We start from the raw sequence: 57,671 nt of genomic DNA, 5'->3' as shown, positions 1-57,671 counted from the left end.
TCTCCCTGGAGTCCTACAACTACCCCGGCCGCTACCTCCGCCACCGGGACGACCTCCAGCTGTGGATCGACCCTTCCGACGGCACGGCCGCGTACCGGGCCAGCCGCTCCTTCGTCCTCGCGGAGCCCTGGAGCTGATCCTCAGCCGCTGTGCCCGTCCATCACCGCCGCAGTGCGCGAACCCGCGGCGGCGAGGGCGCGGTTCAGCCAGGACAGGAGGTCGCTGACGATCTCCTGTCTGTTGGTCTCGTGGAACAGCTCGTGGCGCGCCCCCGGATAGACGAGACAGGTCACCTCGGTGAGGCCGGCCTCGCCGTAGCGTTCGACCAGCAGGTCGCTGAGGGAGAGGTCGGCGTTCAGCGGGTCGTGATCCCCGACCAGGACGCAGACGGGCAGATCCGCCGGGATGCCCCGGGGCCGGGCGAGGGACGCCGAGGCGAGGGCGATGTCGGCCATGCCCCGGGCGTCGAGGCTGAAGCCGCACATCGGGTCGGCGAGGTAGGCGTCGACGGCCGCCTCGTCCCGGCTGAGCCAGTCGAACGGCGTGCGGCCGGGCCGGAACGCCTGGTTGAGCGCGAGCAGCGGGTCGCCTCCCGCCATGACCGTCTGCGCCTGGGCCGCCAGCATGGCGTCGACCGCGGTGGTGCCGGCCAGGGCGAGCGCGTCGATCAGGTGGGCGTGGTCGAGGACGTACTGCTGCGAGGCGAAGGAACCGAGGCTGTGTCCGAGCAGCACCAGCGGCAGGCCGGGGTGCCGCTCGCGGATGGTCTTCGACAGGGTGACCATGTCGCTGACGAGGCGGTTCCAGCCGTCGTCCCCGAGATGGCCGGGCTCGGCGTGCCTGCTCAGCCCGTGTCCGCGGTGATCGTTGGCGTAGACGGCGTAGCCCTGGGCCGTCAGCGCTGCCGCGAGTGGGGCGTAGCGGCCGGCGTGCTCGCCCATGCCGTGGGCGATCTGCACGACGGCGCGCGGTGGGGCGTCCGGCTGCCATGCGTGCACATGGATCTGGACGCCGTCTTCGCTGTCGAAGGTGAACATCGGGTTCCTTCTCTTGGGTACGGCCGGGTCAGGTGTGCTGCTCGCCGAGGTAGCCGGCGACGATCCGCGACTGGTCGGCCCGGAGTTCCCGGGCGGTGGCGTGCGCGGTGATCTCGCCGTGGGAGAGGACGTAGCCGCGGTCGGCGATGTCGAGGGCGAGGCCGACATGCTGTTCGACGAGCAGCACCCCGCAGCCGGTGTCGTCGGCGTAGCGCCTGACGATGGGCAGCAGCTCCTCGACGATGATGGGCGCCAGACCGAGGCTCAGCTCGTCCAGCAGGAGCAGCTTGGGGCCCCGTGCCAGGGCTCGCCCCATGGCGAGCATCTGCTGCTCACCGCCGGAGAGCAGCCCTGCCTTGCGGTCCTGGAGGCGGGCCAGGGCGGGGAAGTACCGGTGGGCGGCCGCCTGGTCGAGGCGCTCGCCCCGGTGACCGAGGCGCAGGTGTTCCGCCACCGTGAGGCCGGAGAAGATGCCTCGTCCTTCCGGAACGTGGGCGATACCGAGGCGGGCGCGGGTCGCTGCCGGGATCCTGCCGAGGTCCGTTCCGTTGAAGGTGATCGTGCCGGCCAGGGGGCGCAGCAGCGCGGAGACCGTCTTGAGCGTGGTGGTCTTGCCCGCGCCGTTGGCCCCGAGGAGGGCGACGACCTCTCCCGCGCCCACCTCCAGGTCGATCCCGCGGATGACGGCGGCTCCGTCGTAACCGGCGGTGAGTCCGGCCACCTTCAGGACGGGGGTGCTCATGGTGTCTCCGGTGTGCTGGTCAGGGCCTTGGCGGAGCCGCCCGTCGGCGTGCCGGGCGCGGTGGCGGGCTGGACGGCGGACGCCCCGAGGTAGGCGGTGACGACGGCGGGGTCGGTACGGACCTGGGCGGGGGTCCCGGAGGCGATCACCTTGCCGAACTCCAGGACGACGACGTGGTCGCAGATGCCCATCACGAGGCTCATGTCGTGGTCGATGAGGAGCAGCGCCGTGCCGGCTTCGGCGACGCCGCGCAGTCTGCGTCCCAGTTCGGCGCTCTCCGTCGTGTCCAGGCCGGCCGCCGGTTCGTCGAGACAGATGAGGCGGGGCCGGGCCGCCAGGGCCCGTGCCACACCGACGAGTTTGCGTCTGCCCTGGGACAGTTCGTGCGCCGAGGCGCCGGCCAGGTCCTCCAGGCCCAGGGCCGCGAGGGCCTCGGGGACAGCGGGGTTCGCGGCCGGGCGGCGTCCGAAGGTCTCGCCCAGCGCGGTCCACCACGTCGAGGGGTCCGCCGTGACCTGGAGGTTCTCCGCGACCGTGAGGTCCTCGAAGAGTTCGCTGCTCTGGAAGGTGCGGGCGAGTCCTCGGCGGGCCCGTACATGGGGCGGCCGTCCGGTCAGGTCCTTGCCGTCCAGTTCCACGCGTCCCCGGGCGGCGACGAGGCCGGTGACGGCGTCCACGAAGGTGGTCTTGCCGGCCCCGTTGGGGCCGATGAGCCCGACGAGTTGGCCCTCGCCGACCTCCAGGGAGACATCGCTGAGCGCGTGGACGCCGCCGTAGCTGACGCCCAGCCGCTGGACAGAGAGCACGCTCACGGTGCGACCTCCTTGACGTCGGCAGGGGTACCGCCGAGGTGGAGCCCCGGGGAACCGGCGGTGGACGCGCCGGCCGGCGGTGGTCCCGCCGTGGCCGCGGCGCGTGCCGCCCTCTTCGCCCTCTTCCGGCGATGGGCGGCGCCCGCGATGCCGTCGGGGTTGGCGATCAGCGTCACGATCAGGGAGACACCGCCGAAGAGCAGGGCCCAGGTCCCCTTGATCCCGAACCACTTGTCCAGCGCGTGCGGCAGCAGCGCCTCGGTGGACATCAGCCCCGCGATCACGGCTCCGGACACCATGGTGATGCCGCCGATGTAGGCGAAGCCGATCAGGCCGAGGGCGGCCAGCGCGGTGAAGCGGGCGGCGCTGACCGAGCCGAAGTTGTAGCCGTAGAGGGTGCCGGCGGCGCTGGCGATGAAGGAGCTGATGGTGAACGCGGCGATCTTCACGGCCCGCACGTCGACACCGGCTGCCGCGGCGGCGCGTTCGTTGGAGCGGACGGCGAGCATCCGCCGGCCGAGTCCGGTGCGCCGGAGATGGGCGACGTACAGTCCGAGGGCGACGGTGACGGCCAGCACGAGGAAGCCGAACATGGGGCTGGGTTCGTTGCCGTCCAGGCCGCGGAAGTCCGCTTTCGGCCCGAGGTCGATCCCGAACAGGCGCGGCGGGGGTACGGACACCCCGGCCGTTCCGCCGAACGAGGTGTTGTTGAAGAGCGCCTGTTCCATGGCCAGGGCCGCGGCCAGGGTGACGACGGCCAGGCTCACTCCCCGCACCCGCAGGGCGGAGACGCCCGCGGCCACGCCCAGCAGGGTGGCCAGCACCATCGCGCCGAGGGCGGAGAACGGGAACGGGATCCCCAGCCGGACCGAGAGGTGGGAGAGGACGAAGCCCGCGGTTCCGGAGAGCGCGAGCTGCATCACGGAGATCTGTCCCACATAGCCGGTGATGACGACGTAGGACAGGACGATGATCATGCCGATCAACGAGTTCGTGAGTGCCTGGCGGAAGTCGAACGGGAACACGATCAGTGCGGCGGCGGCGACCGCGGCGGATATCAGAGCGGGACGCAGCAGCCGCTCCGGCAGGGGCACCGCGGGCAGTCGCTGTTCGACGAGTTCACCGCGGCGCGGCAGACCGGCACCCCGCACGTACAGGGCGACGACCATCAGGGCGAAGACGAGGAGCTGCTGGAGACCGGGCATGGCGTTGCCGTTGTCGGTCGGGAACCAGCTCTGCGTGGACAGGTAGTAGACGACCGACTGGAGCACTCCGATGAGGATGCCCGCGGTGCAGGCGATCCACAGGGAGGTGAACCCGGCGAAGAGGGCGGCGGCCAGGGCCGGGACCACCTGGAGGGGCAGCGTCATGGAGTCGACCTGGACGATGGGCGCGGCCAGGACACCGAGGAGCCCGGCGACCAGGGCGGCCAGGAGCGTGTTGGCCATCGAGACACTGTTGGGCGACAGGCCGGCCAGAAGGGCGGCCTGTTCGTTCTCCGAGGCCGCGCGGGTGGCCAGGCCGAAGCGGCTCCACCGGTACAGGGCCCCGAGGACCAGCGCGATCACGACGACCAGGCCGGCCAGGACGAAGCGGTCGGAGGGTGTGGTGACGCCCAGCAGGGTGACGGTGCCGGCCGGAAGGATGCTCGGTGCCTGCTGCGGCTGGACCCCGAAGACCAGCAGGACGGTGGCCTGAAGGGTGAGCAGGATGCCGAGGGAGGCCGCGAGCTTGGCCAGGGGCGAGACGGTGCGCAGCGGCTTGAAGACCGCCACCTCGGTCAGCACCCCGACGGCGAGCGCGACGGCGAGGGCACCCGCGAGGGCGGCCCCCACGGGCAGCGTCAGCCCGAAGAAACCGGTGGTCAGGGCCCAGAAGGCATAGGCCGAGACCATGGCGACGGCGCCGGTGGACAGGTTGATGATGCCCGAGCCCCGGTAGGTGGTCACCACGCCGAGCGCGATGCCGGCGATCAGTGCCCCCTGGCCGAGGCCGAGCAGGGCGAAGAGCAGGATCTGTTCCAATGCATGACTCCTGTCATGAGTCCGCGCATCCGCGGGTCCGGCTCTGAGGCCGCGTCCTGCGAGGGCCGCGACCTCAGCGGCGGCGCGTGCGGGCGGGGGCTCACTGGGGCGGGCGGATCCAGTCGGTCAGGGGCTTGAACCGGCCCTTGCCCTCGTACTGGTAGAACCTGGCCTGGTCGTTGCAGACGGCGGGGGCGTCCGGGTACTTGCCGCACTCGACCTCCGCGGCGCCCATGATGACCGGCCCGGGGAACTTCTTGAGCCGCGCGGTCACGGACGCGGAAGTGATCTTGTCCGGGCCGATGGCGTTGAGCACCTTCGCGTACGTCAGGATCGTGCTCCAGCCCAGCGGCGCGAAGACCTTGGACTGGTCGTCCTTGCCCAGCCCGGCCTCCGCCGAGGCCTTCAGGAACGCCTTGGAGTCGGCGGCCGAGGAGTCCATCGGCAGTGTCTGGGCGACGCCGTAGGTCCAGGTGGGCAGGTCTCCTCCGAGCCCCTGGGCGACGTCGGGGGACATGCACAGCGGCGTGGAGACCACCGGCTTGGTGACATTGAGCTGCTTCAGCGCCTTGGCGATGCCGACGCATCCGCCGCCGATGGAGACGGGGACCACGACATCCGCGGTGTTCGCCCCGGCTGCGGTGACCGGGCCGATCAGGTCGGTCGACTGCGCGTCGAAGCCGACGGACTTCACCTTCAGACCGGCGGCCTTCAGGCCCTTCACCGCGGCCCCGGAGGCGATCTTGTCGCCGGGTGTGTTCGTGTGGATCACCGCCGCGGTCTTCGCCTTCAGCACGTCACGGGCGTACGTACCCCAGGTGCCGAAGATGTGCGGCAGGTCGCCGAACGTGCTGAAGGTGTTCGTCGCGGTGGGCATGGTCGGGCCCGTCGCCACGCCGACCAGCACGGGCTTCTTCCCCGCGATCACGGAGTTGAAGGAGGCGTCTCCGAGGTAGAGGTTGCCCACACCGATGGCGGGGACGTCCTTGGCGCCGAGCAGTTGCTGGCCGCACTTCTGTCCCTCCTCCTCGGCGGACACCACCGTGCAGACGTTCAGCTTCAGCGGGTGCCCGCCGATGCCGCCCAGCTTGTCGTTGACGTACTTCACGGCGGCACGGGCACCCAGGGTGGCCTCGGGGTTGCCGCCGGGGCCGCCTTCGACGTTCACCCAGCCCAGGGTGACCGGGTCGAGGCCGGCGTCGGCCTTGCCCGCCTTTCCGCCGACGTAGCCGAGGTAGTCGGTCACGACGTCACTCGCCGAGCGGGAGTCCGCGGTCGCGGAGGAACCGCCGCCGGAGGAGCCGGACGACGACGTGGTGGTGCCCGATCCGCCGCATGCGGCGACACCCAGCAGCGGTGCCATGGCGGCGGAGACGAGGCCCAGTCTTATGGGGCGTGAGATCGAGGGCATGCGGGATCCTCCAGGATCGGAAAACGGCAGGGCGGCGCCCGGCACGGCATGCGGGGGAGCACAGAGGACGGGGAGAGCAGGCAAGGCGGGGAGAGCGCGGAAGACAGGAAGAACAGAGAAGGCGGGGAGAGCGCGGAAGGCGGGGGAAGGCAGGAGGGCGCACCGGGGTGACCGGTGCCTCGGACCAGCCCGAGGACCTTCGAAAGGCCAGGTGACCGGCGCTTCCGAGTTTCGTAACTTTCTTACGGATCGGGAATCTAGGTGTACGCTGGCGCCCTGTCAACGCCCCGGTTCACACCGAATCAACGATCATGCAATGGGAGGGACGGACATGACGGAGCCCGCCGTGAGACGCAGACTCCCTCGGCGCGCACCCGAGGAGACCCGGGCCCTCATGCTGGAAGCGGCCACCCGGCTCGTCTGCGCCGGCGCCTCCGACACGAGCGAGGAGGCTGTCTCCGCGGCCCTTGCTCACATCCGCGTCAAGCGGGTCACCGAGGAAGCCACCCGCATCATGCGGGAGAGGCTGGGCGACGACACGGCCCCGGCGATCACGACCGGCTCCATCTACCAGATCTGGCCCGCCCAGGCCGACTTCCAGGCGGATCTCCTCTTCCACCTCACCAGCCGACAGGCCGAACTGGTCCCGGGGCTGCCGGAGAGCATCCGCCGTTTCAAGGAGGCGGTCGACAGCGGCACGACCTGGCAGGAGGCTCTCAACGACGTCCTGACGGACAACCACGAGAACCACCGCGTGGACCCGGTCTACCGCGTGCTGCTCGGCTTCTACGCCAGTGCCGCCAACCCGCGCGTCCGCGAAGCCCTGGGGCACTACGGGGAGTCGTTCACCGAGGTCGCCTGCGAGGCGTACCAGGCGCTGCTGGACACCTACGGACTCCGTATGCGCGCGCCCTACACGGTCGAACACCTCGCCACCACCATCGCCGCCCTGCTCGACGGCTTCCACATGCGCTGGATCGCCGGACACCCCAACCTGGAGGACCCGCAAGGAGAGGACCGCTGGTCCCTCGCCACCCGCGCCGCCGTGACGGTGTTCGACCAGTTCACCGAACCGGCGTAGGCCGGTTCGCACGCCCATCGCGTCCCACGGGCCGACGGGAGGGTTCGTCAGGCGGGGTACGCGTGTGTCTGGGCCGCCTTGACCGTCGCCCATACCGTGGCTCCCGGGTGGAGGTCGAGTTCGGCGGCGGCGACCGTGGTGACGTCGGTGACCAGGGACAGCTCGCCGATCAGCGCCACGCGGATCTGGTCGCCGTGGGTCTCCAGGCCGGTCACCTCGCAGCGCCAGAGGTTGCGGGCGCTGGAGCCGGTGGGGCGGTCGCGGTGGAGGGTGACCGCGCTGGGCGGGAAGGCGACGAAGACGGGGCCGGCGAGGTGTTCCGTGGTGGTGACCACGGGGCCGGCGTCGATGTGCACCCTGTGCCCTTCGGCCTGTCCACGGTAGAGATTGAGGCCGACCAGGTGGGCGATGTAGTCGGTGCGCGGGTGGCGGGCGATGTCGGAGGGGGTGCCCTGCTGGACGACACGGCCGTCCTCGACGACGACGAGGTGGTCGGCCAGGACCATGGCGTCCAGTGGGTCGTGGGTGACGAGGACGGCGACCGCCTCGAAGGCGGCCAGATGGTGGCGGAGCTGGGCGCGGACCTCGAGGCGGGTGCGGGCGTCGAGGGCCGCGAGCGGCTCGTCGAGCAGGAGCAGCCGGGGGTGGGTGGCCAGGGCGCGGGCGAGAGCGACCCGCTGGGCCTGGCCGCCGGACAGCCGCCGCGGTTTGCTTCCGGCGTGGGCGGTGAGGTCCATGCGCTCCAGCCACTCGGCGGCCCGGGCGCGGGCCTGCGCCCTGGTGGCGCCGTGGCAGCGCGGCCCGAAGGCCACGTTGTCCAGGGCGGAGAGGTGGGGGAAGAGCAGGTAGTCCTGGAAGACGACGCCGACGGGACGGGACTCCGGGGGCGTACGGTCCAGTTCGGCGCCGTCGAGGCGGAGGTGGCCGCCGGTGAGCGGGACGAGACCGGCGAGGGCACGCAGGGCGGTGGTCTTGCCGGCGCCGTTGGGGCCGAGGAGTGCGACGACGTCACCGGGCGCGGCGGTCAGTGCGAGGTCGAGGCGGAACGAGCCGCGCTCGACGACCAGCCGGGCGTCGAGGCCCTCGCCGCCGTTCGGGGTGGGAGCGCCCACGGTGGTCTTCCCCGGGGCGGTCATGAGGCGGTCATCCAGCGGTCGCGCAGCCCGGCCAGCACCAGGACGGACACGGCCAGCAGGACCAGACTGAGGGCGACGGCCGCCTCCGGGTCGCTCTGCAGGGCGAGGTAGACGGCCAGCGGCATCGTCTGGGTGCGGCCGGGGAAGTTGCCGGCGAAGGTGATCGTCGCGCCGAACTCGCCGAGCGCCCGGGCCCAGGCCAGTACGGCACCCGCCGCGATGCCCGGCGCGATGAGCGGCAGCGTGACCCGGCGGAACGCGGTGAAGCGGGAGGCACCCAGCGTCGTGGCGGCCTCCTCGTAGCGTGGGTCGGCGGCACGCAGGGTGCCCTCCACGCTGATGACCAGGAACGGCATCGCCACGAAGGCCTCCGCGACCACGACTCCCGCGGTCGTGAACGGCAGGGTGATGCCGAACCACGAGTCCAGCCACCTGCCGATGACCCCGTTGCGACCGAGCGCCATCAGCAGGGCCACACCGCCGACCACGGGTGGCAGGACGAGGGGGAGGGTGACCAGGGCCCGTACGAGTCCGCGCCCCGGGAACTCGACCCGGGCCAGCAGCCAGGCCAGCGGCACCCCGAGCAGGAGGCTGACCCCGGTCGCCGCCGTGGCGCAGAGCAGGGACAACTGGAGCGCCTGCCAGACCTCGGTGCTGGTCAGCAGGTCGGGCATGTTGCGCCAGGGGGCCCGGATCAGCAGCGCGACGAGCGGAAGGGCGAGAAACGCCAGGCCGACCAGCGCGGGCAGCAGGAGGGGCACCGGGGCGCCGCCTCGACCCCCTCGACGCCCAGGGGTGCGGCGCCGCGGGCCACCGGTCGGGGTGTCCGTGGCGCCGGCCTTGTCAGGGGAGGGCGAGGTCACGGCTGGAGGAACCCGGCCTCGGTCAGGACCTTCTGGCCCTCGGCGGACCGCACGAGCGCGATGAACGCCTTGGCGGTCCCGGCGTTCTCGGAGTCCTTGAGCAGGGTGATCGGGTAGTCGTTGATGGCGTCGGCCGACTCGGGGAAGTCCACGCCCTCCACCTTGCCACCCGCGGCCTTCACATCGGTCTTGTAGACGACCGCGGCGTCGGCCTCCTTCAGCACCACCTTGTTGAGGGCGGACTTGACGTCCTCCTCGTAGGAGACCGGGGTGAGCTTGAGCTTGCCGGCGTCCAGAGCCTTCTGGGCGGCGGCGCCGCACGGCACCGCCTTGTCGCACAGCACGACCTTCAGGTCGGGGTTGGTGAGGTCCTTGAGCGCGGAGAGCCTGTCGGGGTTGCCCGGCAGCGTGGCGATCTCCAACTGGTTGCGCACGAAGGTGGCCGGCTCGCCGGCGTTGCCCTTCGCGTCGGTGACGATCTTCATCGTCCCGGGGCTGGCCGAGGCGAACACATCGGCCGGGGCGCCGCCGGTGATGCTCGCGGCGAGGGTGTCGCTGCCGCCGAAGTTGAAGGTGACCTTCGTGCCCGGGTGGGCCTTCTCGAACTCCTTGCCCAGCGTCGTGAAGCTCTCCTTCAGCGAGGCCGCGGCGAAGACGGTCACCTCACCGGACAGCTTGTCCGGGGCGGAGGAGCCCGGCTTCGCGGACGGGTCCGAGTCGGACGAGCAGGCGCTCAGGGCCAGCAGGGCGGCCGCGCCCGCGCCGGTCACCTGCGACATCCGGCGGGTCCGGCGTGCGGAACGGGTCATCACGGGTCCACTCCCTCTCTCCCAGCTCCAGCTCCTCAGCCGACTCCCGGCTGACGATCGCCGCACCCGGATCGGTCCGGCCCGGTGATGTTCCGGCGGCCCGGCCCGGCCCGGCTCGTCGCGTAGGCGGCCGCGTCGCCGACCCGATGGTGTGCGTGCTTGGATCATACTGCCGCAGGTGCGACGGAAAGCAGCCGGTCGTCATGGCAGAAGCAGGGTCATACGCTTCAGGTGTGGGGTATATGCGGTCGCGCTACATGCGCTGTATGTGCTGCACGCGTGGGCCGCGACCGGACGGCCACGGTGAAGTGGGGGGCCGGCATCCGGCGCCCGTCCCGGTGCACTCGCTGCCCGCGCATGACGAGGGGGCGGCGGATCGGGAGTCCGTCCGCCGCCCCGCTCGCCGGGTCGGGTCAGCCGTTCAGCGGCCCTTGAAGGCGGGCGTCCTCTTCTCCTTGAACGCGCTCATCCCCTCCTTCTGGTCCTCTGTCGCGAACAGCGCGTGGAACACGCGGCGTTCGAAGAGGAGTCCGTCGCGCAGGCCGGTCTCCAGGGCCCGGTCGACCGACTCGCGGGCCGCCCGGACGGCCGGGCGGCCGTAGGAGGCGATGGTCGCGGCGGCTTCCGTGGCCTCGGGGAGGACGTGGTCGTCCGGGACCACCCGTGACACCAGGCCAGCCGCCTCCGCCTCGCGGGCGTTCATCGTGCGGCCCGTGAGGATCAGGTCCATGGCCTTGGCGCGGCCCACCAGGCGGGTGAGCCGCTGGGTGCCGCCGATGCCGGGGATCACGCCGAGCTTGATCTCCGGCTGGCCGAAGACCGCCGACTCACCCGCGATGATCAGGTCGCACATCATCGCGAGTTCGCAACCCCCGCCCAGCGCGTAGCCGCCCACCGCCGCGATCTTCGGTGTCCGTAACCCGGCGAACTCCTCCCAGCCCGCGAAGTAGTCCTCCGCGGCCATGTCCACGGCCGACTTCCCGGCCATCTCCTTGATGTCCGCGCCGGCCGCGAAGACCTTCTCCGAACCGGTGACCACGAAGCAGCCGACCTCCGGGTCGCGGTCCAACGGGCGGAGCACGTCCAGGAGTTCGGCCAGCAGCTCACTGCTGAGGGCGTTCAGGGCGTGCGGTCGGTGAAGTCGTACCGTGACGACGCGGTCAAGACGTTCGATCTTGAGGGTGTTCATCGACTGTCCCTCTCCGTTTCCCTTGGTCCTGACGGTTCGTCATGAGTCCCAGATCGCGCCGTACGCGGGTATGCCGCGCCGCTCCAGACCGTGGACGACCTGCCAGGTCAGCTTCTTGTTGGAGATGCAGATGACGGCCTCGGCGCCGAAGTCGCGGTACGCGGTGTACGCGAGCCGCACCATGTCCGGTTTGCCGTGCTGGGAGGTGTCCCAGACCAGCGCGTTCGGCTGGACGGCGAGGATCTCGTCGACCAGGTCGTCCCCGTAGGTCCTGCGGGGATCACGGGTCGCCCACACGAGCCGTGAAGGCACCTCGGCGGCCAGCAGATGCGGCAGACAGGGGCCGATCCCGCTCCCGGTGGCCACGTAGACCACCTTGCTGAACAACGTCTCGATGTTGGCGACCCCGGCCGTGGTGATGCCCTTGACCCAGACCTTCGGGGGCGCGTCGTCGATGAACGAGCCCGTCCAGTCGCCCGCACGGGAGATGGTCAGCCGGAAGCCGGGTTCGCCGGGGGAGGGCACGTTGGCGAAGGAGTGCCACTCGGTGAGCGGGCTGCGGCTGATGGCGGTGGAGGACCCCGCGAACGGGGTCACGCCGTGGTCGAAACGGGCCAGCGCTACGTGCGCGGAGGGCCTTTCGATCCGTACGTCCACCTTGCGCAGCCGCAGCCAGGGCAGGGCGACGCTGAAGGTGACCACGGCCAGCACCCCGAGGGCGACCGGCCCTTGTCCGGCCAGCAGCGTATGCGTCCAGAACAGTGCGAGGGCGCTCCAGCCGCCGAAGCGGTGGATCTTCTCGAAGTGGTCGTGGAAGCGGGAGCGGAAGGGCGGCAGGGCGGTGGCGACGATGACGGCGAGCAGGGCGACCAGAGTCCAACCCACCGTGACCAGTGGCCGGTTGGCGCCGTCGGCGGTCGACGCGACCGTTCCGGCGAGGAACCACACCGCTCCGGCCAGTGCCCCGCCCACGTGCAGTCCACCGAAGTGGTACACCTTCCCGAGCGTCCACCGTGCCTTCAGCGGCCAGCTCGTCGGAGCCCGGGTCGCCAGTCGGAAGAAGAGGTTGATGACGTACTGCTGCCGTACGACCACGGCGAGCGCGAGGTTGCCGAGGGCCGCGTAGCCCATGGTCTCGGCGTCCGGTGCCCAACTCGTCGCCGCCGGCACTCCGATGTTGGCCAGTATCACCAGGGCCGCCAGGCGGTTGTAGTGCATCAGGCGGGGGTGCTTGAGGAGGCGACGGGGCGCGGACGTGAGGGGAGGGAGCTCGGCGAGAGCGGCGGGGGGTGTGGGGGGTGCGGGAGGCGCAGGGGATGCGGGAGGTACGGGAGGCGGTGCCTGCCGGGTGCCTCCGGTCTCCGTCGACGCGGTCTCGATGGACGACGTCATCGGACCGCCCCCTCTCGTACCGCCGACACCGGCAGCAGGGTGGCTCCCTCGCCGGGAACCGGCACCGCCCGCGCGGCCTCCTCCCGCTCCGCCGCCAGCCGCAGCAGTGCGCCCCGGTCGACCTTGCCCCGGTCCGTCTCCGGCAGCGCGGCGACCGGGAGGACCGTGGCCGGCACGCAGTAGTACGGCAGTGCGTCGGCCACCGCGCGCCGGGCCGTGTCCGGGTCGACGTCGGCCGGGCACACGAAGGAGATCAGACTGCGGGCGTCCCGCTTGAGGGTGACGGCGCGGGCGCAGCCCGCCACCGACTCCAGCACCGAGGAGACGGAGTCGAGTTCCACGCGGAAGCCGCGGACCTTGACCTGGTCGTCGGTACGGCCCAGGTGCTCCAGTTCGCCGTCCGGTGTCCAGCGGCCGAGGTCGCGGGTGCGGAACATACGGCGTCCGCCGCCGAGGAAGGGGTCGGGGGCGTACCGCTCGGCGTTCAGCGCCTCGTTGTCCAGATAGCCCGCCGAGACGCAGTCGCCGCCGGCCCACATCTCGCCGACCTCCCCGATGGGCAGCGCACGCCGGTGCTCGTCGAGGACGTACACCGTGTTGTTCGGGGTGGGGCGGCCGATCGTGAGGAGGGCGTCGTCCACGCGGTGGCGGCGCATCGTGTTGACGATCGTCGTCTCCGTGGGCCCGCAACAGTTGTGGAAGGCGGACCGCCGGGCCCAGGCGTCCGCGAGCGGCCGAGGGCACGGCTCGCCCGCGACGGCCACCGTCCGCACCTGGGGGCAGTCCGCCGGGTCGATCCCGGACAGCACCGTCGGCGTCGCGATCAGCACGTTCGCCGTACGGGCCGCTGCCGCGACGTCCTTGCCGCGGACGACGAGCGTGCCGCCGTGGGCGAGGCAGCCGAGGATCTCCCAGGCGGCCATGTCGAAGGCGATGTTGAGGAGCTGGGCGACCCGGTCACCGGGGCGGATGCCCAGGTCGCCGGGGGCGGTGAGGAGGATGTTCGCGACGTTGCGGTGGGTGACCTTCACGCCGTTGGGCTTGCCGGTCGTACCGGAGGTGAACAGGACGTAGCACCCGTCGTCGGGGCGTACGGGCCGTTCGAGGCGGACGGGGCCTTCCGGGGAGAGGTCGGTGAGATCGTCGTCGAGGGTGATCAGGCGCTGTCCCGCGCCGGCCGGAGGCACCCGCAGCGTGTGCTCCGACTGAGTGAGGACGACCCGGATCCCGGCGGTGCGGATGACGTGCCGCAGCTGGGCGGCGGGGGTGAGTCCGACGTCCTGCGGGACGTACGCGGCACCGGCCTTCAGCGTGCCGAGCAGTCCGACGAGCATCGGGAGGGAGCGGCGTACGAAGAGGCCGACGTGATCGCCGGGCCGTACGCCCTCCCGTACGAGTCTGGCCGCGAGCCGGTCGGCGCGACGGTTCAGCTCGCCGTACGTGATCGTCGTGCCCTGGTGCTCGGCGGCGACCGCGTGCGGCGTGGCGATGGCCCGCCGTTCGACGGCCCGGTGGACGAGGGGGTGGGGGACGAGGACTTCAGGGCCTTGGCCGAACTGCCAGAACAGGGCCCTGTCTCGGGGGGACAGATGGCTCAGGGGCATGCCTCACAGACCTCCTGGCTGTGTGGGAAGAAGATGCCTCGGGCTACTGAACGCTGACGTGCCTCGATCATGTGGAAATGTCGAGCATCGTGCGGAGGTGCGGAGCGGCAACACCGAAGTGCGGTGGCGGCTCCAGTAGTTTCAACGTTCAACGTGGTCTGCGTCACTGACAAAACAAGTCACATGGCTGGACTCACGGCACACACGACAGCTCCCGCCCAGACAGACGACAGGAGCCTCACGTACCGCGTCTGCAACGGCTCGGCGGGGCCGGGGTCTCCACCGTGGGTGTGGTCGAATCCGGCCACCACGTACCCTCGGCTCGCCAGGGCCTCGGTCGGCGGGGTGAACGTGGCGCGGGGTCTGGCGAGGCCGGGCGGGAGTCCGGTCCGGGGCGCCCGGTCCAGGGTGACCCGCTCGAAATCGGTCGCATAGGCTGGGTTCGGTGTCGCCGGTGAAGAGGCGCAGGCCGCGGCGGCGTGGGCCCGCCGTCCGTCGTAGGGAGGCGTTCGAGTGGCAGCGGCTGGGGGCCGGTCGACGAAGCGACTCCAACGGGGGACTCTCTCCCAGGGGCTCATCGTGGCGACCGCGCTGCGGATCCTCGACGAGGACGGGCCGGACGCGCTGACCTTCCAGCGGCTCGGCAAGGAACTGTCCTCCTCCGCGACCGCGGTCTACCGGCACTTCGCGAGTCGCGACCACATCATGGTCGCCGTGGCGGAGGAGATCGACAGGCTCTGCCTGGACGGGTACGAGCCCCACGAGTCATGGACCGAGTCGCTGCGGGACCTGGCGATCCGTGCCTGGAACACCGCCATGGAACACCCGGCGGCCGCCGCGCTCTGCATGGGGCGCGTCACCCGCGGCCTCAACGAGCTGCGTGCCGTCGACGCCGTCCTGGAGGCGTTCCACCGCGGCGGCTGGCGCGGCCGGGCGGCAGTCCTGCACTACCAGGCGTTCTCGAACTTCGCCCTCGCCATGGCGAGCAACAACGCCTGGCGGCTCGTCAACCAGCGGTTCGGCGCCGAGGTCAGCTGGGTGCAGGAGTACCAGCCGGCCGACCCCGCCACGTACCCCTACGCCGAGGCGGCCAAGGAGCACCTGCGCAGCCTCGACATGACGGACGTCTTCCACCGGCAGATGGACATCCTCCTCACCGCCCTCCAGGCGGAGGCGGCGACGCTCCCGCGCGACTGACACGCGCCACCCGCAGGACTCCACCACAGCCGAACGACAGGGTTCCGCCACTCCACGGCCAAAGATAGTTAACGCTATTGACTACGCCGTTAACTACGCGGCATTCTCTCCCCACCGAGAGCTCCACGGACCGCTCCCACGCAGCGTCCGCCGAGCGCCACGCGCACCGCCTCCGGCCCGAACCTGCTCGCGCTCGTCCCGCAGATCCCGTGCGACCCGCGCCGAGCGCGACACCCCTCTCCAGGAGCACCCATGCGCCACACCCGTACCCGCGCGGTCCCCGTGACGGCGGCCGTAGCCATGACGGCCGTCCTCGCCGGCTGCACCACCACAGGCGCCACGTCCTCAGATCCGGGCGGCGGCGACGCCGGCGGCGCGACGAAGATCCGGACGACGATCGACGTGCCGGCCAGCTTCGACCCGGTCAAGGCGCTGTCCCTGCCCGACTACGTGCTGGCCCGCAACGGTTACGACACCCTCGTGCGCAAGGACGACGGCGGGCTCGTCGGCGGCCTGGCCACCGACTGGAAAGCCACGCCGACCTCGGCGACGTTCACCCTGCGCACCGACGCCACGTGCGCCGACGGGACGCCGATCACGCCGAAGATCGTCAAGGCGTCCCTCGACCGCTTCGCCGATCCCAAGACGGCGGCGCCCGACCTCCCCATGGTCTTCGGCCCCGGCAACAAGGTGAAGGTGACCGCCGACGACGCGGCGAACAAGGTGGAGATCGCGCTCACCAGACCGTGGGGTGACATGGTCACCGGTCTGTCGGTCGCGAGCACGGGCATCGTCTGTCCGGCGGGACTCAAGGACGTCAAGGCCCTCGCCGCCGGAAAGGCCAAGGGCTCGCAGTCCGGCCCGTACCTGCTGGAGAAGTCCCAGTCCGGCGTCTCGTACACCTACGCGCTGCGCCCCGAGTACAAGGCGTGGCCGGCCTGGCGCACGAAGATCCCCGGCAAGGTCGCCACGACCGTGGAGTACCTGGTCTCGCCCGACCCGACCGCGACCGGCAACCTCGTGACCAGCGGTCAGCTCGACATCGGCAAGATCGACGCCTCGGGCATCCCGCGCTTCGACGGCGTGAACGGCCACAGTGTCAGCATCAGCCGGTTCTCCGACTTCTACCTGCTGTTCAACGAACGCCCCGGCACCGTCTTCGCGGACGAAGCCACCCGCCGGGCGGTCGCCCAGGCCGTCGACCGCGCCGCCTTCACCAAGGTCGTCTCCAAGGACACGGGCGAGCCGTCGACGATGTTCGTGCAGAAGGCCATCCCCTGCAACGACCCCGACTCCTCGTCCCTCGTGCCGAAGGACAAGGCCGCGGCGTCCGCCGTGCTCAAGGGCAAGAGGATCCGCCTCGTCGGCCCCCAGGTCGTCGGGCCCGCCGGCGCCGGGAACCAGTACATCCAGGAGGCGCTGCGGGCCGCGGGCGCGGACGTCACCCTCGCCAACGTCGACGTCGGTGCCTGGGTCGGCACCGTGTTCGGCAAGCCCGACGCCTGGGACCTCACGGTCTTCGCCGACCTCAACTTCCTCGGCAGCGTCGCCAATCCGCTCGCCAAGTTCGTGGGCCCGACCGTCCCCGAGGGCGGCGGCAACCTCGGCGCGGTGAAGAACCCCGCCCTGGACAAGGCCTTCGCCCAGGGCGTCGAAGCGACCAACGAGGGGGCCCGCTGCGCCGCCTACCAGAAGGCCGCCAAGGCCCTGATCTCGAACGTGGACGCGGTGCCGCTGGTCAACGACCCGTTCATCTACGCACTGCGCGAGGGCTTCAGCGCACAGATGCTCGGCGGCTCGCTCGACGACCCGATCCTGCGCATCACCGGCTGACGGACCGGCCCTCCGCACCCCCTCGCACCGTTTCCGACACAGGAGCCCCCTGGTGATCGACCCTTACAGCACCGCCCAGCAGATCGCCGACCTCATCCGCACCAAAGAGGTCAGCCCGGTGGAGGTGGCCGAGACCTATCTCGACCGCATCGAACGGATCAACCCCGCCGTCAACGCCGTCGTCTGGCTCGACGCCGACGCCGTGCGCACGGCGGCCGTCCGGGCCGAGCGGGCGGTGCTGCGCGGCGAGCCGCTCGGCCCGCTGCACGGCGTCCCCGTCCCCATCAAGGACCTCAACTCCCTCGCGGGACAACCCAACACGATGTCCTCACTGGCCGTCCGGGACACCCCGAGGACCACCACGGACCCCGACGTCCAGCTCCTCCTCGACGCCGGCGCGATCCCCCTCGGCCGGACCAACTCGCCCGAGTTCGGCGCCCTGACCGTCTCCGAGAACGCCCGGCACGGCAAGACACGCAACCCGTGGAACCCGGCGCACACCTCCGGCGGGTCGAGCGGAGGCGCGTCGGCGGCCGTCGCGGCCGGGCTCGCCCCGGTGGCACACGCCTCCGACGGCGGCGGATCGATCCGGGTCCCGGCGTCCGTCACCGGCCTCGTGGGCCTCAAGCCGAGCCGGGGCCGCGTGCCCGCGTTCGTCCGGGCCTGGGAACACTCGACGACCGAGGGCGCCATCACCCGCACCGTGGGCGACACGGCCCTCATGCTCGACGTCATGGGCCGTGCCGACCGGCTCGCCTGGTACAGCGCGCCCGACCCGGTGCGCCCCTACCTCGACGAGGTCGGCGCCGACCCCGGGCGGCTGCGGATCGGCCTGCTCCTCGACGCGCCGACCGGGCTGCCCGTCGACGAGGAGTGCCGCACGGCGGCGCTGACGGCCGCGCAGGCCCTGCGCGACCTCGGGCACGACGTCGTCGAGGCCCGCCCGAAGATGTTCTCCTACGAGGCGATCATGGGCTTCACCTGGACGATCATCAGCGCCTCCACCTACGCCATCGACGTCGACGACCCCGACGCGGTGGACCCCTACATCCGGCGCCGCCGGGAGACCGCCCTGGAGGTCACCGCCGGCGACTACGCCCGGACGGCGGCACGCCTACAGGCCGAGTCGCGCGACGTGGTCGCCCAGTGGGGCCGGGACTTCGACGTTCTCCTCACCCCGACCACGGCGGTCGTGGCGCCGCCGGTCGGCCCCGTGTACGACGAGGCGAACTCCGACCCGGACGGTCCGCGGGCCACCGAGACCCGGATGGTCTCGTTCACCGCGTTCGTCAACATCGCCGGGCTGCCCGCCATCTCGCTGCCCGTCCACACGACCGCCGACGGCCTCCCGGTCGGCGCCCAGCTCATCGGCGCACCCTACGACGAGGCGACGCTGCTGAGGCTGTCCGCCCAGCTCGAACCGCGGTTCCGCTGGCACGAGCGGCGGCCGGACGACGCGGCGCTCGCGGGGGCGTTGTGAGTGCCGGGCCCGCGCTCCCGGCCGGGCCGCTGCCCGCCGCGGTCGTCAAGCGGGCCCCCGGCCTGCGACTGGGCGGCGGATGGGCCGGGTTCGCCGTCCGCCGGGCGGGCGGCCTGCTGATGTCGATGCTGCTGCTCGTCGTCGTGACGTTCCTCATCGTGCCCCTGCTGCCGGGGGACCCGGCCCGCGCCATCGCCGGCACCAACTCGTCCCCGGCCACGCTCGCGGCGATCCGCGAACGACTGGGCCTCGACGAGCCGATGACGACGCGGTTCGTCCACTACCTCGGCGACATCGCGTCCGGGCGCCTCGGCACCTCGTTCCGGTTCGACACCCCCGTCGCGGACATCGTCTCGACCCGGCTGCCGTACACCGTCCAGCTCGTCATCCCGGCCGTGCTGCTCTCCCTGCTCATCGCCGTCCCGCTGGGCATGACCGTCGGCGTCCTCACCCGCGACGGACGCCGCCGCAGGCTCGGCGTCGCCTTCGGCACGGTCGCCGGACTCCTCGCGTCGGCACCGGTCTACGTCGTCGCGACCCTCCTCATCGTGCTGTTCTCGATCAGCCTCGGCCTGCTGCCGTCCGGCGGCGCCACGACACCGAGCGCGCTCGTCCTGCCGATCGCCGCGCTGTGCATCGGCCCGGCCTTCGCCATCGCCCGGGTCGTCCGGCAGGAGACGGCCTCCGTCCTCGCCCAGGACTACATGAGGACCGCCCGCGGCCACCGCCTCGGATCCGTGCGCCTCCACCTGCGCCACGCGCTGCCCAACCTGGTGACGAGCGTCCTCACCCTGAGCGGTCTCGTCCTCACGTCGCTGCTCGGCGGCACGATCATCCTGGAGAACGTCTTCACCTATCCGGGGCTCGGCACCGAGGTCGTCCAGGCGATCATCTACAAGGACTATCCGGTGATCCAGGGCATCATCCTCGTCGTCGGCATGCTCGCCCTGCTGGTCAACCTCCTCGTCGACGTCGTCCTCGGGATCGTCGACCCCCGCACTCTCGACGGAGGCCGGCGTGGCCACTGACACGACCGCGCGCCGGTGGCGCCGCAACCCGTCGCTGCTGGCCGGCGCCGTGATCCTCGGACTGCTCGTCGTCGTGGCCCTCGTGGCCCCGCCGCTGCTGAGCGGTTCCGCCGAGACCCTCACCGACGACGCCCGGCTGGGGCCCGGAGCCGAACACCTCCTCGGCACCGACGCCTTCGGCCGTGACGTCCTCGCCCGGGCCCTCGTCGCGACCCGCCTCACCCTGCTCATGGCCGCCGCCGCCACCGCCGCCTCGTTCGTCGTCGGCGTCGCGATCGGCGCGCTCGTCCACCTGGCCCCCCGATGGCTGCGCGAGACCTGTCTGCGGCTCATCGATTCGGCGGTGGCGTTCCCCTCGCTCGTGCTCGCCCTCGTCATCGCGGCGGTGCTCGGACCGGGGACGGGGTCCGCGATCGTCGCCATCGCCGTCGCCGGCATCCCCGGGTTCGCCCGGCTGACGGCGAACCTCGCCGCGACCGTCGCGGACAAGGACTACGTGCTCACCGCGCGGCTGCTCGGCGTTCCCGGCCCGCGCATCCTGACCCGGCACGTCCTGCCGAACATCAGCGGGCCGCTGCTGGTGCTCCTCAGCTCCAGCTTCACCCTGTCCCTGCTCGACATCAGCAGCCTGTCCTTCGTCGGCCTCGGCGTGCAGAGCCCGCAGTACGACTGGGGCCGGCTGCTCAACGAGGCGCTGCCGTCGATCTTCGCCCAGCCGTCGGTCGTCCTCGCCCCGTCGATCATGCTCATCGTCACCGGTGTGGGCGCCATGCTCCTCGGGGACGGCGTGGCCTCGCTCGTCGACCCGCGCACCCGCGGCACGGCGCCCGCGGCGACCGGGGCGGCGGACGCGGCGGTACCGGCCACCCCGGCGAAGGAGGCTCGCGCGCCCCGGGCACCGGGCGGTGCGGGGGCCACGGCCGGCACGGAGCCGGACGGTCTGCTGACCGTCGACGGGCTGACCGTGCGGGCCGGTGACCGGACACTCGTCGACGACGTGTCGTTCACCATCGGCGCCGGGCGGATCGTCGGCCTCGTCGGGGAGTCCGGCTCGGGCAAGTCGACCATCGCCATGGCGGTCGCGGGCCTGCTCCCCGAGGGGGTCCGGGCGAACGCGTCCCGCCTCGCCCTCGGTGACCTCGACCTGCTCGGAACACCGCCGGGCCGGCGCCTCGCCACCGAGATCGGCATCGTCTACCAGGACCCGATCGGCACGTTCAACCCCGCGCTGCGGCTCGGCGCCCAGCTCACCGAGGTGGCCCGGACGCACCTCGGGACATCCCGTCGTCAGGCCCGGCGGGACATGGCCCGCGCCCTCGCCGACATCCATGTCACCGAGCCCGAGCGGCGGCTGCGCCAGCACCCGCACGAGCTGAGCGGCGGCATGCTCCAGCGTGCCTCGATCGCCTCCGCGATGACGACGAACCCGCGTCTCCTCATCGCCGACGAGCCGACCACGGCACTCGACGTCACCGTCCAGGCGGAGGTGCTGCGGCAGTTCCGCCGCATCAACCGCGAGCACGGCACGGCGATGCTGTTCATCTCGCACGACATCGGCGTGGTCGGCGTGCTCTGCGACACCGTCCTGGTGCTCCACGGCGGCCGGGTCGTCGACCGTACGACGGGCGCCGACCTGCGCCGGGGCACGGTCACCCACCCGTACACCCGCGCGTTGCTCGCGGCGACGCCCGCCGCGGTCGAGGCCGGCGCGACCCTCAGCGCGGTCCGGTGGACGGCCGACACGGCTCCGGCCCAGCCGGACGGGACACCGCGCGACGGGACGCCGCTCGACGGGACTCCGGCCGACGGGACGTCGCTCGACGGGACTCCGGTCGGCGGGACGCCGCTGGACGGGACTCCGGCCGACGGGACGTCGCTGGGCGGGACGCAGCCGGACAAGGCACCGCCTGATGCGATGCCGCTGGACGGGATACCGGCGCACGGGACGCCACCGGACGACCTGTCCGACACAGCCGCGGGCCGCCCGCCGGCCGCGGAAGGGAGCCGCTGATGTCCGCCACCGCCACCACCGCACCGGACGCGGGGACGGCCGACCCGCTGCTGCGCGTCGAGGACCTCACCGTCGAGCTCGGCCACGGCGCCGCGGCCCGCAGGGTGCTCAAGGGGGTCTCGTTCGACATCCCCCGGGGCAGCACCCTCGCCCTCGTCGGCGAGTCCGGGTCGGGCAAGACGACCCTCGCGCGGACACTCGTCGGTGTCCACCGGCCGTCGGGGGGCCGGATCCTCGTGGACGGCGCCCCGCTGCGCGGCGCACGCGGACGGGAGGGAGCCGCGACGGTCCAGATGATCCCGCAGGACCCGTACTCGTCGTTCGACCCGCGGCGCACCGTCGCGCAGTCGCTCGCCGAGGCGCTCGATCCGGTCCGCGCCAGGGTCGGACCGGTCCGGACCCGGATCGCCGAACTGCTCGGCCAGGTGAGCCTCGACCCGGACGGCATGGACCGCTACCCGCACGAGTTCTCCGGCGGCCAGCGGCAGCGGCTGGCCATCGCGCGGGCCCTCGCGCCGCGCCCCCGGTTCGTCATCGCCGACGAGATCACCTCGGCCCTCGACCTGACGACCCAGGCCGAGATCCTCAACCTGCTCGCCGATCTGCGCCTCCGACTCTCGCTGACGATGCTGTTCATCTCGCACGACCTGGCCGTCGTCCGGCACGTGAGCGACACGGTCGCGGTCCTGCTGCACGGGGACCTCGTCGAACTCGGCCCGACCGCGGCCACCTTCGCCGAGCCGGACCACCCGTACACCGCCCGGCTCCTCGCGTCCGTCCCGGGCGACCCGAGGTTCCGTCTCGACGACGAGCCCGCCACGGTCTGAACCGATCGGACACCGTCCCACTCCCGGCCCGCCGACCCCTCCCCGTCGGCGGGCCGGAACTGTTGTTTCGCTCGACGATTCCGCCGTACGTGCTTGATTCCATCGTTCGCACGCTTGAATCGAGCGTTCGGATGCGGCATGGTGCTTGAAGCAGGCATCACGCCTGCCGGATTCGCACAGGGGAGAGGTCCGCATGGACGACATCGACCGGGCCATCCTGCGGGAGTTGCAGGTCGACGGCCGGATCCCGTACGCCGATCTGGGCCCCAAGGTGGGGCTGTCGCCCTCGGCCGCGAGGCTCCGGCTCCAGCGGCTCATCGACGCCAAGGCGGTCCAGGTCGTCGGGGTGACCGACCCGATGACCATGGGCCAGCAGGCGATGGCACTGCTGGGCCTGCGCGTCGACGGCGATCCCCGCGCGGTCGCCGACGAACTGTCCCGGCACGACGAGGTCGTGTACACGGTCCTGACCTCCGGCGGCTTCGACCTGTTCGCCGAGGTGGTGTGCCCCGGGCCGCGGGACCTCCTGGACTTCATCAACGACGTCGTACGGCCCGTCGAGGGCGTCGCGGCCGTGGAGAACTTCCCCTACTTCGCGATCCACACCCACCGCTTCCTGTGGCACGTCGACTGAAGGCTCCACCGACCGAGGCACCCGTCCGAGCCCCGTCCCGCCCGCACCAGCCGAGGAACCCCGCATGCAGCCCGACGAGCACCGCACGATCGACTTCTTCTCCGAGGACGCCCTCCCCGCGCCCCGCCTGGCGCCGGCCGAGGCCGAGCACATCGCCGCCGCCCACCTCGGTGTCACCGCCCGCGCGCAGGCGCTGGGCAGCCAGCAGGACGCCAACTTCCTGATGCACGCCGAGGACGGGACACCCACGGCGATCCTGAAGATCGCCAACCCCGCGTTCGGCGCGGTGGAGATCGAGGCCGCGGACGCGGTCGCCGACCTGATCGCCGCGGCCTGCCCGGACCTGCGGATCGCCACCGTCCTGCGCCGCCCCGACGGCTCCCCGCGGCGTACGACGGTGGAGACCGACAGCGGTCCGGCCGTCGCGCGCCTGCTGCGCCACCTGCCCGGCGGCACCCTCTCCGGACCCCGGCACCTGTCTCCCGGCACCGTCGCGGGCATGGGCACGCTCGCCGGGAAGGTCAGCACCGCCCTGCGCGACTTCCGGCACCCCGGCCTCGACCGTGTGCTCCAGTGGGACCCGCGGCACGCCGATCGCGTCGTCGCCAAGCTCGCCGGGCACATCGCCGAACCCGACCGGCGCGCCGCCGTCCTGGCCGCGACCGAGGATGCCTGGGCCCAGGTCCACAGGCTCGCCGACGCGCTGCCCTCGCAGGCCGTGCACATGGACCTCACCGACGACAACCTGATCCGCCGTCCCGACAGCCGTCCGCCCCTGCCCGACGGGATCATCGACTTCGGTGACGTGACCACGAGCTGGGCGGTCGGCGAACTCGCCATACCGCTGTCCTCGATGCTCCACCACGACGGCGTCGAGCCCCACCATGTGCTGCCGGCCGTCCGCGCCTTCCACGCCGTCCGGCCGCTCTCCGCCGAGGAGGCCGACGCGGTGTGGCCGATCGTGGTGCTGCGCGCCGCCGTCCTGGTGGTCAGCGGACGGCACCAGGCCGTCGTCGACGAGGGCAACGCCTACGCCAAGGACGCGCTCGACCATGAATGGCGCATCTTCGAACAGGCCACCAGCCAGCCCCTGCCGGTGATGACCCGCCTCGTCAGGGACGCGGCCGGCCTCGCCGACGCACCCGCCCGGACCGCTCGCGCCGACGCACCCGTACGCCCTCTCGTGCGGGACCTCGCCGCAGCCGACATCACCCTCCTCGACCTGTCCACCGACGCCGATTCCATGGACCACGGGGCCTGGACGGACCCCGGCACCGAGGACCGGCTGACGACCGCCGCCCTCGCGGACGGGGCGGCCGCCGTCGCCCTCCCGTACGCCCGTCCGCGCCTCAGCCGGACACCGGCGCTGTCGGCGCTGTCCCCGGCCACGGTGCCCACCGGGATCGACCTCCGGCTCGGCCGGGACGTCGTCGTGCAGGCGCCCGCCGAGGGGACGGTCGGCGTCGCGGCGCCGGGCCACGTGGAACTCACCTACGGCACACAGGTGCTGTCGCTGTCCTTCCCGCACACGGACCGGCCCGTCGTCACCACCGGCGCGACGGTGCGGGCGGGCGAGGACGTCGCCCACCTCACCTCCGGTGCCGCGGTCCACGTCGCGCTGCGCGACGCCGGCAGCCCCGCCGCCCCGCCCCTGGTCCGCCCCGAGTACGCCGCCGGCTGGCTCGCGCTCACCGCCGACCCGGCCCCGCTCCTCGGCCTCCCGAGCGACCCGGGCCGCGCGGACGAGAAGGACCTGCTCGACCGGCGCGACGCCGTGTTCGCCACCGTGCAGGAGCACTACTACGCCGACCCGCCGCGTATCGAACGGGGTTGGCGCCACCATCTGCTGTCCACCGACGGCCGCTCGTACCTCGACATCGTCAACAACGTCACCCCGCTGGGCCACGCCCACCCCCGCGTCGAGGGAGCGGTGTCCCGGCAGTCGCGGCGGCTCAACACCAACTCGCGCTTCCACTACGCCTCCGTGGTGGAGTTCACCGAGCGCCTCGCCGCGCTCCTGCCCGACCCGCTGGACACGGTGTTCCTCGTCAACTCCGGCTCGGAAGCCGTGGACCTGGGTCTTCGGCTGGCCATCGGGGCCTCCGGGCGGCACGACGTCGTCGCGCTGCGCGAGGCGTACCACGGCTGGACGTACGCCTCCGACGCGGTGTCCACCTCGCTCCAGGACAACCCGAACGCCCTGGCCAGCCGCCCGAGCTGGGTGCACACCGTGGACTCGCCGAACTCCTACCGCGGCCGCCACCGCGGGCCGGACGCCGTGCGCTACGCACCCGAGGCCGTGGCGCTGCTCGACGAACTGGCCGCCTCAGGCCGCCCGGCGGGCGCGTTCATCGGCGAGACCTACTACGGCAACGCCGGGGGAGTCGCCCTTCCCGACGGCTATCTCGCCCAGGTGTACGAGGCGGTGCGGCGCCACGGCGGTCTGGCCGTCGCCGACGAGGTCCAGGTCGGATACGGCCGCCTGGGGCACTGGTTCTGGGGCTTCGAGCAGCAGCGGGTGGTGCCCGACATCGTCTGTGTCGCCAAGGCCATGGGCAACGGACACCCCCTCGGCGCCGTCATCACGTCCAAGGCGGTCGCGGACCGGTACCGCGACCAGGGCTACTTCTTCTCCTCCACCGGCGGCAGCCCCGTCTCCAGCGTCGTGGGCCTCACCGTCCTGGACACCCTGCGCGACGAGGACCTCCAGGGCAACGCGGTCCGCGTCGGCGGCCATCTGAAGAACCGGCTGGAGGCGCTGGCCGACCGCTACGACATCATCGGCGCCGTCCACGGCTCGGGCCTCTACCTCGGCCTCGAACTCGTCCGGGACCGCGAGCGTCTGGAACCCGCCACGGAGGAGACCGCCGAACTCTGCGACCGCATGCTCGACCTCGGCGTGGTCGTCCAGCCCACCGGGGACCACCTCAACATCCTCAAGATCAAGCCACCGCTGTGCCTCGACGCCGCCGCCGCCGACTTCTTCGCCGACATGCTCGACGTGGCCCTCGGTCAACTCGGCCACTCCCGCTGACCCCGAGCGGACAGAGGCCCCCGAGTGACGACAGCCCCTGGCGGGGGCGCCGGAGCGGGCGGCGCGCCGTGATCTCGGCGCCCTCCACCCACTGGAGGCAGCCGCAGCCCTCGTGACTGAGGTTCAGCCGAGTGACGCGACGAGGCGGTGGCTGTGGCTCCAGTACTCGCGCTCCTCGGGAGCCTCCAGGAGGACGAGCGGATAGCCGTAGTCGGGCGTGGGGACGATCCCGTAGTCGCGTCGACGGGCCCGGGCCGCGGCCCTGCGCAGGCCCCCGGGCAGCGGCGGCACGACCGTGCTCCGCCGCCTGCACCATAGCGGTGTGCGGCACGCCCTCGGCACCTCGCACGCGCGACACCTCGTGAGGTCCTCCCGCTCGGCTGCGGCGACAGCGACAGCGACAGCGACAGCGACAGCGACAGCGACAGCGACGGCGACGGCGACGGCACGTACGTACGTGGAATACGTACTCCTACCGACGTGTCCCTGACAGCCGTGGCGTTTCCTTGCGTGCATGACGACACCAGGCGTGCGGGCGAGAATGCCGAAGAGTGTGAGGCTGGCGACGGTGGGGGTGTGGGTCCAGGCCGTGCTGAACGCGGCCGCCGGAGCCCTGTTGCTGGCCGTGGTGAGCGACGCGGTGGAACACGGTCAGGACGAGGGGGTCGGGCTGATCCGGTTCGTGGCCGTGCTGTCGCTGCTGATCGCGGCGGCGCTCCTGCTGTGCGGCGTTCTCGTGGGCAAGAGGTCGAACGCGATCCGGGTCACGGTCGTCGTCGTCGAGGCGGTGAGCCTCGTCGGCGGTGTGCTGGGGCTGCTCCAGGGCGGCGGCGTCTCGGTCCTCCCCGGTATCGTCTTCGCCCTCGCCGTGCTGCGGGGCTTCAGTTCCGCGGAGGCCAGGAACTGGTTCGACCGATGAGGCACCCGCCCTCCCACGCCCGGGGCCCCTGTGCGGGGTCCCGGTGAGCACCGGCCTCTTCCTCACATCAACAGGCCCTGCCACGACCATGGTTCGGCGGGGCCGCTCGACCTCGTCCCGAGGGAGTCACATGCGTACATACACCGCGGCCGCGGTCCTTTCCAGCGCCGTCGTCCTCACGTCACTCGTCCTTCCGGGGCCCGCCCGGGCGGCGGAGCACCCCGCCGCGACCGGTCTCGGGGCCTTCTCCTCGGGCGGCGTCCGGCCGGACGCGCTGGGCGGCACCACCTTCAAGGACGGCGTCGTCAACAAGGGCAAGGACATCGTCCTCGGCGTGCGGGGCAAGAAGGCCGTGCCCGTCACCTTCACCGCCTTCGACGAGGAGGGCGTGGCCGTCACCCAGGCGTTCCTGTGGCAGGGCACCGACAGTTCGAGCACCGACACCATCACCGGCGGCCTCGGGGCGGACGGCGACCCCGCCTGCACGGAGACTCCGGTCCAGGACGGCTACAGCTACAGCTGCCGAACGGTCTTCACCATCGACCCCGCGGTCGCCTTCAAGGACGGCAACGGCACCGCCGGGACCTGGAAACTCTTCCTCGGCGCCTACGACCTCTACGCGAACGCCAGTTACGACGACGACGTCGCCAGAACCAGGATCAAGCGGGCCGCCGAGCTGACCGCCGACGCCTCCCCGGAGCCGGTGCGGCGCGGCAGGACCATCACGGTCACCGGCAGACTGACCCGCGCCGACTGGGCCACAGGCAGGTACGCGGGATACGCCTCCCAGCCGGTGCGGTTGCAGTTCCGCAGGCAGGGCAGCAGCACCTACACCACCGTCAAGACGGTCAGGACCGGGAGCGGTGGCGCCCTGCGAGCGACCACCAGGGCAGGCGCGGACGGCTCCTACCGCTTCGTCTTCGCCGGCACCACCACGACCGGCCCCGCGACGGCGCCCGGCGACCACGTCGACGTCAGGTAGACGGCCGAACCCGGCCCGGACCGCGGTGGCCGGTGCGTACAGGGGCGCACCGGGCACCGCCCGGGACACCCGGCGGGTCTGAGGGGTCCTCACTCCTGCTCCGCGCGGGCGTCCCCGAAACGGCTCCCGGAGCGGCGGCGCGCCATCAGTGTGGCCAGGGCCGTACGCGAGGAGACCCCCGTCTTGCGGAAGGCGCGGGAGACATGGGTCTCCACGGTGCGCCGGCTGACGTAGAGCCGGTCCGCGATGGCCCGGCTGGTGAGGCCCTGCGCCACCAGCTCGGCGATCTCCAGCTCCCGGGCGGTCAGGGTGGCCAGCAGCTCGGTGAGCTCGGCGCGGTCCGGGGAGCCGTACGGCGCCTCGGGGCCGCCGCCGGGCGGACGCGTCGTGTCGGCGAGGCCGACCAGCAGACCGCTGCCGCCGGCCTCGGCGAGCCGGCGACCCCGCACCCAGGCCTGCCCACCGGCCCGGCCCCGTCCCGCCGTCGCCTCCAGCGGGGCGCCGAGCAGCAGGGAGTGGGCCTCCCAGAAGACCGCGCCGCAGCGGGCGCTCTCCTCGGCGGCCTCCGCGAACAGGTCCGCCGCGGCGGCCGTGTCCCCTCGCGCCAACGGCAGATGGGCGGTGCTGCGCAGCGCCGACGCCCGCTGCATCGGCAGCCCCAGCTGTTCCGCCTCCTTCCGCGCCCGCTCGGCCCAGCCCCGGGCCTCCTCCGGCCTCCCCGTCACCAGCGCGGACGTCACCAGGATCTCCAGGTACAGCGGCCGCATCGAGGGCTGCATCCGCTGTAGTTCGGGGCCGCCCGCCCGGAGCATCGCCTCCCGCGCGCGCACCGGGTCGCCGGCCATCAGCGCGGCCCAGCCGAAGATGCACCAGGCCGTGGAGGCCCACCAGTCGACCCCCGTGCCGGCCGCGGCCACCGCCTCCTCGGCGACGGCGAGCGGACGCGGATCGCCCGGCGGGCAGGCGGCGACGAGGGCCGCGGCCTTGCTCGCCAGGACGAACGCCAGCAACTGGTCGCTGCCGATGCCACGGGCGATGTCCTCGGCCCGGTCCGCCAGTTCCAGCGCCGAGGAGATCCGGCAGGTCTGGACCCGGACATGGGACAGGCACAGCAGCAGATGGGGCACGACATAGAGCTGGCCGCTGCGGCGGGCGATGGCGAGGCCGCGCTCCGCGTGCCGCTCGGCGTCCGGGTAGTGCTCCAGGAACGCCTCCGCCCAGCCGAGCCGGGCCAGCGGTTCGCACAGCGCGGTGAGGTCGTTGTCCGGCAGGGAGTCCACCAGGGCGGCGGCCTGCCGGGCGAACCCGTGCGCCGCGCTCATGTTGCCCTCGTACGCCTCGCCCAGGGCGGCGACCGCGAGGACGCCCGCCTCCCCGACCTCGTCGCCCGTGGACCGGGCCGCCGCGAGCGCCGCCTCGACCTCGCCGCGCACCCGGGCGTACGAGGTGTCGCCGTGCTCGGGCGCGGCCGAGCCGAGCTCCAGGCCGAGCCGGACCACGTCGGCGGGCGCGGGGTCGCGGGCCAGCTCGCGGCGCAGCAGCGCGACGGCCTCGGTGCGGCGCCCCAGATGACGCTCCACCAGCGCGCACAGGACGACCGCCCGCACCCGCAGCCCCCGGTCCTCGTCGGCGGCCGGGGAGGCGGCTGGTCGCCGTGGGGTGGCGATCAGCTCCTGGAGCAGGTCGCGGCTCTCGCGCAGACCACCGCACGCGGCCAGGGCGCGGGCCCGCCGCAGCGTCAACCCGCGTCGCCGGGCGGCGTGTTCGGGAGTGTGGGGGAGGTGGCGGAGCGCCACGTCGAGCCAGTGGGCGCAGCTCGCCGGGGCCGTCCGGGCGGTACGTGCGGCGGCCTCGACGAGCACGGCCACCGCCTCCGGGTCCCAGGCGGTCAGTGACTGTTCCACATGGTGGGCCCGCTCGGCGGCGGAGGCGCCCGCGCGGGCCAGTTCCCGCGCGGCGAGCCGGTGGATCTCGACGCGCCTGAGGTAGGGCGTGCTCTCGTGGACGAGGGTCCGCACGACCGGATGCCGCAGGGTCAGCAGGCCCTGTGGGCCGGAGCGCAGCAGGTCGCGGCGGGTGAGGGCGTGGACGTCGGCGGTGAGGGCGGTGCCGGAGCGGCCGGTCACCCGGCCGACCATCGCCAAGGTGGCGTGCTCGCCCAGGACCGCCACGGCCTCGACGATGCCGCGCCGGGCAGGGGAGAGCACGGTCAGTTCGTCCAGCAGCAGGGTGCCGAGCCCGGGCGGCGCGCAGGACTCGGGCGCCGTGCCCCCGCGGTGGGCCTGGAGGAGGGTCAGGAAGTAGAACGGGTTGCCCTCGCTCGCGGCGTGCAGCGCGGCCGTCTCGGCGTGTGGCAGGGCCGGGCCGGCCAGTTCGGCGCAGTCGCGTGCGCTCAGCGGACCCAGGGCGAGGCGGACCACCGTGCCGGTGTCGAGCTCCCGGGTGAGCCTGGCGGCGAGGGACTCGGGGCTCTGGCGGTCACGGCGCGTCACGGCCAGGACCACGGGGGCGTGCACGGGATGGCGTACGAGATGGTCCAGCAGCTCCAGGGACGCCGGGTCCGCCCAGTGCAGGTCGTCGAGGGCCAGCAGCAGCCCGGACGGGGCGGCGAGCCGGGCCAGCAGCGCGGCCGTGGAGCGGTGCAGGGCGAAACGGTCGACGGCGTCGCCCCGCTGGAGGAGCGGCGCCACCGCGTCGGTCTCCTCGAAGCCGTCCAGGGCGTGCGGGTCGAGGTGGGCGAGCGCGTCGGTGAACAGTTGGAACGGCACCTGCCGCTCGTACTCCGTGGCCCTGCCGCGCAGGACCGTCATGCCCCGCCGGTGCGCCCGTGCGCACACCTCGCCGAGCAGCCGGCTCTTGCCGATGCCGGCCTCACCGGTGATGTCGACGAGCCGGGAACGGCCGCCGTCAGGGGGCTCCCCGACTCCCGCCGCGCCTCGGGATCCCGCGCCTCCCGCCGCGCCACGGGACCCGCCGCCGCTCGCCGTGCCACGGGACCCGCCGCCGCTCGCCGTGCCGCGCGCGTCGGCCGCCGCGCGGTCGAGCAGCGCGTCGAACCGGGCCAGTTCGACGGAGCGGCCCAGCAGCGGAGTCCCACCTCCGCCAACTGCCGTGTGCCCTGCCACAGTTGCCCCCTGACTTCACATTCCCCTCACATGTCATTCTCTCCCGGTGATCGTCAGGCAACCCCGGGGGGCGCCTGGCCCTCATACCTGTCGAAGCGCCGGGATATTCGCAGAGGAGCGTTCCGTTGGCTCGTCAGTTGTCGCGCCGGAAGTTCGTCGTGTACTCGCTCGCGGCGTCCACGCTGACCGTCGCCGCGCCGCTCGGCTGCGACGCGACGGCGGCGGAAGGCGCCGAGGCCGCCGACTCCGCCCCCCGTCGGCCTTCCGACGTCCTGGTGACCGGTACCGACGAGGAGATGCTCGTCCTCGAGGTCACCAAGGCCAACAGGGTCGTCGTACGGCTGCCGCGCGTCGAGGTCGGCCAGGGCGTCACGACCGCCGTCGCCATGATGATCGCCGAGGAACTGGACGCCCGGCTCGCCGATGTCGACATCCCGCTCGCCGACGCCCGCACCAAGGGCAACCAGTTCACCGGCGGTTCCAGCTCGGTGAGTTCGCTGTACGGCCCGGCCCGCGAGCTGGCCGCCCTGGCGCGCGCCAAGCTGGTGACCGCGGCGGCCAGACGCTGGAGGCTTCCCGCGCGGACCCTGAAGACCCGGAACACGAAGGTGGTCGCGCCGGACGGCCGCTCGGCCACCTTCGGGTCGCTGACCGCGAGCGCCGCCCGGATCACCCGGCCGGCCGTGTCGAGCCGGCCCAAGCCGGCGTCCAGGCACCGGGTGATCGGGAAGGCGACCACCCGGATCGACGCCCGCGACATCGTCACCGGCAAGGCGGTGTACGCCGGTGACCTGACGGTGGCCGGGGCGAAGCCGACCGTGGTGGCCCGGCCGCCGACGCTCGGCGGGAAGGCCGTCTCGGTCGACTCCCGGGCCGCGCGGGCCATGCCGGGCGTCCACGCGGTCGTCGAGATCGCCGGAGGGGTCGCCGTGGTCGCGGACACCTTCCACCACGCCTTCACCGCGCGGGACGCCCTGCGGATCACCTGGGCCCCGGGCCCGCTCGCGCCGCTCTCCGACGCCGCGATCCGCTCACGGCTGCGGGCCGCCGTCCCCCGGCTCGGCACCCCGCCGCGCGGCTCCACCCAGACGGAGGCGGAGTTCGAGTTCGCCTTCGTCAGCCACGCCCCGATGGAGGTGCTGACCGCGGTGGCGGACGTCCGCGCGACCCGCGCCGAGATCTGGTTCTCGTCCCAGACGCCGATGTACGCGCGGGACAGCATCGCCTCGGCGGTCGGGCTGCCCGAGGCCAAGGTCAAGGTTCACGTCGTACGCGGCGGCGGCTCCTTCGGCCGGAGACTGAACCACGACGCCGCGATCGAGGCGGCCCTCATCTCGAAGGCGGCCCGCCGACCGGTCAAGCTGATGTGGAGCCGCGCCGACGACCTCCGGCACGGCAGGATGCGCCCGGCCAGCCACCACCGGATCCGGGCCAGCCACGCACGCGGCCGGGTGGTGGCGTTCACCCACGCGATGGCCTCCGTGACCGAGACGTTCGAGGCGCAGGGGCCGTCCGCGCGGGAAACCGCCCAGGGGCCCGGCCAAGGGCCCGCCCAGGGCCGGGTGACCCGGGCCGCCGCCCGCGCCGCCGGACCGCTGCCCAGCGACAGCGGGCTGTACAACTTCGGCCGTGTCTCCGGGGATTCGGGCTCGGTCGAACTGGCGATGCCCCTCGGTGCCTGGCGCTCGGTGGACTCCGGGACGATGCGCACCGCCGAGGAGATCGTCGTCGACGAGGTCGCGAGGAGCCTGGGCAAGGACCCGGTGGCCTTCCGGCGCACCACCCTCAGGAACAAGGCCGTCAAGGCCGTGCTCGACAAGGTCGCGGACGCCGGTGACTGGGGCCGGACCCTGCCCGCCGGCCACGCGCAGGGCGTCGCCGTCCACGAGGAGTACGGCTCCCGCGTGGCGTGCCTCGTCGAGATCGACGCCGCCGACCCGGAGAACCCCCGGGTCACCAAGGTGGTGATGGCGGCCGACGTCGGAACGGCCGTCAACCCGCGCGGACTCGAGGCACAGCTCATGGGCGCGGCGATCGACGGCATCTCCACCGTCTTGCGGGCCGGCCTGCACATCGACCGGGGCGCCGTCCGCGAGACCAGCTACGCCGACTTCGCGTACGCCCGCCAGCGGCACGCCCCGCTGCTGTTCGAGGCCCACATCATGCCCTCACGCCGGGAACCGGGCGGGGCGGGCGAACTCGGCGTGCCCGCCGCGGCCGGCGCCGTCGCCAACGCCTACGCGCGGGCGACCGGCACCCGGCCCCGCCGTTTCCCCCTCAACTTCTGACCCGACTCCGAGAAGGTGCCGATGCCGTCCTACTCCTTCGTCCTCAACGGGAAACCGGTCACCGTCGAGGCCCCGGCCGACATGCCGCTGCTGTGGGTGCTGCGGGACATGCTGGACGTCACCGGCCCCAAGTACGGCTGCGGCGTCGGCGTCTGCCGCGCCTGCACGAGCCACCTGGACGGCGAGGACGTCCAGCCCTGTGTCGTCCCGGTCGCGGACTGCGCGGGCCGTGCGGTCACCACGATCGAGGGGCTGGCCGACGGTGACGAGCTGCACCCCGTGCAGCGGGCATGGCTCGACCGAGACGTCGCGCAGTGCGGCTTCTGCCAGCCGGGCCAGATCATGGCCGCGGCGGCGCTGCTGAAGAAGACGTCCCACCCGACGGACGCGGACATCGACCGCATCGAGAACGTCTGCCGTTGCGGCACGTACTGCCGGATCCGCGAGGCGATCAAGCAGGCCGCGGCGCAGGACTGACGGCTCAGCCGCACTGCCGCCGGACACGAGCGGAGGCCCCCGCTCACTAAGGTGTTTCCGCCGGTCACCGGCGTGCGGCAGCCGCGAGGCCCCGGATGCTGCCCGTTTCCCTGCCGGGGTCGCGTCGGCCCTGCGGCACGCGACCTCGGCGTACCCGGGGACCGGCGGGCAGGGGGCGGGCCGGGGCGCGGGCGATCACGGGGGCTCAGCCCTGGTCGCCTGAACTCTTCTCCAGCTCCTGCGCCGCCTCGACGAGCGCCCGCGCGCCCTCCAGGTCCTCGCCGAAATCCACGGTCAGCGCGCAGTCGGCGCCCGGCTCCCAGAGCATGGCGACCTCGTGCTCCCTGCTCCGGACACCGCTGACGAGGGTCGCCACGTCCTGATCACCGATGTCGTGCAGCCCCAGTCTGACCGTGCAGTCGATCTCCTTGCTCAGCCGCATGGCGCCTCCAGATCGTCGACCCCTGCGGCCAGTCTGCGCCTCACTCGAATGCCGCGCACATGGAGCGGCCCGGTCAGCACCTGGAGCGGCCCGGTCACCCCGCGTCACACGCGTCGCCGTCTCCCGCGTCGCCGGGTCGGCCGCCGGGGCCCCCGCGCTCAAGGCCCGCTTAAGACCCGCTCGGCAGGCTCGGTCCGGCCACCGGCAGTGGTGGTGGGCCCGGTTCCGGGACGGGGCGCGGGTCCGTAGCGGCGATCTCGTACCACCGAGAGCGCCGCGCGACGGGCGATTCAGTGAATGGAGACACCATGGCCACGGTTGTGAGCACCGCCGTGGGCGAGCGGACCGGACCGCTGGACCGGCTGCGCGCCCTCCACGCCGAAGGACGCCTCGCCGACGCGTACGACGAGGTGCCCGGTCTGCTGTCCGAGCTGGCCGCGGCGGGCGACCCCGCCGGACCGCCCGCCCCGGACCTGGCGCGGGCCGGGCAGCTGCTCTCCCGGCTGGACCGGGAGGAGGTGCTGCGCGAGCACCCCGGCACCGAGACGATCACCGTCGCCGTCACCGGCGGCTCCACACTGAGCGGGCTCACCGCCCCGCTGACCGCCGAACTCGCCCGGCACGGCCTGCTGGGCAGGCTGACCGAGGGCGACTACGGCGCATGGCGGCGCGACCTCCACGACATCTCCAGCGACGTCTACGCCGCCGACCTCGCGCTGTGCGTCCTGGACGCCGAGATCGTCTTCGCGGAACTGCCGCACCCCTGGTCGGTGGAGGACGTCCAGCGCGTCCTCTCCGGCAAGCTCTCCCTGATCGGCTCGCTCGCGGAACGCTATGTCACGCGCGGCGCCGGCACCCTGGTGCTCAACACCGTGCCCCTCCTCCGCACCCAGCTGCGCCGCCTGGTCGACGCCCGCTCCAGGGCCCGACTCGGTGTGATCTGGCGGGAGTTCAACGCGGGGCTGCTCCGGCTGGCCGCCGTGCACGACCGCGTCCACGTCGTGGACCTCGACCCGCTGATCGCCTCCAGCGGCCCCGTCAACGAGCCCCGGCTCGCCGCCTACGCCAAGGTGCAGTTCGGCGAGGAACTCCTCGCCGGCTACGCCCGCGAGGTCGGCCACCTGGCCCGGGTGCTGCGCGGCCGCACCAAGAAGGTGCTGGTCGTCGACCTGGACAACACCCTGTGGGACGGCATCCTCGGCGACGACGGCCCGGACGGCATCGCCGCCGCCACCACCTACCGGGGCGAGGCGTTCGGCCGCTTCCAGAAGGCCGTCGGACAGATCGGCGCCCAGGGCGTCCTGCTCGCCGTGTGCAGCAAGAACGACATCGAGCCCGTCCGCGGAGTGCTGCGCGACCACCCCGACATGGCCCTGCGGGAGAGCGACTTCGTCCAGGTCACCGCCAACTGGGAGCCCAAGGACCGGAACCTGCTGGAGATCGCCCAGAAGCTCAACCTCGGGGTGGACAGCTTCGTCTTCGCCGACGACTCCCCGTTCGAGTGCGGGCTGGTGGCCCGCAGCCTGCCCGGTGTCGCCGTGGTCCGCCTCGACGAGGAGCCCGCCCTGCACATCGAACGGCTGCTCGCCGACGGCTGGTTCGACGTGCGGGAGCTGACCGCCGAGGACCGCGCCCGCGCGACCCAGTACCGCACCGAGGTGGCCCGCCAGGACCTCCTGGAGAGCGCCGACTCCATGGAGGAGTACCTCGCCGAACTGGGCGTCGAGGTCTCCTTCTCGCCCGTACGCGACCACGAGATCGCCCGCGTCTCCCAGGTGACGCTGCGGACCAACCAGTTCAACCTCACCACCGAGCGGCTCCAGCAGGCCGACGTACGGGCCCGGCACGAGTCCGCCGACGGGCTGGTGCTGGCCATCCGCTCCGCGGACCGGTTCGGGGACAACGGCCTCGTCGGCGCCGTCCTGGTGAGCGGCGCCGAACCGGCGGGCGAGTGGCACATCGACAACATGCTGCTGAGCTGCCGGGTGTTCGCCCGCGGCATCGAGCAGGCCTGCCTGACCGCCCTGCTGCACGAGGCCCGGGCCCGGGGGGCGGGCGCCGTGCACGCCCGCTACCGTCCGACGGCCAAGAACCACCGGGTGCGCGACCTGTACCCGTCGATGGGCTTCGCCGAGACGGGGCAGGACGCGGACGGCACCGTGTCGTTCCGGCACGACCTGTCCGAGGAGAACCTGCCGACGCCGCCGGCGCATGTCCGGCTGAGCGCGGACATCGCCCGGCGTTCGTCCTGAGGCGGGGCGACATGGCGGCCCCGCCCGGCATGTGGTGGTCTCCGCGCCGCGTCTGGCGGGGCGTCGTCACGTTCTTCGTGGACGGTTTCGGCGCGCTCGCCGTCATCTTCGGCATGGTGCCGCCGGCCCACGTCGAGCAGGCAAAACAGTGGTGGCTCGGCGACCCGGACCCCGGGGCGCGGGGCGGCGCGCTGCCGCTCGACGAGCCGCCGCCCGCCCACCCCGAGCGCCTGGTCGCCGACGTGCCCCTCTCCCCGCGTGAACGGGAGCTCTGGGCGCAGTTGCAGGGGCACGGCCGGGTGGAGGACGGCCCCGGCCGACGGGAGTGACGTCGGCCGCAAGAGGGGCTTTAGAGACGGACCCGACGATCGGCACGACAGGTCGGGCGGACCAGTGGGTCCGGCCGGCCGCCCGGTCCACCCGGTGCGGCCGGCCCGGCCGGTTCAGCCGGTTTCAACGCGATACGAGTCGCTTCGAGGCGAGGGGAAAGACGGTGGCGGAATTCGGTTCATTCGCGGAGCTCGTGCTGACGCGGTCGGACGAACAGAGGGACAAGGACGCGTTCCTGTTCCTCGCGGACGGCGTACGGGGCAAGGAGCCCGAGCGACTGCCGTACCGGAACCTGGACCGCGCGGCCAAGGACATCGCGTCCTGGTTGCAGGAACGGGGCCTCGCGGGACGACAGGTCCTGCTGCTGTACCCCTCGGGCCTGGACTTCGTGAAGGCGTTCGTGGGCTGCCTCTACGCCGGCGCCGTCGCGGTGCCCGCGCCCCTGCCCTCCGAGCAGGGCCAGCACTTCCGCCGGGTCTCGGGGATCGTCCGCGACGCCCGCGTCGGCGCCGTGCTGACCCTCGCCGAGCACGCCCCGGAGGTGGAGGCGTGGCTGGCGGCCGAGGGCTTCTCCGACGTGGTGTGCCTGCCCACCGACCAGGGGACGGTCGGTGACGCGGACGCCTGGCGCGACCCGGCGCTGACCCCGGACCACCTGGCCTTCCTCCAGTACACCTCGGGCTCCACCAGCGCCCCCAAGGGCGTGATGGTCTCGCACGGCAACCTGCTCGCCAACGAGGCGGCCATCGCCCGCTCCACGGGCAACACCCCCGACACGATGATCGGCGGCTGGCTGCCCTTCTACCACGACATGGGCCTGATCGGGCACATCCTCCAGCCGCTGTGGCTGGGCACCACGAGCGTGCTCATCCCGCCGGTGTCGTTCCTGCGCAAGCCCGCCCGCTGGCTCGAACTGGTCAGCGAGTACGGCGTGAACGCGAGCGGCGGCCCCAACTTCGCGTACGACCTGTGCGTCCGCCGGGTCACCGACGCGCAGCTGGAGGGCCTGGACCTGTCGACGTGGCGCACCGCCTGCAACGGCGCCGAACCCGTCCGCGCCGAGACCCTCCAGGCGTTCACCGAGCGCTTCGGACCCCACGGGTTCCGCGCGGAGACCATGTTCCCCTGCTACGGCATGGCCGAGACGACCCTGCTGGTGACCGGCACCCCCAAGACGCGGGGCGCGCTGCTGCGCGAGGTCGACGCGGCCGGCCTGGAGCAGGGCACCCTCGCCGGACCGTTCCTGGGCGCCCCGCGCCGCACCCTGGTCAGCAGCGGGGTCGCGCTGGCCGAGGACTTCGAGGTGCGGATCGTCGACCCCGAGACGCTCGCCGAGCAGCCCGAGGGCCGGGTCGGCGAGATCTGGGTGCGCGGCGCCAGCGTGGCCTCCGGCTACTGGGAGCGGCCCGAGGTCAACGCGGAGATCTTCGGCGCCCGCATCGCCGGCCAGGAGGAGCTGGGCGCCTGGCTGCGCACCGGCGACATGGGCGTCCTGGGCGGCGGCGAGCTGTTCGTGACGGGCCGCCTGAAGGAGATGGTCCTCATCAACGGCCGCAACATCTACCCGTACGACGTGGAGAGCGCGGTCCGCGGCCTCAACCCGGCGATCGGCGCCGGGGCCGTCTTCGCCGTCGACACCGGCGGCCAGGAGCACCTCGTGGTGATCCACGAGATCCGGGCCGCCGCCGCGGGCGACGACCTCAAGAGCATCGCCACCGACATCCAGCGGCACATCGGCATGGAGTTCGCCGTACCGGCCGGCAACGTGCTGCTGGTCCGCCCCGGCACCGTCCGCAGGACCACCAGCGGCAAGATCCAGCGGACCCTGATGCGCAAGCTGTTCCTCCAGGGCGCCGTCACCGCGCTGCACTCCGTGCTGGACCCGTCGGTGCGCACCCTCGTCGAAGCGGCCGCGGCCGCCGCGGCGGGCACCCCGGCCGCCGACCCGGCCATGGCACCGGTGGGCTGAACCATGGACCATCCCCCTTACCGCGTCGCACAGGAACTGGAGTCGCTGCTCGGCGACCCCGACGACCCCGCCACGCCCTTCTCCCACGCCCGCTGCCTGGAACTGGACGAGAACGAGGAGTTCCCGTCCGACATCTGCCGGGTGCTGGAGGGCTGGGGGCTCCAGGAGTTCTACATCCCGGCCGAGCACGGCGGCAGGCTCACCGACTACGAGACCGTCATGCAGGTCATGCGGGTCGTGGCCCGCCGCGATCTGACCGTCGCCGTCGGCCACGGCAAGACGTACCTGGGCGGGGTCTGCGTCTGGATCTCCGGCACCCCCGAGCAGGCCCGCCGGCTCGCCGAGGACATCCGGGCGGGCGTGCCCGTCTCGCTGGCCCTCACCGAGCGCGCCCACGGCAGCGACCTGCTCGCCGGGGACGTGCGGGGCGAGGCCGACGAAGCGGGCGGCTGGCGGATCAGCGGCGAGAAGTGGCTGATCAACAACGCCACCCGCGGCAGCCTGCTCTCCGTGCTCACCCGCACCTCCGAGGACGGCGGGCCGCGCGGCTTCACCGTGCTGCTCGTCGACAAGCGGCCGATGACGCAGGGGGAGCACTACCGCTGCGTCGACAAGATCCACACGCATGGCATCCGGGGCGCCGACATCAGCGGCATCGCCTTCGACGGCGCCCCGGTGCCGGCGGACGCGGCGGTCGGCGGGGAGGGCGGCGGCGTCGAGACCGTGCTCAAGGCGCTCCAGCTCACCCGCACCATGTGCGCCTCGCTGTCACTGGGCTCGGCCGACCACGCGCTGAACATCGCCCTGGACTTCGCCGAGCGGCGCGAACTGTTCGGGCGGCGCCTCGTCGACCTGCCGCAGGCACGGCACGTGCTCGCCTCGGCCGCCGCGGACGTCCTCGCCGGGGAGGCGCTGGCCACGGTCGCCGCCCGCTCCGTGCACACCGTCCCCGACGAGCTGAGCGTGGCCGCCGCCGTCACCAAGTACCTGGTGCCCACCGGCACCGAGCAAGTGATCGCCGAGCTGACCCGGCTGCTCGGGGCGCGGGCCTTCCTCAAGGACGTCCACGCCCTCGGGATGTTCCAGAAGGTCGACCGCGACCACCGCATCGTCGGCCTCTTCGACGGCAACACCCTGGTCAACCTCAACTCCCTGGTCAACCAGTTCCGTTCGCTGTCCCGCGGCTGGGTGCGCGGCACCGGCGACACGGCCGGCGCCGCCCGCGCCTTCGACCTGGCGGAGCCGCTGCCCCCGCTCGCCCCGGAGCGGCTGTCCCTGGTGGCCCGGCGCGGCAGCGGCATCATGGCCACCCTGCCCGCGTCGGTGGCGGCCCTGCGCGCCGAGGCCGGCGCGCGGCCCGAACTCAAGGGCGCGCTCGGCGCGGCGGAGCGGCTGCTCGCCGTGACCGGCCGGGTCCACGAGGAGATGGACGCCTATCGCACCGTGGTCTCCGATGTGCCGCCCGCCGCCTTCGACGTGGCCCGGCGGTACAGCCTGTGCCTGGCCGGCGCCGCCTGCCTCGGCCTGTGGACGCACAACCACCGGGCGGCACAGACCGGGAGCACCGGGCCGCTGTGGCGGGACGGGGTGTGGCTGTGGCCCGTCCTCGACCGGCTGCTCGCGCGGCTGGGCGAGCCCGACGCGGGCGACCCCGACGCCTACCCCCCGCTGCTGGAGCGGCTGCGCGCCGTACGGGGGGCGGGCGAGCTGTTCTCCCTGTTCCCGTTCGCGCTGCACGGGTCGGCCGGGTCACCCGGCGACACCGCCCCGCTCACCCACGCGCCCGGCACGACCGGCGGTCCGCCGGCCGCCGCGGCGCACGCACACACCGACACCCGGGTCGCCGTCGGCGGCACCCGGACATCCGAGGGGACGTCATGCTGAGTGATCCCGCGGTCCAGGGGCTGCACGGCGACGCAGCCCCGAACGGCACCGCCCCTGCCATCGACCCGGCCGCCCACAAGGCGGCGGAGGACGCGGTCCGGGCGAGGATCGCCGACCTGGAGAGCCGCTTCGGGGACCCCCAGGACCCCGCCAACCCGCTGGGCGCCGCCGGACTGCTGGCCGCCGACGAAGCGGGGGAACTGCCCGCCGCCGGTGAGCGGCTCCTCGACGACCTGGTCCTCAACGCCGAGTTCGTGCCCACCGACCTCGGCGGGCGCCTCGATCGCCTCGACACGCTCGTCCGCGTGATGCGTCAGGTGTTCCGCCGCGACGTGGCGCTCGGCCTCGGCTACGGCATCACGTCGTTCATGGCCGCCGTCAACGTGTGGACGGCCGGCAGCGAGGAGCAGCGCCGCCGGACGGCGGAGCTGCTGCTCGGCGGCTCCAAGGTCTCCGTCGCCTACCACGAGCTGCCGCACGGCAACGACTTCGTGCGCAACGAGTTCCGCGCCGAGCCCGTGTCCGGCGGTTTCCGTCTCAACGGCCGCAAGGAGGTCATCAACAACGCCGACCGGGCCGACGCCTACGCCCTGTTCAGCCGCACCGACGACAGCCCCGGCAGCCGCAGCCACTCGGTGCTGCTCGTCGAACGCGACCAGCTCGACACGGAGCGCTTCGCGGTCCTGCCCCGCTACTCCGCGGTCGGCGTGCGTGGCTGCCGGCTGTCCGGGCTGGACTTCACCGACTGCCCGGTGCCCGACAGCACCCTCGTCGGCGCCCGCGGCCAGGGCGTGGAACTGGCGCTGCGCTCCTTCCAGATCACCCGCAGCGCCGTCCCCAGCATGGCCGTCGGCGCCCTCGACACGAGTCTGCGCACGGTCGTGCGGTTCGCCCTCGGACGCCAGCTGTACCGGCGTTCGGTGATGGAGATACCGCACGCCTCCGCCACCCTCACCGGCGCCTTCCTCGACCTGCTGATCTGCGACAGCATGGCGACGGTCGGCACCCGGGCGGTGCACCTGCTGCCCGACGAGACCAGCGTGTACGCGGCCGCGGTGAAGTACCTGGTGCCCAAGATGCTCACCGACACCATGTACGACCTGTCGATCGTGCTCGGGGCGCGGTTCTACGTCCGGGAGGGCGAGTTCGGCCTCTTCCAGAAGCACGTCCGTGACCTGCCGGTGCTCAGCCTCGGCCACGCCGGCTCGGCCGCCTGCCAGGCCACGATCATCCCGCAGCTGTCCCGGCTGGCCCGGCGCGCCTGGTTCTCCGGGGACGAGGCCCCGCAGAGCCTGTTCCGCCCCCGCGAGGCACTGCCCGGCATCCCCTTCGACCGGCTCGCCCTCGCCAGCGGCCGGGACAGCCTCAGCGCCTCCCTCGTCGCGGCCGCCGACGACCTGCCCAGCGGCTCCCCCGAGGAACTCGCCGTCCAGGCCCTCGTCATGCGGCTCCTGGACCAGCTGCGCCAGATCCAGGAGGACAGCCTGAACCTGTCCCCGCAGGACCGCACCGCCCTCGCCAGCCCCGCCAGCTTCGCGCTCGCCGACCGCTACGCGGTGTTCCTCGCGGCGGCGTCCGTCCTGGGCGTCTGGCGCGGGGCACAGGGCGGCGACGACCCCTTCCTGGCCGACCCGGCCTGGGTGGCCGCCGCACTGCACCGGCTGGCGCGACGGCTCGGGCAGCGCCCGGCCGACCTGCCGCCCGGCTGCGAGGCCCGGGTGCACGAAGAAGTGCTCCGGCGCTTCCACGAACGCCGCAGCTACGACCTCTACGACACCCCGCTGGCCGGCTGACCGCCGGCCGACCGGACCTGACGCGCCTTCACGAGGAGTTACACCATGTCTGTTCCCGCGACCGACCGCACCGCGAACAACGAGCACACCGCACACACCGTCGAGTCGCTGAGCAGCTGGCTCGCCGACCGGATCGCCCTGTACCTCAAGCGGACACCGTCCGAGATCTCCCCGACCGTGCCGCTGGCCGAGTACGGGCTGGACTCGGTGGCCGCACTCAGCCTGTGCGGTGACATCGAGGAGGACTTCGACCTCGTCCTCGAACCCACCGTGGCGTGGGACTACCCGACCGTCGAGGCGCTGGCCGGGCACCTGGTGGAGGAGCTCGGGGAGATGGGGGGAGAGAATCGATGAGGCCCGTCGCCATAGTCGGCATCGACTGCCGATTCCCGGGGGCGCCCGACACGGCCGCCTACTGGGACATGCTGATGCGCTCCGGGGACGGGGTGGACAAGGTGCCCCGGCAGCGCTGGGACGCCCGTGACTTCCACTCCCGCTCCGGCGCCGAAGGACACTCCAACACCACCGAGGGCGGCTTCATCTCCGACCCGGACGCCTTCGACAACGAGTTCTTCACCGTCTCCCCGCGCGAGGCGGCCGCCATGGACCCGCAGCAGCGGCTGCTGCTCCAGTGCGCCTGGCGGGCCGTCGAGGACGCCGGGGTCGCCCCGCAGAAGCTGGCCGGCACCGACACCGGTGTCTTCGTCGGCATCATGGGCAACGAGTGGGCGCACCTGCACATGACCGACTACGCCAAGGTCACCGCCCAGCTCGGCTCCGGCAACGGCTACTGCATGACCGCCAACCGGATCTCGTACCACCTCGACCTCAAGGGCCCCAGCCTCGCGGTCGACACCGCCTGCTCGTCCTCCCTCGTCGCCGTCCACCTGGCGTGCAACGCCCTGCTGGCGGGGGAGTGCGACACCGCCATCGCCGCCGGGGTCAACGTGGCGCTCACCCCGGCGCTCGGCATCTTCTACACCCAGGCCGGACTGTCCGCGCCCGACGGCCGGTGCAAGCCCTTCAGCGCCGACGCCGACGGCATCGGCCGGGGCGAGGGCGTCGGCGCGGTGGTGCTGCGCCGACTGGAGGACGCGATCGCCGACGGCCAGCCGGTGTACGCGGTGATCCGCGGCACCGCCGTCAACCAGGACGGCCGCAGCAACGGCATCACCGCCCCCAACCGCTGGTCGCAGCAGGAGGTGCTGGCCGCCGCCTACCGCCGCGCCGGCGTCGACCCCTCCGACGTCACCTTCACCGAGGCCCACGGCACCGGCACCGTCCTCGGCGACATGATCGAGATCAAGGCACTCGGCCATCTGCACTCCGGCCGCTCCGGGCGCCCGCTGGCCCTCGGCTCCGTCAAGGGCAACATCGGGCACACCGAGGGGGCCGCGGGCATCGCCGGCCTCATCAAGGTCGCCCTGTCGCTGCATCACAAGACGGTCCCGGCCAGCCGGTTCGCCGCCAAGGAGAACCCCGCCCTGAAACTCGCCAAGCAGGGCATACGGCTCCTCAAGGCGCCGCTGCGGCTGCGCTCCGGACCGGCGATCGGCGGCCTGAGCAGCTTCGGCATGGGCGGCACCAACGCCCACGCCGTCCTGGAGTCCGCACCGCCGTACGCCGCCCGCCCCGAGGAGCGGGACCCGGACGCCGGGCGCACCGGCGCCACCGGGCTCGGCGCCGGCGTCTTCACCCTGACCGCCCCCTCGACGGCCGCGCTCCGCCGCAACCTGCTCGTCCAGGCCGACGCCCTGGAACGGCGCCGGGTCCCGGCCGGCCCGCTGTGCTGGAGCAGCAACCGGACCAAGACCGGGCACCGCTACCGCTTCGCGCTGCCCGCCCGGGACACCGGCGAACTCGCCGCGACCCTGCGCGAGGCCGCCGGCGACGACGACCTGCTGGCCCGGCTCGTCGGCAACGCCACGGGCAAGCCCCAGGTGGGACTGCTGTTCACCGGCCAGGGCTCCCAGTACCCGGGCATGACGGCGCGGCTGTACCTCCAGTCGCCGCTGTACCGGCGGTTCCTCAACGAGGCCGACGAGGCGCTCGCCCCGCACCTCGGCGGCTCGGTGCGCGACCTGCTGCTCTCCGGTGACGAGGCCGTGCACCGCACCGGCTGGACCCAGCCCGCCCTGTTCGCCGTGGAGTACGCCCTGGCGGCGAGCCTGACCGAACTCGGGGTGCCGCCGGCGCTGCTGCTCGGCCACAGCGTCGGCGAGTACGCCGCCGCCGTCCTCGCGGAGGTCTTCCCGCTGGAGCAGGCCGCACGGCTGATCGCCGCCCGTGGCGCCCTGATGGAGCGGCTGCCCGAGGGCGGCGGCATGCTCGCCGTACGGGCGCCGCTTTCGGAGCTGACCGAACTCGTCGACGCGGAGCCCCTGGTCGGCGTGGGCGCGGTCAACGGCCCTGGGGCCACCGTCCTGTCCGGGGACCTGGCGGCACTGGAACGCATCGACGACACGCTCGGACGACGGGGCGTCAGGACCCGCCGCCTGGAGGTCTCGCACGCGTTCCACTCGCCGCTGATGGAACCCATGCTCGACGCGTTCGCCGCGATCGCGGACGAGACGGGCGGCGGCGTTCCCAAGCTCCCGGTGTACTCCACCGTGCGCGGGCGGCTCCTGGAGGCCGAGCCGATGGACGCCAAGTACTGGACCGAGCACATCAGCGCCCCCGTCCTGTTCGGCGACGCGATGAGCCGGCTGCTGGAGGCGGGCCCCACCCATCTGGTGGAGGTCGGCCCCCGCCCGGTGCTCAGCGGCATGGCGCGCGCCCTGCGCTCCGCCGCCGGAGCCGGTGTGCACAGCGTCGCCCCCGTGTCGGGTGAGGAGGCCGACGGCGGCACCTTCGCCGAGGCGCTGGCCGAACTCTTCCGCAGCGGCCTCGACCCCCGGTGGGACGCCGTCTACCCGCAGGAGGAGCGGCAGCCGCAGCGGCTCGCCCCGTACGCCTTCTCCGACGCCCACCGGTTCTGGGCCCGCACCACCGTACGGGCCGCCCCGGCGGACCTCAGCGTCGTCCCCGACCACGCGGACACCGCTCAGGCGCACCCGCGGGACGAGACGGCCCCGCACGGGCACGGCGCCGTGCTCACCGCCGTCCTGCCCTCCGCCGTGGAGGACTCGGCGGTGGACCCGGTGACCCGCGCCGTCATCGAGGCCGTCGCGGAGGTCGGCGGCTACGCCACGGACGAGGTCTCGCGGCTGTCCCTGCTCTACGAGGACCTCGGCTTCGACTCGGTGATGATCATGGAGTTGAAGGACCGGCTCCAGGAACGCCTCGACGGGCTGGAGACGATCAGCGTGCAGGACCTGCTCCCGCGACTGTCCTCGGTCGGAGACCTCGTCGACTACCTCCAGGACCGCGCCGGCTCGGCCGTCGCCTAGACCCCCGCCGCCCGCGCGCCGCGCTCCCGTCACGGACTTCAAGGAAGGACCGCTCGCATGCAGTCGGAACACTCGCCCCAGCACGGCTCGGCACCGCCCGGCGCCGTCTCCTACCTCGCCTCGGTCGGCACCGCGCTGCCGGGCGACCCGGTCGACAACGCGGCGCTGGCGAGGACACTCGGCGTCAACGAAGAGTGGATCGACGTGTTCATCGGCACCCGGACCCGGCACTTCGCCCGCGACCTGGAGACCGGTGAGGTCCGCTGGTCGCTCGCCGACCTGTGCGCCCGCGCCGCCGAGCAGGCACTCACCGCCTCCGGACTCGCCCCGCACGAGATCGACTTCGTGGTCATGGGCACCGCGACCCCGGACCACCTCATGCCCGCCACCGTCAACCACGTCGTCGACCAGCTGGGCCTCGACCAGATCCCCACCTACCAGCTCCAGTCCGGCTGCGCGGGCGCCGTGCAGGCCCTGCAACTGGGCCACACCCTCGTCACCGGCGGCGGCCACAAGGCGGGACTGGTCATCGGCGGGGACGTCTGCAGCAAGCACCTCGACCTCGACCGGGACCTGTCCTCGGCCGCCCCCAGCGACCTCGTCAACTACGTCCTCTTCGGCGACGGGGCGGGCGCCGCCGTGGTCACCTCGACCCCGCGCGGAGAGCGCCTCGCCCTGCGCACCGTCCTCAACCGGTTCACCGGACTCGGCCGGGAACCCGGCCAGGTCATCGACTGGTTCGGGCTCGCCGACCGCCACGAGGACCGGCAGGCCGTCCGGGAGGACTACAAGGCCATCGAGGAGTCCGTCCCCACCATGGCCGTGGAGATCCTCTGGGAACTCCTGGAGGAGCTCGACTGGACCCCCGAGGACGTGGACTTCCTGCTGCCGCCGCAGCTGTCCGGCCGGATGACCCGGCGGATCGCGGACGGACTCGGACTGCCCGACGCCGTCGAGGTGTCCTGCGTCGCGGACACCGGCAACAACGGCAACGCCCTGCCCTTCCTCCAACTGGAGGGACTGCTGGGCAAGATCGGCCAGGGGCAGCGCGCGCTGGCGGTCGCCGTCGAGTCCAGCAAATGGATCAAGTCCGGTTTCGCGCTCGAGAAGATCTGACCTCCGCACACACCCGCCGCCCCCGGGAGGGCCGTACAGAATGCACACCATCGACGATTTCGTCCGCCTCGTCAGGGACGAGCTCGGCATGCCGCTGGAGGAGTACCAGGTCTCCGCCGACCTGGACCAGCTGCCCGAATGGGACTCGCTGTACCTGCTGAAACTGGTCACCGCGCTGGAACAGGCCACCGGCCGCAGCCTGCCCGTGGGCAGACTGCTGGAGGCCCGCAGCCTCGGCGAGATCTACCAGCTGGCGGCCCGGACATGACCGCCGCCGGGGCCGGCGGGAACCCGCCGGCCCCCGCCCGGGCGCACCCCGAGCGCCGGCGGCGGCACACCCTGTACTTCCTGGAGCACGCCGCCCGGCAGCGGCCCGTGCACCTCGACACCGACATCGACATGACCCGGATCGAGGCCCACCGCGGGGCCGCGCGGGCGGCCGGCCGCCGCTACTCCGTCGTCACCTATCTGCTGCACGCCACCGGCCGGGTGCTGCACCGCCACCCGGAGGCCAACGCGGCCCTCGCCCCGGCCCGCCTGTTCGGGCTGCGCGGACCGCGCACCGTACGGTTCAGCGGCGTCACCGCCAAGCTGGCGCTGGACCGCACCGTGGACGGCGAACGGACCGTGCTGTCCGCGCTGCTGCCCGACCTGGAGAGCGCCGACCTCGACGGGATCCAGGCACGCGTCGACCGCTACCGGGGCCCCGGCACCGAGCGGATGGCCGAGTTCCGCGGGGTCCGGATGCTCGGCCGGCTGCCCGTGCCGCTCGGCCGGCTGGCCTTCGCCGCCGCGACCCGCGACCCGGCGAGACGGCCGGCCGTCCTCGGCACCGTCGCGGTCAGCTCGCTGGGCCACCGCCCCGTCGACGGATTCCACTCCAGTGGCGGCACCGCCATCACCCTCAACGCGGGACGCGTCGTCGAGCGGCCCGTCGTCAAGGACGGGCGGCTCGCCATCGCCCCGGTGATGCGGCTCGGACTCACCTTCGACCACCGGGTCGTCGACGGCGCGGCCGCCGCCGACGTACTCGGGGATCTCAAGCAGGAATTGGAGGGCTTCGATGACGCGGAGGAGGACGGCACCCAGCCCATCGCTCGGGGAGCCGGTGCGGATCTCCGGCCGTGACGGAGCCTGGGACCAGGTCCGCGCCGACCTGGAGGAGCACGAGGTCGCGGTGTTGCACGCCCGGCTCGCCGACTGGCGGCCGGACCGGGCGGGCGCCCCGCGGCTGCGTGCCCTGCTGGGCCGGGACTGGGACCGCTACCTGGAGATGACGCACCCGGACGTGCGGACCCGGTTCGCCGCGTCCCGGGTGCTGCTGAAGTTCGCCGCCTCGGTGGCGCTGCGGGTGCCCCCGCAGGCCGTCGAACTCGGGTACGGCCCCACCGGCCGCCCGTATCTGCGCGGCTACGACGCGGTGGACATCAGCCTCAGCCACACCGAGGACCTGCTGCTCATCGGGCTCACCACGAAAGGGCTGATCGGGGTGGACGCGGAGCGGGCCGACCGCCCGCTCTACACGCGCGGGCTGCACCGCCACGTCTGCACGCCGCACGAGCTGACCGTCCTGGAACGGCTCCCGGCGCAGCGGCGGGGCGCCGCGCTCGTACGGATGTGGACCCTCAAGGAGGCCTACAGCAAGGCGATCGGGCAGGGGCTGCGGTTCCGCTTCACCGACTTCGGTTTCAGCGGCGACGGCCGGCCCGCCAGGGTCCTGGCTCCCGACGGGGCGCCGGGCACCGGTGTCGAGTGGCAGTTCCGCACCTTCTCCGTCGACGACGGCTATGTCGTCAGCGTCGCGGTCAGCGACGCCGGGTTCGGCGGCACCCGGGACACCGACGCCCGCACCATGCTCGACCCGCGGGTCGTCGCCGCCGTGGCCGAGGCCCTGGGCGACGACGTGGAGTGCGACGACCGGGCCGGGGAAGAGGACGCCCTCCTGGGCTGGTGAGGGACCACGGCGGCGCGCTGGTGCGAAGAGGAGTCCTCTTCGCACCAGCGCGCCGCCGTGTGCCGTGCGCCCCCAAGCACCGCACGCACGGCACACCGTGCGCGGGACACACCACGCGCAGCGCTTAGCGGGGCGCAACCCGTGCGCCAGCAGGGCTTAAGGGACGGCGGCCAGGATCTCTCCGGGCGGGCCACCCGGCCGGGGGACATCCCCCGCTCCCGGCCGGGCAGGCCCGCCGCCGTACGACCGGACAGCCCCGCCCGCCGCCGGTACGACCAGGAAGGCCCCGAGCCCTCCGGCCGCATCCCCCGGGCATCGGACCCGCATCCCGGAGGAGACGGAGAACAGCGATGGACCATCTCGCGGAACTCAAGGAGTTCGCGCGGCTGCACGCCCGCGGCCAGGGCATCGGTGACCGCCAGGTCGCGGCCGTACTGCCGAGGATCACCAACGACGAGCCGGGACACCCCGCGTCGTGGGCCCGGGTGTGGACCGGCGAGGCCGACCGGCTGGCCGTCGCGGGCCGCCCCCTCGACGCGTGCCGGCACTACGCGCTCGCCCGTTTCCCGTACCACGGCGACGACGTCCGGCGCCGGGCCCAGGACAACTGTGTCCGCACCTTCGACGACTGGCGCCGCCGGCGCGGCGTCGAACGCCTGGTCCTCGACCACCCCGACGGCACGGTCGCCTGCTGGGCGAGCGGACTCGACTCCCGCCGCCGACGGCCGCTGCTGCTGGTCATGGGCGGCATCGTCAGCGTCAAGGAGCAGTGGGCGCCCCTGCTGCCCCGGCTCGCCCGCCTCGGCTGGGCGGCGGTGGTCGCCGAGATGCCCGGCGTCGGCGAGAACACCCTGCGCTACCACGCCGACTCCTGGCGGCTGCTGCCGTTCCTGATGGACGAACTCGCCGGCCGGGCCCGGGTGACCGACACGTCCGTCCTCGGCCTCAGCTTCAGCGGCCACCTGGCGCTGCGCGCGGCGGCCGAGGACCCCCGCATCCGCTCCGTCCACACCGTCGGCGCCCCCGTCGCCGGGTTCTTCGACGACCCCGACTGGTGGCCCCGGGTCCCCGGGATCACCGTCGCCACGCTGCGCCGGCTCACCGGAGCCCCCGACGACGACGCCCTGCGGGCGCTGCTCGCCGACTTCCCGCTCGGCCCGGACGTCCTGGGCGCGGTCGACATCCCCGTCGGATACGTCGTCAGCTCGCGGGACGAGATCATCCCGCCCACCGAGCGGCAGCTGCTCGGCGCCACGCTGCCCCGGGTGCGCTTCAAGGAGTTCGACGACGTCCACGGCTCCCCGGCACACCTGGGGGCCATGCGGAAGTGGCTGATCGCGTCCCTGCTGCGGGCCCGCGTCACCCACCGCCTCGGCGGCCGCAGCGCCCTGTCCGCAGGCGGCGCGGCGCGGCGACCGGGGGCGACCGGCGGCGCGCCCGGCCTGTTGCGCGCGGTCGGCGCCGAGGCGCCCGGCACGTCCATCGCGCCCGGCACGTCCACCGTGGCCGGCGCGTCCGGGATGGTCGGGCCGTCCGTGGTCGGGCCGTCCGGTGCGGCGGGCCCCTCCGGCTCCGGCACCGGGGTCGTCGGCCGGGCCGACGCCGTGCCCCGTCAGCCGCGCCGGTCTCCCGTCGAGTGAGAGTCCCGCACCCGTCCGTCGGCGCCCCCGCGCCGGGCGTCGTCCCCACCGGTCGGCGGCGGTAACCGCGACCGTTCCCGGTGCGCTTCCTCGCACACCTACCCAGAGGTGGCTGTCATGTCCTCCGTGCACACCCTCCGCGCTCCCTCCTCCCCGGCCCAGGCGCACACTCCCTGGCGGACGAGGACACCCGGCCAGGCCCAGCCCTGGCGCTCCCTCACCTCGCTCGGCCTCGACCCCGATCCCGAGGGCGTCCCCGGTGACCCGGTCCTCTTCCGCGCCCAGCGCGTCCCCGTCCCCGGCCCCGCCGGCGGCGAGGCCCCGGGCGCCCCGGACGTCGTCGAGTCCGCGCCGGTCCCGCGCCGCCCCGTCCGTGACCACCATCCGATCCCGCAGGAGGCCTGACCCATGGCCGACGACCCCTTCACCGCCCGCACGCCGTTCCGGCCCAGCCACCAGCCGGGGCGGCCCAGGCCGCGGGCGGTGGGCCGCAACGAGATCCGCGTCCGCACCCGTGAGCTGCACGGCTACCGCTTCGCCTACCGCATGGCAGGCAAGGGCGAGTCCGCGGTGGTGCTGATCCACGGCATCGGCGACTCCTCCGCGACCTGGGCCGACATCATCCCCGGCCTGGCCGCCCGCTACCGGGTCCTCGCCCCCGACCTGCTCGGGCACGGGGCGTCCGCCAAGCCCCGTGGCGACTACTCTCCGGGCGCGTACGCCAACGGGCTGCGGGATCTGCTCAGCGCGCTGGGCATCGAGCGGGCCACCCTCGTCGGCCACTCCCTCGGCGGCGCGGTGGCCGCCCAGTTCGCCTACCAGTTCCCCGAGCGCACCGAGCGGCTGGTCCTCGTCGGCAGCGGCGGCATCGGCCGCCAGGTCTCCCCGCTGCTGCGGGCCGCCACGCTACCCGGCGCCGAACTGCTGCTGTCGGCCTTCCAACTGCCCACCGTGCGCTGGCAGTTGCAGATGTTCGTGCGGATCATGAAGACCCTGAACACGGGGCTCGGGGTGGACGCGCCGGATCTGCTGCGGGTGGTGGACGCCCTGCCGGACGCGAGTTCGCGCAGCGCGTTCGTGCGGACCCTGCGGGCCGTCGTCGACTGGCGTGGCCAGGTCGGCACGCTGCTCGACCGCTGCTATCTGACGCAGGGCATGCCGACGATGCTGGTGTGGGGCGGACGCGACATGGTCGTCCCGGCCCTGCACGCCGGCCTCGGCCATGTGTCCATGCCGGGCAGCCGGCTGGAGATATTCGAGGACGCCGGGCACTTCCCGTTCCACACGGACCCGGAGCGATTCCTCGGGGTGCTCCACGACTTCATCGGCCGCACCCGCCCCGCCCGGTTCAGCCCCGAGGAGTGGCGGCAGCTGCTGCGCACCCGCCGCGCGCACGCCCGCACCCGGGGTGCCCGTCCCCTCCAGGGGCGGGCCACCGGCTGACGGCCGGCCACGCGGGGGACCGGAGTGGAGAACCGGCCCCCCGCCACTGCCGTCGCCGGCCGTCCGGGAGCCGCGTGCGGGACGTCACGCGGCTCCCCCCGGCGACGACCGCCCGACCGACACGGCCACCACCGTCAAACGACTGACCCCGGGGACGACGTCACACGGCCTACGTTGGGGACGACGTCACGCGGCCTACGTTGAGGACGACGTCACGCGGCTTACGCCGGGGACGAGTCACACGGCCTACACCAGGGACGACGTCACGCGGCCGCCTGCGTCGGGGACGACGTCACACGGCCGCCTGCGTCGGGGACGACGTCACGCGGCCTGCGTCGGGGACGACGTCACGCGGCTTACGCCGGGGACGACGTCACACGGCCGCCTACGTCGGGGACGACGTCACACGGTCCACACCGGGGACGACGTCTCGCGGTTCACGCCGGGGAGCAGGCCGTACGGCTCCTGCCGAGGATGACGTCATGTGCTCCCGCCGGGAGCCGTCACGCGGTTCCCGGCGGGGACGACCTCACGCCGCTTTCGGCGGGGCGGGGACAACCCCACCTCGCTTCCTCCAGCAACACGCTCACGTCGCTCCCCGTCAGGGGCGACGCCATGGCCCTTCGCCGGGGGCGTAGTCACGCTGCCCCGGTCAGGGACGCGCCGCTTTCGGCGGGGCGGGGACAACCCCACCTCGCTCCCTGCGGGGACGGCCTCGCGCCGCTTCCGCCGGAAACACCGTCAGGCCGCCCCCGCAGGGGCGACCTCACGGCGTACCTTCCGGCTCAGGCGGCCTTGGCCGTTCCCAGGAGCCACATGCCGGGGCCCACCTCGACCGCGTGGCCGACGGGGGAGAGGCGGTGGGTGGGGTCCGGGGCCAGGCGGGCCGTGGTGCGGCGGACGTACTCCGTCCAGCGGCGGTCGCCGAGGCGTTCCGCGGTGCGCCCGCACTGCTCCAGCTGCCGCCGGGCCACGTCCACGCGGCCACGCCGAAGGTTGACCAGGGCGAGCCCCTTCAGCGCGGCCACCTCGCCCCGCAGGTCCCCTTCGGCCGAGCACAGCGCCAACGCCCGCCCGTAGCGCCGGGCGGCGTGTTCCAGCAGGCCCTGGCCGAGCAGAACGTCCGCCGCGCCGATCCGGCAGCGGGCCACCCCGGTCCGGTCGCGGACCAGCTCGAACGCGTGCTGGGCGGCGGTGTGGTGGCGCAGCGCCCGGTCGGCCTGGCGGCGCTGCCAGGCCAGGTCGCCCAGCGCGTACTGGACGGCCGCCTCGGCCTCGGTGTCCCGGGCCCGCCGCGCGGCGTCCAGGGCGAGCCGGTGGGTCTCCTCCCACTCCTCCCACGCGGCGCGCGCGTGGAAGTACCCGGCGGCGCTGCCCGCGAGGTCCCACACCAGCGGCCACAGTCCCGCCGCGTGCGTCTGCCGTACGGTCTCCACCAGGCCCGTGGCCTCCTCGCGGAACCATCCCAGCGGACTCGCGCCGACGATCGCGGCCGCGTCCGGCCCGGTGTGGCCGGTGTGCCCGGCGTCGGGCCGGGCCCGCCACTCCCGTCCGGGGGCGAGCCGCCGGTCCGCGTACCGGGCGAGGCTCCCGTAGGCCCGGCCCAGCCGCTCCACGACCTCCCGCCGGGTCCGGGCGGCGTCCGGCTCCGCCTCCCGCAGTTCGGTGGCCAGCACCCGCAGCAGCGAGTGGAAGCCGTAGCGGACGGACCGGCCGTCGGTGCGGGCCTCCAACAGCTGGGCCCGCACCAGTTCCTCGGCCGTCTCCTCCGCCTCCGCCGGCCCGGTGCCCAGCAGGGCCGCGACGGTCCAGCCCGAGAAGTCGGGGGCCGGCGCCAGGGACAGCAGCCGGAACGCGCGCCGCAGCGCGGGCCCCGCCTCCTGGTAGCCCGTCAGCAGGCTGGAGCGCAGGTCGAGGTCGCCCTCGCGCAGCACACCGAGCCGGGTCCGCTCGTCGCGCAGCCGGCCCGCCAGCGCGGCGGGCGTGGTGTGCGGGCGCGCCGTCAGGGCCGCCGCGGCCACCCGCAGCGCCAGGGGGAAGCAGCCGCACAGCCGGGCGATCTCGGCGACCGCCACCGGGTCCTGCGCCATCCGCTCGCCGCCGGCGGCGAGCAGCAGCTCCACCGCCTCCTCCGGCCGCACCGCGTCCAGCCGCAGATGCTCCGCCCCGTCGAGGGCGGCGGCCCGGCGGCGCCCGGTGAGGATCACCGAGCCCTCCGTGACGGCCTGGAGCAGCGGCCGTATCTGCTGCTCGGACGCGGCGTCGTCCAGGATGAGCAGCATCCGGCGCCCGTGCAGGGCCCGCCGCAGCCGGTCGGTCAGCTCCTCCGGGTCGGTGAGCGGGACGCCGGGGACGTCGTCGGTGAGCCGGCGCAGCAGGGCCGCGCCGGCCTGAGCGGCACTCAGCGGACGACCCTGCGGCCCGCGCAGCCCGAGCAGCAGCCCGCCGTCGGGGAACAGGTCCGCCGTGCGGTGCGCGAGCCGCAGCGCCAGCGCGGTCTTGCCGACACCGGCGGGCCCGGAGACGGCCAGCACCCGTACCGCCGGCCGGCCGACCCCACCACGCAACGCCCGTTCCGCGTACGCCAGTTCCTCGTCACGGCCGACGAAGCCGGGCGGCGCCGCGGGCAGCGCCGGGGGCGGGCCGGGCAGGGGCCGCGGCCCGTCGGCGGGTCCCGCCGCCCGCCGGGGAGCGGCCGGGCGTCCCGGTGAGCCGGCGGCGCCGTCCGGGGCGTCGCCGTTCGCGCGGCGCGCGGTGCGGGGCGGCTGCCAGTCCAGGGAGGGTTCCCGGCGCAGGACGCGTTCGTGCAGCCGGGACAGACCCGGGCTCGGCTCGACGCCGAGTTCCTCCACCAGGGAGTGGCGCAGCCGCCCGTACACCCGCAGCGCGTCGGAGCCGCGGCCCGTCCGGTACAGCGCCACCATCAGGTGTCCGTGCAGGGTCTCCCGCAGCGGATGCTCGTTGGCGAGGGCCAGCAGTTCCCCTGCGAGCTCCTGGTGGCGGCCCAGCCGCAGGTCGGCGACGATCCGCTGCTCCAGGACCTCCATCCGCAGCTCGTCCAGCCGGATGGCGGCGGACTCCAGCCGCACCCCGTGCGGGATCCCGGACAGGGCGGGGCCCGTCCACAGGGCGAGCGCCTCGTGCAGCAGTCCGGAGGCGCGGCCGAAGTCGCCCTCCTGGTAGGCGGCGCGGCCCTCGGCCCGCAGCCGTTCGAAGCACGGCAGATCGAAGTCCCGCTCGGGAACGGCGAGGAGGTATCCGGGAGCGCGGGTCAGCAGCTCACCGGAGTGCGCGGAGCCGCCGGCCTCGGCGAGGACCTTGCGCAGCTGGGAGACGTACACCTGGAGGGTGGTGGTCGCGGTGCGCGGGGGTTCCGTCCCCCACAGCTCGTCGATCAGGCTGTGCACGGGGACCACTTCACCGGCCTGCACGAGCAGCGTGGCGAGCAGGGCGCGCGGTTTGGCGGCGGAGGGAGTGCGGGGCGACAGACTCACCGGCCCCAGTACCCGGAAACGCATCGGAGAGCTCCTTGATCATGAGAACGGGGGGAGAGGAGAGCGTCGGCCGGTCCGGGCGGCGTCGTACGGTCAGCAGTCCTGGAGGAGGACGGCCGAGGCGGTGCACAGGACACGGCTGCCCTGGCTGAAGGCGAGCCGGGTGCGTACGGTGGGCCGGCCCGTCTCGTCGCGGACCGGTTCCTCCGCCACGACCGTGCAGGTCAGCGGGAGGTCTGCGTCCCCGAACCCGCGGAAGGACGCCCGCCAGCGGGTCAGCAGGGCGTGGGCGGGCCGCAGCCCGTGCAGTTCGGCGGCGGCGAGCAGCGACGCCTGCCGGGACGCCTCCAGGAACACCGGGCCGGGGACATGGTCGCCGGGCAGCGCCGTGAAGACCTCGTGCCCGGGATCGGCGGCCACGGGCAGCACGAACTCCCCGTAGGGCGCCCGCAGCGGCGGTCCCACGACGACGTTGCGCGGGTCCTCGCGCCCCACCGACCGCGGTGCCACGGCGGCCGGTTCCTCCTGCGTGACCACCGTCATGGAGGCCAGCGGGAGCACCACCGGAGTGGTGCTCCGCAGACTCTCCTGACGCCCCACCTCACGGTGCGACCGGTACACCCCCGGCATCAGGAACTGTAGCCGCGCGGAAGCGCTCCCACAGGGGACACCGTCGATCGCCACGTCGCTGCGGCAGTCGAGGCCGCGCGGGACGCCGTTGACCACGTCCACGGGCGTCACGGTGAGGTCCAGCGTCAGATGGGCCGGACGGCCGGTACGGCGCCACGGGGCCGGGTCGAGGACGTCGAGCCCGCTGGAGACGAACACGGCGGGGCGTTCGGCGGGCACCCGGAAGTACTGGTGGGCGACGAAGTGCGTCGCCTGGCGCAGGGTCTCCGCGATGTAGAGCAGATCGTGGAAGGTGCCCGGCCCGTCGGTGAACGTCCCGTGCTCCTGGGGCAGTTCGGCGGAGAGCGCGAAGTGCTGCTCCACGGGAGCGGCGGCGTCCAGCAGGAAGCCCTCCGGTGTGACGGGTCTGTGCAGCAGGTGCAGCGGTGCGACGAGACCTCTGGAGTCCGGGGCGGAGGGGGCGGGCTGAGAGGTGAAGGTGATGTCCATTGCAGCTCCTTCTGGGATGGCCGGCCCGGGATGAGCGTGGGGCGCGGCCGGTGCGCACAACGCCACAGGGCGGTGGCGAAAGGATTCCGCCACCGCCTCCACGGTGTCCTGGATCACTGGTATCGGCCTGTACCTGGCCTGGAACCGGGCTGGATCACCGCGGAATCTGGCCATCCGGCGACCGGACACCGGGTGGTGCGAGGGTTACGCGGCCTGCGTGGAACGTGCGGCGACCAGGGGATGGTCGGCGGCGAGCGGCCCCGCCGCGCTCGCTCCGCCCGGCGACCCGAGTTCGGCGAACACCTCGGTGTCCGCGGTCCGGTACTCGCTCCACTCGGCCGGGACGTCGTCCTCGAAGAAGATCGCCTCCACCGGGCAGACGGGTTCGCAGGCACCGCAGTCGACGCATTCGTCGGGCTGGATGTAGAGCTTCCTCGGCCCCTCGTAGATGCAGTCGACCGGGCATTCGTCGATGCACGCGCGGTCCTTGACGTCGACACAGGGCTGAGCGATCACATAGGTCATCTGGTGTCCCTCCCCGGGGCACTGCGGTCGAATGGTGACGGTGTTGCGGTGACGGTGCCGTGGTTCACGGTTCCGCGGTTCACGGCCGGCCGGCCGTGGTGGAGCGGGGGTGCCGGACGGAACGCCCGACCGTCCAGGTGTCGTTGCCGGCGAGGAGAGCGCCGAGATCGCCCTTGCCCCGCGACTCGACGGCCCTCTCCAGCTGGTCGGCCATCTGGGTGTCGTAGACGGGCCGGTCGACGGAGCGGAACACGCCGATGGGGGTGTGGTGCAGGGTGTCCGGGTCCGCCAGGCGGGACAGGGCGAAGGCGGTGGTGGGGGAGGGGGTGTGGGCGTCGTGGACGAGGACGCGGGTCTCGTTGTCGGGGGTGACGGTGACGACCTTC

Annotated in this window: 45 protein-coding genes and 1 pseudogene (1 of these 46 running past the window's edge); 28 read left to right on the top strand and 18 right to left on the bottom strand. The window is 73.3% G+C overall.

Going from position 1 to position 57,671, the window contains the following annotated elements; genetic code table 11:
* A protein-coding gene (locus SMA5143A_RS35485; RefSeq protein ID WP_107466936.1) for a sigma-70 family RNA polymerase sigma factor crosses the window boundary here: on the top strand, positions 1 to 137 show its 3' portion. The gene continues 1,471 nt to the left of window position 1, outside the view; the window shows 137 of its 1,608 coding nt (coding positions 1,472-1,608); its start codon lies off the left edge, out of view; its stop codon occupies positions 135 to 137.
* Between the two features lie 3 nt (positions 138 to 140).
* Here SMA5143A_RS35485 and SMA5143A_RS35480 read toward each other — a convergent pair whose 3' ends face one another.
* The 5 genes from SMA5143A_RS35480 to SMA5143A_RS35460 all read right to left on the bottom strand — a co-directional run bounded on the left by SMA5143A_RS35480 (position 141) and on the right by SMA5143A_RS35460 (position 6,026).
* Positions 141 to 1,037, bottom strand: coding sequence for an alpha/beta hydrolase (locus SMA5143A_RS35480; RefSeq protein WP_107466935.1), 897 nt, complete (start codon positions 1,035 to 1,037; stop codon positions 141 to 143).
* Positions 1,038 to 1,065: 28 nt separating this feature from the next.
* Positions 1,066 to 1,779 carry an ABC transporter ATP-binding protein gene (locus SMA5143A_RS35475; protein WP_107466934.1) on the bottom strand — a complete coding sequence of 238 codons (714 nt, stop codon included), beginning with the start codon at positions 1,777 to 1,779 and terminating at the stop codon, positions 1,066 to 1,068.
* Complete coding sequence (locus tag SMA5143A_RS35470) at positions 1,776 to 2,591, bottom strand: ABC transporter ATP-binding protein (RefSeq protein WP_107466933.1); 816 nt, start codon at positions 2,589 to 2,591, stop codon at positions 1,776 to 1,778. The genes SMA5143A_RS35475 and SMA5143A_RS35470 overlap by 4 nt, the downstream gene beginning before the upstream one ends.
* Positions 2,588 to 4,615, bottom strand: a complete 2,028-nt coding sequence (locus SMA5143A_RS35465; protein ID WP_107466932.1) for a branched-chain amino acid ABC transporter permease — start codon at positions 4,613 to 4,615, stop codon at positions 2,588 to 2,590. Before SMA5143A_RS35465 ends, SMA5143A_RS35470 begins: the two co-directional genes overlap by 4 nt.
* Before the next feature lie 100 nt (positions 4,616 to 4,715).
* The gene (locus SMA5143A_RS35460) at positions 4,716 to 6,026 is read right to left on the bottom strand and encodes an ABC transporter substrate-binding protein (protein ID WP_107466931.1); all 1,311 of its coding nucleotides are present in this window, start codon (positions 6,024 to 6,026) and stop codon (positions 4,716 to 4,718) included.
* Between the two features lie 346 nt (positions 6,027 to 6,372).
* Here SMA5143A_RS35460 and SMA5143A_RS35455 point away from each other — a divergent pair, with 346 nt between their 5' ends.
* Positions 6,373 to 7,107, top strand: coding sequence for a hypothetical protein (locus tag SMA5143A_RS35455; protein ID WP_258193920.1), 735 nt, complete (start codon positions 6,373 to 6,375; stop codon positions 7,105 to 7,107).
* A 47-nt stretch (positions 7,108 to 7,154) separates the two neighbouring features.
* Here the strand turns inward: SMA5143A_RS35455 and SMA5143A_RS35450 are convergent, their stop codons facing one another.
* The 6 genes from SMA5143A_RS35450 to SMA5143A_RS35425 all read right to left on the bottom strand — a co-directional run bounded on the left by SMA5143A_RS35450 (position 7,155) and on the right by SMA5143A_RS35425 (position 14,100).
* Positions 7,155 to 8,243 (bottom strand): ABC transporter ATP-binding protein, encoded by a 1,089-nt coding sequence (locus tag SMA5143A_RS35450; RefSeq protein WP_107466929.1) that lies wholly within the window; start codon positions 8,241 to 8,243, stop codon positions 7,155 to 7,157.
* A complete protein-coding gene (gene modB / locus SMA5143A_RS35445) occupies positions 8,240 to 9,106 on the bottom strand; it encodes a molybdate ABC transporter permease subunit (RefSeq protein WP_107466928.1) in 867 nt (288 codons plus the stop codon). Before modB ends, SMA5143A_RS35450 begins: the two co-directional genes overlap by 4 nt.
* Positions 9,103 to 9,915 (bottom strand): molybdate ABC transporter substrate-binding protein, encoded by an 813-nt coding sequence (gene modA / locus SMA5143A_RS35440; protein WP_107466927.1) that lies wholly within the window; start codon positions 9,913 to 9,915, stop codon positions 9,103 to 9,105. Before modA ends, modB begins: the two co-directional genes overlap by 4 nt.
* A gap of 421 nt (positions 9,916 to 10,336) precedes the next feature.
* Entirely contained in the window at positions 10,337 to 11,104 is a 768-nt protein-coding gene (locus SMA5143A_RS35435) for an enoyl-CoA hydratase-related protein (protein ID WP_107466926.1), read from the bottom strand.
* Positions 11,105 to 11,143: 39 nt separating this feature from the next.
* The gene (locus tag SMA5143A_RS35430; RefSeq protein WP_375136582.1) at positions 11,144 to 12,484 is read right to left on the bottom strand and encodes a hypothetical protein; all 1,341 of its coding nucleotides are present in this window, start codon (positions 12,482 to 12,484) and stop codon (positions 11,144 to 11,146) included.
* An 8-nt stretch (positions 12,485 to 12,492) separates the two neighbouring features.
* On the bottom strand, positions 12,493 to 14,100 hold the full coding sequence (locus SMA5143A_RS35425; protein WP_107466924.1) for an amino acid adenylation domain-containing protein: 1,608 nt from the start codon (positions 14,098 to 14,100) through the stop codon (positions 12,493 to 12,495).
* A 579-nt stretch (positions 14,101 to 14,679) separates the two neighbouring features.
* Between SMA5143A_RS35425 and SMA5143A_RS35415 the strand changes: the two genes are divergently transcribed.
* The 8 genes from SMA5143A_RS35415 (at position 14,680) to SMA5143A_RS35380 (ending at position 26,144) form a co-directional block, all read left to right on the top strand.
* A complete protein-coding gene (locus tag SMA5143A_RS35415) occupies positions 14,680 to 15,297 on the top strand; it encodes a TetR/AcrR family transcriptional regulator (protein WP_107466922.1) in 618 nt (205 codons plus the stop codon).
* A 252-nt stretch (positions 15,298 to 15,549) separates the two neighbouring features.
* The gene (locus SMA5143A_RS35410) at positions 15,550 to 17,130 is read left to right on the top strand and encodes an ABC transporter substrate-binding protein (protein WP_107466921.1); all 1,581 of its coding nucleotides are present in this window, start codon (positions 15,550 to 15,552) and stop codon (positions 17,128 to 17,130) included.
* 52 nt (positions 17,131 to 17,182) lie between these two features.
* Entirely contained in the window at positions 17,183 to 18,610 is a 1,428-nt protein-coding gene (locus SMA5143A_RS35405) for an amidase (protein ID WP_107466920.1), read from the top strand.
* Complete coding sequence (locus SMA5143A_RS35400) at positions 18,607 to 19,638, top strand: ABC transporter permease (RefSeq protein WP_107466919.1); 1,032 nt, start codon at positions 18,607 to 18,609, stop codon at positions 19,636 to 19,638. Before SMA5143A_RS35405 ends, SMA5143A_RS35400 begins: the two co-directional genes overlap by 4 nt.
* Positions 19,628 to 21,649, top strand: a complete 2,022-nt coding sequence (locus SMA5143A_RS35395) for a dipeptide/oligopeptide/nickel ABC transporter permease/ATP-binding protein (RefSeq protein ID WP_107466918.1) — start codon at positions 19,628 to 19,630, stop codon at positions 21,647 to 21,649. Before SMA5143A_RS35400 ends, SMA5143A_RS35395 begins: the two co-directional genes overlap by 11 nt.
* Positions 21,649 to 22,476 carry an ATP-binding cassette domain-containing protein gene (locus tag SMA5143A_RS35390; RefSeq protein WP_107466917.1) on the top strand — a complete coding sequence of 276 codons (828 nt, stop codon included), beginning with the start codon at positions 21,649 to 21,651 and terminating at the stop codon, positions 22,474 to 22,476. Before SMA5143A_RS35395 ends, SMA5143A_RS35390 begins: the two co-directional genes overlap by 1 nt.
* Positions 22,477 to 22,669: 193 nt before the next feature.
* Positions 22,670 to 23,110 (top strand): Lrp/AsnC family transcriptional regulator, encoded by a 441-nt coding sequence (locus tag SMA5143A_RS35385; protein WP_055522752.1) that lies wholly within the window; start codon positions 22,670 to 22,672, stop codon positions 23,108 to 23,110.
* 64 nt (positions 23,111 to 23,174) lie between these two features.
* Complete coding sequence (locus tag SMA5143A_RS35380) at positions 23,175 to 26,144, top strand: aminotransferase (protein ID WP_107466916.1); 2,970 nt, start codon at positions 23,175 to 23,177, stop codon at positions 26,142 to 26,144.
* Positions 26,145 to 26,267: 123 nt separating this feature from the next.
* Here SMA5143A_RS35380 and SMA5143A_RS43240 read toward each other — a convergent pair whose 3' ends face one another.
* Positions 26,268 to 26,435 carry a hypothetical protein gene (locus SMA5143A_RS43240; protein WP_181362170.1) on the bottom strand — a complete coding sequence of 56 codons (168 nt, stop codon included), beginning with the start codon at positions 26,433 to 26,435 and terminating at the stop codon, positions 26,268 to 26,270.
* A 250-nt stretch (positions 26,436 to 26,685) separates the two neighbouring features.
* On the opposite strand from SMA5143A_RS43240, the gene SMA5143A_RS35375 reads away from it, so the two are divergent.
* Together SMA5143A_RS35375 and SMA5143A_RS35370 are read left to right on the top strand one after the other, a co-directional pair.
* On the top strand, positions 26,686 to 27,063 hold the full coding sequence (locus SMA5143A_RS35375; RefSeq protein WP_107466915.1) for a hypothetical protein: 378 nt from the start codon (positions 26,686 to 26,688) through the stop codon (positions 27,061 to 27,063).
* 130 nt (positions 27,064 to 27,193) lie between these two features.
* On the top strand, positions 27,194 to 28,045 hold the full coding sequence (locus SMA5143A_RS35370) for a hypothetical protein (protein ID WP_107466914.1): 852 nt from the start codon (positions 27,194 to 27,196) through the stop codon (positions 28,043 to 28,045).
* 89 nt (positions 28,046 to 28,134) lie between these two features.
* Here SMA5143A_RS35370 and SMA5143A_RS35365 read toward each other — a convergent pair whose 3' ends face one another.
* The gene (locus SMA5143A_RS35365; RefSeq protein WP_107466979.1) at positions 28,135 to 31,131 is read right to left on the bottom strand and encodes a helix-turn-helix transcriptional regulator; all 2,997 of its coding nucleotides are present in this window, start codon (positions 31,129 to 31,131) and stop codon (positions 28,135 to 28,137) included.
* Positions 31,132 to 31,295: 164 nt separating this feature from the next.
* On the opposite strand from SMA5143A_RS35365, the gene SMA5143A_RS35360 reads away from it, so the two are divergent.
* Entirely contained in the window at positions 31,296 to 33,458 is a 2,163-nt protein-coding gene (locus tag SMA5143A_RS35360; protein ID WP_258193919.1) for a xanthine dehydrogenase family protein molybdopterin-binding subunit, read from the top strand.
* A 21-nt stretch (positions 33,459 to 33,479) separates the two neighbouring features.
* The gene (locus SMA5143A_RS35355; RefSeq protein ID WP_107466912.1) at positions 33,480 to 33,935 is read left to right on the top strand and encodes a (2Fe-2S)-binding protein; all 456 of its coding nucleotides are present in this window, start codon (positions 33,480 to 33,482) and stop codon (positions 33,933 to 33,935) included.
* A 205-nt stretch (positions 33,936 to 34,140) separates the two neighbouring features.
* Here the strand turns inward: SMA5143A_RS35355 and SMA5143A_RS35350 are convergent, their stop codons facing one another.
* The gene (locus SMA5143A_RS35350; RefSeq protein ID WP_107466911.1) at positions 34,141 to 34,377 is read right to left on the bottom strand and encodes a hypothetical protein; all 237 of its coding nucleotides are present in this window, start codon (positions 34,375 to 34,377) and stop codon (positions 34,141 to 34,143) included.
* Between the two features lie 308 nt (positions 34,378 to 34,685).
* Between SMA5143A_RS35350 and SMA5143A_RS35345 the strand changes: the two genes are divergently transcribed.
* From SMA5143A_RS35345 to SMA5143A_RS35280, 14 genes are all read left to right on the top strand, one after another.
* Positions 34,686 to 36,629, top strand: coding sequence for an HAD-IIIC family phosphatase (locus SMA5143A_RS35345; protein WP_107466910.1), 1,944 nt, complete (start codon positions 34,686 to 34,688; stop codon positions 36,627 to 36,629).
* 11 nt (positions 36,630 to 36,640) lie between these two features.
* Complete coding sequence (locus tag SMA5143A_RS35340; RefSeq protein WP_107466909.1) at positions 36,641 to 36,958, top strand: DUF6059 family protein; 318 nt, start codon at positions 36,641 to 36,643, stop codon at positions 36,956 to 36,958.
* Positions 36,959 to 37,152: 194 nt separating this feature from the next.
* Positions 37,153 to 38,928 (top strand): fatty acyl-AMP ligase, encoded by a 1,776-nt coding sequence (locus SMA5143A_RS35335; RefSeq protein WP_258193918.1) that lies wholly within the window; start codon positions 37,153 to 37,155, stop codon positions 38,926 to 38,928.
* A 3-nt stretch (positions 38,929 to 38,931) separates the two neighbouring features.
* Entirely contained in the window at positions 38,932 to 40,812 is a 1,881-nt protein-coding gene (locus SMA5143A_RS35330) for an acyl-CoA dehydrogenase family protein (protein WP_107466907.1), read from the top strand.
* Positions 40,806 to 42,605 carry an acyl-CoA dehydrogenase family protein gene (locus tag SMA5143A_RS35325; protein WP_107466906.1) on the top strand — a complete coding sequence of 600 codons (1,800 nt, stop codon included), beginning with the start codon at positions 40,806 to 40,808 and terminating at the stop codon, positions 42,603 to 42,605. Before SMA5143A_RS35330 ends, SMA5143A_RS35325 begins: the two co-directional genes overlap by 7 nt.
* Positions 42,606 to 42,650: 45 nt before the next feature.
* On the top strand, positions 42,651 to 42,959 hold the full coding sequence (locus tag SMA5143A_RS35320; protein ID WP_055511768.1) for an acyl carrier protein: 309 nt from the start codon (positions 42,651 to 42,653) through the stop codon (positions 42,957 to 42,959).
* Positions 42,956 to 45,994 carry a type I polyketide synthase gene (locus SMA5143A_RS35315; RefSeq protein WP_107466905.1) on the top strand — a complete coding sequence of 1,013 codons (3,039 nt, stop codon included), beginning with the start codon at positions 42,956 to 42,958 and terminating at the stop codon, positions 45,992 to 45,994. Before SMA5143A_RS35320 ends, SMA5143A_RS35315 begins: the two co-directional genes overlap by 4 nt.
* 57 nt (positions 45,995 to 46,051) lie before the next feature.
* Positions 46,052 to 47,110, top strand: a complete 1,059-nt coding sequence (locus SMA5143A_RS35310; protein ID WP_107466904.1) for a 3-oxoacyl-ACP synthase III family protein — start codon at positions 46,052 to 46,054, stop codon at positions 47,108 to 47,110.
* A gap of 40 nt (positions 47,111 to 47,150) precedes the next feature.
* The gene (locus tag SMA5143A_RS35305) at positions 47,151 to 47,378 is read left to right on the top strand and encodes an acyl carrier protein (protein ID WP_055711069.1); all 228 of its coding nucleotides are present in this window, start codon (positions 47,151 to 47,153) and stop codon (positions 47,376 to 47,378) included.
* Positions 47,375 to 48,238 (top strand): 2-oxo acid dehydrogenase subunit E2, encoded by an 864-nt coding sequence (locus tag SMA5143A_RS35300; RefSeq protein ID WP_107466903.1) that lies wholly within the window; start codon positions 47,375 to 47,377, stop codon positions 48,236 to 48,238. Before SMA5143A_RS35305 ends, SMA5143A_RS35300 begins: the two co-directional genes overlap by 4 nt.
* Positions 48,219 to 49,064, top strand: a complete 846-nt coding sequence (locus SMA5143A_RS35295) for a 4'-phosphopantetheinyl transferase family protein (RefSeq protein WP_258193917.1) — start codon at positions 48,219 to 48,221, stop codon at positions 49,062 to 49,064. Before SMA5143A_RS35300 ends, SMA5143A_RS35295 begins: the two co-directional genes overlap by 20 nt.
* A 350-nt stretch (positions 49,065 to 49,414) precedes the next feature.
* A complete protein-coding gene (locus SMA5143A_RS35290; protein ID WP_107466901.1) occupies positions 49,415 to 50,704 on the top strand; it encodes an alpha/beta fold hydrolase in 1,290 nt (429 codons plus the stop codon).
* 117 nt (positions 50,705 to 50,821) lie between these two features.
* Positions 50,822 to 51,109, top strand: a complete 288-nt coding sequence (locus SMA5143A_RS35285) for a hypothetical protein (protein WP_107466900.1) — start codon at positions 50,822 to 50,824, stop codon at positions 51,107 to 51,109.
* 3 nt (positions 51,110 to 51,112) lie between these two features.
* Positions 51,113 to 52,147, top strand: coding sequence for an alpha/beta fold hydrolase (locus SMA5143A_RS35280; protein WP_107466899.1), 1,035 nt, complete (start codon positions 51,113 to 51,115; stop codon positions 52,145 to 52,147).
* Between the two features lie 785 nt (positions 52,148 to 52,932).
* Here the strand turns inward: SMA5143A_RS35280 and SMA5143A_RS35275 are convergent.
* The 4 genes and pseudogenes from SMA5143A_RS35275 to SMA5143A_RS35260 all read right to left on the bottom strand — a co-directional run.
* Complete coding sequence (locus SMA5143A_RS35275; protein ID WP_107466898.1) at positions 52,933 to 55,665, bottom strand: AfsR/SARP family transcriptional regulator; 2,733 nt, start codon at positions 55,663 to 55,665, stop codon at positions 52,933 to 52,935.
* Between the two features lie 69 nt (positions 55,666 to 55,734).
* Positions 55,735 to 56,760 carry an AfsA-related hotdog domain-containing protein gene (locus tag SMA5143A_RS35270; protein ID WP_107466897.1) on the bottom strand — a complete coding sequence of 342 codons (1,026 nt, stop codon included), beginning with the start codon at positions 56,758 to 56,760 and terminating at the stop codon, positions 55,735 to 55,737.
* A gap of 204 nt (positions 56,761 to 56,964) precedes the next feature.
* Positions 56,965 to 57,285, bottom strand: coding sequence for a ferredoxin (fdxA, locus tag SMA5143A_RS35265; RefSeq protein ID WP_107466896.1), 321 nt, complete (start codon positions 57,283 to 57,285; stop codon positions 56,965 to 56,967).
* 79 nt (positions 57,286 to 57,364) lie between these two features.
* Positions 57,365 to 57,671 (bottom strand): annotated as a pseudogene (locus SMA5143A_RS35260) (hypothetical protein); the annotation flags it as partial.

This window comes from Streptomyces sp. MA5143a, from assembly GCF_900290235.1.
Taxonomy (GTDB): Bacteria; Actinomycetota; Actinomycetes; order Streptomycetales; family Streptomycetaceae; genus Streptomyces.
The sequence above is the reverse complement of the archived record's forward strand: the minus strand, read 5'-3'. Positions and strand labels throughout refer to the sequence as shown.

What these genes read in the sequence shown, in the direction of transcription:
- SMA5143A_RS35480 (WP_107466935.1), bottom strand. Translation starts at nt 1,037, where the DNA reads ATGTTCACCTTCGACAGCGAAGACGGCGTCCAGATCCATGTGCACGCA.
- SMA5143A_RS35475 (WP_107466934.1), bottom strand. Translation starts at nt 1,779, where the DNA reads ATGAGCACCCCCGTCCTGAAGGTGGCCGGACTCACCGCCGGTTACGAC.
- SMA5143A_RS35460 (WP_107466931.1), bottom strand. Translation starts at nt 6,026, where the DNA reads ATGCCCTCGATCTCACGCCCCATAAGACTGGGCCTCGTCTCCGCCGCC.
- SMA5143A_RS35450 (WP_107466929.1), bottom strand. Translation starts at nt 8,243, where the DNA reads ATGACCGCCCCGGGGAAGACCACCGTGGGCGCTCCCACCCCGAACGGC.
- modA (WP_107466927.1), bottom strand. Translation starts at nt 9,915, where the DNA reads ATGACCCGTTCCGCACGCCGGACCCGCCGGATGTCGCAGGTGACCGGC.
- SMA5143A_RS35435 (WP_107466926.1), bottom strand. Translation starts at nt 11,104, where the DNA reads ATGAACACCCTCAAGATCGAACGTCTTGACCGCGTCGTCACGGTACGA.
- SMA5143A_RS35425 (WP_107466924.1), bottom strand. Translation starts at nt 14,100, where the DNA reads ATGCCCCTGAGCCATCTGTCCCCCCGAGACAGGGCCCTGTTCTGGCAG.
- SMA5143A_RS35410 (WP_107466921.1), top strand. Translation starts at nt 15,550, where the DNA reads ATGCGCCACACCCGTACCCGCGCGGTCCCCGTGACGGCGGCCGTAGCC.
- SMA5143A_RS35390 (WP_107466917.1), top strand. Translation starts at nt 21,649, where the DNA reads ATGTCCGCCACCGCCACCACCGCACCGGACGCGGGGACGGCCGACCCG.
- SMA5143A_RS35385 (WP_055522752.1), top strand. Translation starts at nt 22,670, where the DNA reads ATGGACGACATCGACCGGGCCATCCTGCGGGAGTTGCAGGTCGACGGC.
- SMA5143A_RS35380 (WP_107466916.1), top strand. Translation starts at nt 23,175, where the DNA reads ATGCAGCCCGACGAGCACCGCACGATCGACTTCTTCTCCGAGGACGCC.
- SMA5143A_RS35375 (WP_107466915.1), top strand. Translation starts at nt 26,686, where the DNA reads ATGCCGAAGAGTGTGAGGCTGGCGACGGTGGGGGTGTGGGTCCAGGCC.
- SMA5143A_RS35370 (WP_107466914.1), top strand. Translation starts at nt 27,194, where the DNA reads ATGCGTACATACACCGCGGCCGCGGTCCTTTCCAGCGCCGTCGTCCTC.
- SMA5143A_RS35355 (WP_107466912.1), top strand. Translation starts at nt 33,480, where the DNA reads ATGCCGTCCTACTCCTTCGTCCTCAACGGGAAACCGGTCACCGTCGAG.
- SMA5143A_RS35350 (WP_107466911.1), bottom strand. Translation starts at nt 34,377, where the DNA reads ATGCGGCTGAGCAAGGAGATCGACTGCACGGTCAGACTGGGGCTGCAC.
- SMA5143A_RS35345 (WP_107466910.1), top strand. Translation starts at nt 34,686, where the DNA reads ATGGCCACGGTTGTGAGCACCGCCGTGGGCGAGCGGACCGGACCGCTG.
- SMA5143A_RS35340 (WP_107466909.1), top strand. Translation starts at nt 36,641, where the DNA reads ATGGCGGCCCCGCCCGGCATGTGGTGGTCTCCGCGCCGCGTCTGGCGG.
- SMA5143A_RS35330 (WP_107466907.1), top strand. Translation starts at nt 38,932, where the DNA reads ATGGACCATCCCCCTTACCGCGTCGCACAGGAACTGGAGTCGCTGCTC.
- SMA5143A_RS35325 (WP_107466906.1), top strand. Translation starts at nt 40,806, where the DNA reads ATGCTGAGTGATCCCGCGGTCCAGGGGCTGCACGGCGACGCAGCCCCG.
- SMA5143A_RS35320 (WP_055511768.1), top strand. Translation starts at nt 42,651, where the DNA reads ATGTCTGTTCCCGCGACCGACCGCACCGCGAACAACGAGCACACCGCA.
- SMA5143A_RS35315 (WP_107466905.1), top strand. Translation starts at nt 42,956, where the DNA reads ATGAGGCCCGTCGCCATAGTCGGCATCGACTGCCGATTCCCGGGGGCG.
- SMA5143A_RS35310 (WP_107466904.1), top strand. Translation starts at nt 46,052, where the DNA reads ATGCAGTCGGAACACTCGCCCCAGCACGGCTCGGCACCGCCCGGCGCC.
- SMA5143A_RS35305 (WP_055711069.1), top strand. Translation starts at nt 47,151, where the DNA reads ATGCACACCATCGACGATTTCGTCCGCCTCGTCAGGGACGAGCTCGGC.
- SMA5143A_RS35300 (WP_107466903.1), top strand. Translation starts at nt 47,375, where the DNA reads ATGACCGCCGCCGGGGCCGGCGGGAACCCGCCGGCCCCCGCCCGGGCG.
- SMA5143A_RS35290 (WP_107466901.1), top strand. Translation starts at nt 49,415, where the DNA reads ATGGACCATCTCGCGGAACTCAAGGAGTTCGCGCGGCTGCACGCCCGC.
- SMA5143A_RS35285 (WP_107466900.1), top strand. Translation starts at nt 50,822, where the DNA reads ATGTCCTCCGTGCACACCCTCCGCGCTCCCTCCTCCCCGGCCCAGGCG.
- SMA5143A_RS35280 (WP_107466899.1), top strand. Translation starts at nt 51,113, where the DNA reads ATGGCCGACGACCCCTTCACCGCCCGCACGCCGTTCCGGCCCAGCCAC.
- SMA5143A_RS35275 (WP_107466898.1), bottom strand. Translation starts at nt 55,665, where the DNA reads ATGCGTTTCCGGGTACTGGGGCCGGTGAGTCTGTCGCCCCGCACTCCC.
- SMA5143A_RS35270 (WP_107466897.1), bottom strand. Translation starts at nt 56,760, where the DNA reads ATGGACATCACCTTCACCTCTCAGCCCGCCCCCTCCGCCCCGGACTCC.
- fdxA (WP_107466896.1), bottom strand. Translation starts at nt 57,285, where the DNA reads ATGACCTATGTGATCGCTCAGCCCTGTGTCGACGTCAAGGACCGCGCG.